The organism is Minwuia sp., from assembly GCF_048007105.1.
GTDB lineage: Bacteria > Pseudomonadota > Alphaproteobacteria > Minwuiales > Minwuiaceae > Minwuia.
Genome location: NZ_CP180352.1, coordinates 3,481,360 through 3,536,686, shown reverse-complemented (window position 1 = coordinate 3,536,686; position 55,327 = coordinate 3,481,360). Strand labels below are relative to the sequence as shown.

52 protein-coding genes and 4 pseudogenes (2 of these 56 running past the window's edge) are annotated in these 55,327 nt (G+C 67.0%); 20 read left to right on the top strand and 36 right to left on the bottom strand.

Annotated elements, in window-relative coordinates; all coding sequences use genetic code 11:
• From ACMVY4_RS17145 to ACMVY4_RS17130, 4 genes are all read right to left on the bottom strand, one after another.
• A protein-coding gene (locus ACMVY4_RS17145; protein WP_416897199.1) for an ABC transporter permease crosses the window boundary here: on the bottom strand, positions 1–224 show its start. It extends 520 nt beyond the left edge of the window; the window shows 224 of its 744 coding nt (coding positions 1–224); it begins with the start codon at positions 222–224; its stop codon lies beyond the left edge, outside the window.
• The gene (locus ACMVY4_RS17140) at positions 187–321 is read right to left on the bottom strand and encodes a hypothetical protein (protein WP_416900389.1); all 135 of its coding nucleotides are present in this window, start codon (positions 319–321) and stop codon (positions 187–189) included. Before ACMVY4_RS17140 ends, ACMVY4_RS17145 begins: the two co-directional genes overlap by 38 nt.
• Before the next feature lie 25 nt (positions 322–346).
• Positions 347–1,111, bottom strand: coding sequence for an ABC transporter substrate-binding protein (locus ACMVY4_RS17135; RefSeq protein ID WP_416897198.1), 765 nt, complete (start codon positions 1,109–1,111; stop codon positions 347–349).
• 89 nt (positions 1,112–1,200) lie between these two features.
• Positions 1,201–1,794, bottom strand: coding sequence for a TetR/AcrR family transcriptional regulator (locus tag ACMVY4_RS17130; protein WP_416897197.1), 594 nt, complete (start codon positions 1,792–1,794; stop codon positions 1,201–1,203).
• A 148-nt stretch (positions 1,795–1,942) separates the two neighbouring features.
• On the opposite strand from ACMVY4_RS17130, the gene ACMVY4_RS17125 reads away from it, so the two are divergent.
• The gene (locus tag ACMVY4_RS17125; RefSeq protein ID WP_416897196.1) at positions 1,943–3,454 is read left to right on the top strand and encodes a GH3 family domain-containing protein; all 1,512 of its coding nucleotides are present in this window, start codon (positions 1,943–1,945) and stop codon (positions 3,452–3,454) included.
• 111 nt (positions 3,455–3,565) lie between these two features.
• Here ACMVY4_RS17125 and ACMVY4_RS17120 read toward each other — a convergent pair whose 3' ends face one another.
• Positions 3,566–4,258, bottom strand: coding sequence for an SDR family NAD(P)-dependent oxidoreductase (locus tag ACMVY4_RS17120; protein WP_416897195.1), 693 nt, complete (start codon positions 4,256–4,258; stop codon positions 3,566–3,568).
• 120 nt (positions 4,259–4,378) lie between these two features.
• Here ACMVY4_RS17120 and ACMVY4_RS17115 point away from each other — a divergent pair, with 120 nt between their 5' ends.
• The 4 genes from ACMVY4_RS17115 (at position 4,379) to egtD (ending at position 11,478) form a co-directional block, all read left to right on the top strand.
• A complete protein-coding gene (locus ACMVY4_RS17115; protein ID WP_416897194.1) occupies positions 4,379–7,984 on the top strand; it encodes a hydantoinase B/oxoprolinase family protein in 3,606 nt (1,201 codons plus the stop codon).
• 222 nt (positions 7,985–8,206) lie between these two features.
• Positions 8,207–9,022: a DODA-type extradiol aromatic ring-opening family dioxygenase gene (locus ACMVY4_RS17110; protein ID WP_416897193.1), complete on the top strand. Its 816-nt coding sequence runs from the start codon at positions 8,207–8,209 to the stop codon at positions 9,020–9,022.
• Between the two features lie 195 nt (positions 9,023–9,217).
• Entirely contained in the window at positions 9,218–10,507 is a 1,290-nt protein-coding gene (egtB, locus tag ACMVY4_RS17105) for an ergothioneine biosynthesis protein EgtB (RefSeq protein WP_416897192.1), read from the top strand.
• Positions 10,504–11,478, top strand: a complete 975-nt coding sequence (gene egtD / locus ACMVY4_RS17100) for an L-histidine N(alpha)-methyltransferase (protein WP_416897191.1) — start codon at positions 10,504–10,506, stop codon at positions 11,476–11,478. Before egtB ends, egtD begins: the two co-directional genes overlap by 4 nt.
• Positions 11,479–11,486: 8 nt before the next feature.
• Here egtD and ACMVY4_RS17095 read toward each other — a convergent pair whose 3' ends face one another.
• Positions 11,487–12,059: a TetR/AcrR family transcriptional regulator gene (locus tag ACMVY4_RS17095; RefSeq protein WP_416897190.1), complete on the bottom strand. Its 573-nt coding sequence runs from the start codon at positions 12,057–12,059 to the stop codon at positions 11,487–11,489.
• 107 nt (positions 12,060–12,166) lie between these two features.
• Between ACMVY4_RS17095 and ACMVY4_RS17090 the strand changes: the two genes are divergently transcribed.
• Both ACMVY4_RS17090 and ACMVY4_RS17085 read left to right on the top strand, forming a co-directional pair.
• Entirely contained in the window at positions 12,167–12,589 is a 423-nt protein-coding gene (locus ACMVY4_RS17090; RefSeq protein WP_416897189.1) for a PaaI family thioesterase, read from the top strand.
• A complete protein-coding gene (locus ACMVY4_RS17085) occupies positions 12,589–13,026 on the top strand; it encodes a PaaI family thioesterase (RefSeq protein WP_416897188.1) in 438 nt (145 codons plus the stop codon). The genes ACMVY4_RS17090 and ACMVY4_RS17085 overlap by 1 nt, the downstream gene beginning before the upstream one ends.
• A 135-nt stretch (positions 13,027–13,161) precedes the next feature.
• Here ACMVY4_RS17085 and ACMVY4_RS17080 read toward each other — a convergent pair whose 3' ends face one another.
• The 11 genes and pseudogenes from ACMVY4_RS17080 to ACMVY4_RS17030 form a co-directional block, all read right to left on the bottom strand.
• Positions 13,162–13,797 (bottom strand): class II aldolase/adducin family protein, encoded by a 636-nt coding sequence (locus ACMVY4_RS17080; RefSeq protein ID WP_416897187.1) that lies wholly within the window; start codon positions 13,795–13,797, stop codon positions 13,162–13,164.
• Positions 13,790–14,887: an S-methyl-5-thioribose-1-phosphate isomerase gene (mtnA, locus tag ACMVY4_RS17075; RefSeq protein ID WP_416897186.1), complete on the bottom strand. Its 1,098-nt coding sequence runs from the start codon at positions 14,885–14,887 to the stop codon at positions 13,790–13,792. Before mtnA ends, ACMVY4_RS17080 begins: the two co-directional genes overlap by 8 nt.
• A 15-nt stretch (positions 14,888–14,902) precedes the next feature.
• Positions 14,903–16,192, bottom strand: a complete 1,290-nt coding sequence (gene chrA, locus ACMVY4_RS17070) for a chromate efflux transporter (RefSeq protein ID WP_416897185.1) — start codon at positions 16,190–16,192, stop codon at positions 14,903–14,905.
• The gene (locus tag ACMVY4_RS17065; protein WP_416897184.1) at positions 16,185–16,538 is read right to left on the bottom strand and encodes a hypothetical protein; all 354 of its coding nucleotides are present in this window, start codon (positions 16,536–16,538) and stop codon (positions 16,185–16,187) included. The genes chrA and ACMVY4_RS17065 overlap by 8 nt, the downstream gene beginning before the upstream one ends.
• On the bottom strand, positions 16,538–16,939 hold the full coding sequence (locus ACMVY4_RS17060) for a rhodanese-like domain-containing protein (protein ID WP_416897183.1): 402 nt from the start codon (positions 16,937–16,939) through the stop codon (positions 16,538–16,540). Before ACMVY4_RS17060 ends, ACMVY4_RS17065 begins: the two co-directional genes overlap by 1 nt.
• Positions 16,940–17,054: 115 nt before the next feature.
• On the bottom strand, positions 17,055–18,101 hold the full coding sequence (locus ACMVY4_RS17055) for an alcohol dehydrogenase catalytic domain-containing protein (RefSeq protein WP_416897182.1): 1,047 nt from the start codon (positions 18,099–18,101) through the stop codon (positions 17,055–17,057).
• A gap of 69 nt (positions 18,102–18,170) precedes the next feature.
• Entirely contained in the window at positions 18,171–18,791 is a 621-nt protein-coding gene (locus ACMVY4_RS17050; RefSeq protein WP_416897181.1) for a sarcosine oxidase subunit gamma, read from the bottom strand.
• Between the two features lie 151 nt (positions 18,792–18,942).
• Positions 18,943–21,840, bottom strand: a complete 2,898-nt coding sequence (locus tag ACMVY4_RS17045) for a sarcosine oxidase subunit alpha family protein (RefSeq protein ID WP_416897180.1) — start codon at positions 21,838–21,840, stop codon at positions 18,943–18,945.
• A 28-nt stretch (positions 21,841–21,868) separates the two neighbouring features.
• Positions 21,869–21,967 (bottom strand): annotated as a pseudogene (locus ACMVY4_RS17040) (hypothetical protein); the annotation flags it as partial.
• Positions 21,964–22,335 carry a sarcosine oxidase subunit delta gene (locus ACMVY4_RS17035; protein WP_416897179.1) on the bottom strand — a complete coding sequence of 124 codons (372 nt, stop codon included), beginning with the start codon at positions 22,333–22,335 and terminating at the stop codon, positions 21,964–21,966. The pseudogene ACMVY4_RS17040 and the gene ACMVY4_RS17035, both read right to left, overlap by 4 nt.
• Before the next feature lie 13 nt (positions 22,336–22,348).
• A complete protein-coding gene (locus ACMVY4_RS17030; RefSeq protein WP_416897178.1) occupies positions 22,349–23,599 on the bottom strand; it encodes a sarcosine oxidase subunit beta family protein in 1,251 nt (416 codons plus the stop codon).
• 384 nt (positions 23,600–23,983) lie between these two features.
• Here ACMVY4_RS17030 and ACMVY4_RS17025 point away from each other — a divergent pair, with 384 nt between their 5' ends.
• Positions 23,984–25,789, top strand: a complete 1,806-nt coding sequence (locus ACMVY4_RS17025) for a PHA/PHB synthase family protein (protein WP_416897177.1) — start codon at positions 23,984–23,986, stop codon at positions 25,787–25,789.
• A 9-nt stretch (positions 25,790–25,798) separates the two neighbouring features.
• Here ACMVY4_RS17025 and ACMVY4_RS17020 read toward each other — a convergent pair whose 3' ends face one another.
• Both ACMVY4_RS17020 and ACMVY4_RS17015 read right to left on the bottom strand, forming a co-directional pair.
• Positions 25,799–26,212, bottom strand: a complete 414-nt coding sequence (locus ACMVY4_RS17020; RefSeq protein ID WP_416897176.1) for a PaaI family thioesterase — start codon at positions 26,210–26,212, stop codon at positions 25,799–25,801.
• A gap of 76 nt (positions 26,213–26,288) precedes the next feature.
• Positions 26,289–26,576, bottom strand: coding sequence for a FliM/FliN family flagellar motor switch protein (locus ACMVY4_RS17015; protein ID WP_416897175.1), 288 nt, complete (start codon positions 26,574–26,576; stop codon positions 26,289–26,291).
• Between the two features lie 49 nt (positions 26,577–26,625).
• Between ACMVY4_RS17015 and lipB the strand changes: the two are divergent.
• A pseudogene (lipB, locus tag ACMVY4_RS17010) lies at positions 26,626–27,293 on the top strand (lipoyl(octanoyl) transferase LipB).
• Positions 27,294–27,307: 14 nt separating this feature from the next.
• Here lipB and ACMVY4_RS17005 read toward each other — a convergent pair.
• The gene (locus ACMVY4_RS17005) at positions 27,308–27,742 is read right to left on the bottom strand and encodes a GFA family protein (RefSeq protein ID WP_416897174.1); all 435 of its coding nucleotides are present in this window, start codon (positions 27,740–27,742) and stop codon (positions 27,308–27,310) included.
• Between the two features lie 97 nt (positions 27,743–27,839).
• Positions 27,840–28,808 carry a Gfo/Idh/MocA family protein gene (locus tag ACMVY4_RS17000; protein ID WP_416897173.1) on the bottom strand — a complete coding sequence of 323 codons (969 nt, stop codon included), beginning with the start codon at positions 28,806–28,808 and terminating at the stop codon, positions 27,840–27,842.
• Between the two features lie 123 nt (positions 28,809–28,931).
• Here ACMVY4_RS17000 and ACMVY4_RS16995 point away from each other — a divergent pair, with 123 nt between their 5' ends.
• From ACMVY4_RS16995 to ACMVY4_RS16980, 4 genes are all read left to right on the top strand, one after another.
• Positions 28,932–30,047, top strand: a complete 1,116-nt coding sequence (locus ACMVY4_RS16995; RefSeq protein WP_416897172.1) for an acyl-CoA dehydrogenase family protein — start codon at positions 28,932–28,934, stop codon at positions 30,045–30,047.
• A gap of 16 nt (positions 30,048–30,063) precedes the next feature.
• Positions 30,064–31,305, top strand: coding sequence for an acyl-CoA dehydrogenase family protein (locus ACMVY4_RS16990; RefSeq protein WP_416897171.1), 1,242 nt, complete (start codon positions 30,064–30,066; stop codon positions 31,303–31,305).
• Positions 31,306–31,321: 16 nt separating this feature from the next.
• Positions 31,322–32,575 carry an acyl-CoA dehydrogenase gene (locus ACMVY4_RS16985; RefSeq protein ID WP_416897170.1) on the top strand — a complete coding sequence of 418 codons (1,254 nt, stop codon included), beginning with the start codon at positions 31,322–31,324 and terminating at the stop codon, positions 32,573–32,575.
• A gap of 157 nt (positions 32,576–32,732) precedes the next feature.
• Positions 32,733–33,506 (top strand): SDR family NAD(P)-dependent oxidoreductase, encoded by a 774-nt coding sequence (locus ACMVY4_RS16980; protein ID WP_416897169.1) that lies wholly within the window; start codon positions 32,733–32,735, stop codon positions 33,504–33,506.
• Positions 33,507–33,512: 6 nt separating this feature from the next.
• Here ACMVY4_RS16980 and radC read toward each other — a convergent pair whose 3' ends face one another.
• From radC to sfsA, 3 genes are read right to left on the bottom strand one after another with little or no spacing between them, the layout of a single operon-like run.
• Positions 33,513–34,202: a RadC family protein gene (gene radC, locus ACMVY4_RS16975; RefSeq protein ID WP_416897168.1), complete on the bottom strand. Its 690-nt coding sequence runs from the start codon at positions 34,200–34,202 to the stop codon at positions 33,513–33,515.
• Positions 34,203–34,215: 13 nt separating this feature from the next.
• Complete coding sequence (gene map, locus ACMVY4_RS16970; RefSeq protein ID WP_416897167.1) at positions 34,216–35,034, bottom strand: type I methionyl aminopeptidase; 819 nt, start codon at positions 35,032–35,034, stop codon at positions 34,216–34,218.
• A gap of 7 nt (positions 35,035–35,041) precedes the next feature.
• Positions 35,042–35,731, bottom strand: coding sequence for a DNA/RNA nuclease SfsA (sfsA, locus tag ACMVY4_RS16965; protein WP_416897166.1), 690 nt, complete (start codon positions 35,729–35,731; stop codon positions 35,042–35,044).
• 72 nt (positions 35,732–35,803) lie between these two features.
• Between sfsA and ACMVY4_RS16960 the strand changes: the two genes are divergently transcribed.
• Positions 35,804–36,646 (top strand): ATP-binding protein, encoded by an 843-nt coding sequence (locus ACMVY4_RS16960; protein ID WP_416897165.1) that lies wholly within the window; start codon positions 35,804–35,806, stop codon positions 36,644–36,646.
• Positions 36,647–36,783: 137 nt separating this feature from the next.
• Positions 36,784–39,072, top strand: a complete 2,289-nt coding sequence (locus ACMVY4_RS16955) for a penicillin acylase family protein (protein ID WP_416897164.1) — start codon at positions 36,784–36,786, stop codon at positions 39,070–39,072.
• Here ACMVY4_RS16955 and hemN read toward each other — a convergent pair.
• From hemN to ACMVY4_RS16940, 3 genes are all read right to left on the bottom strand, one after another.
• A complete protein-coding gene (hemN, locus tag ACMVY4_RS16950; protein ID WP_416897163.1) occupies positions 39,069–40,415 on the bottom strand; it encodes an oxygen-independent coproporphyrinogen III oxidase in 1,347 nt (448 codons plus the stop codon). The genes ACMVY4_RS16955 and hemN overlap by 4 nt on opposite strands.
• A gap of 72 nt (positions 40,416–40,487) precedes the next feature.
• Complete coding sequence (gene mazG / locus ACMVY4_RS16945; protein WP_416897162.1) at positions 40,488–41,291, bottom strand: nucleoside triphosphate pyrophosphohydrolase; 804 nt, start codon at positions 41,289–41,291, stop codon at positions 40,488–40,490.
• Positions 41,291–42,454 carry a cystathionine gamma-synthase gene (locus ACMVY4_RS16940; protein ID WP_416897161.1) on the bottom strand — a complete coding sequence of 388 codons (1,164 nt, stop codon included), beginning with the start codon at positions 42,452–42,454 and terminating at the stop codon, positions 41,291–41,293. The genes mazG and ACMVY4_RS16940 overlap by 1 nt, the downstream gene beginning before the upstream one ends.
• A gap of 252 nt (positions 42,455–42,706) precedes the next feature.
• Between ACMVY4_RS16940 and ACMVY4_RS16935 the strand changes: the two genes are divergently transcribed.
• Together ACMVY4_RS16935 and ACMVY4_RS16930 are read left to right on the top strand one after the other, a co-directional pair.
• Positions 42,707–43,684 carry a GlxA family transcriptional regulator gene (locus ACMVY4_RS16935; RefSeq protein WP_416897160.1) on the top strand — a complete coding sequence of 326 codons (978 nt, stop codon included), beginning with the start codon at positions 42,707–42,709 and terminating at the stop codon, positions 43,682–43,684.
• A gap of 28 nt (positions 43,685–43,712) precedes the next feature.
• On the top strand, positions 43,713–43,949 hold the full coding sequence (locus ACMVY4_RS16930; RefSeq protein ID WP_416897159.1) for a hypothetical protein: 237 nt from the start codon (positions 43,713–43,715) through the stop codon (positions 43,947–43,949).
• A 78-nt stretch (positions 43,950–44,027) separates the two neighbouring features.
• Here the strand turns inward: ACMVY4_RS16930 and gltA are convergent, their stop codons facing one another.
• Both gltA and gltX read right to left on the bottom strand, forming a co-directional pair.
• Positions 44,028–45,335: a citrate synthase gene (gltA, locus tag ACMVY4_RS16925; protein WP_416897158.1), complete on the bottom strand. Its 1,308-nt coding sequence runs from the start codon at positions 45,333–45,335 to the stop codon at positions 44,028–44,030.
• Positions 45,336–45,451: 116 nt separating this feature from the next.
• Entirely contained in the window at positions 45,452–46,855 is a 1,404-nt protein-coding gene (gene gltX, locus ACMVY4_RS16920; RefSeq protein WP_416897157.1) for a glutamate--tRNA ligase, read from the bottom strand.
• Positions 46,856–46,910: 55 nt separating this feature from the next.
• On the opposite strand from gltX, the gene ACMVY4_RS16915 reads away from it, so the two are divergent.
• Positions 46,911–49,082 carry a ComEC/Rec2 family competence protein gene (locus tag ACMVY4_RS16915; RefSeq protein WP_416897156.1) on the top strand — a complete coding sequence of 724 codons (2,172 nt, stop codon included), beginning with the start codon at positions 46,911–46,913 and terminating at the stop codon, positions 49,080–49,082.
• Here the strand turns inward: ACMVY4_RS16915 and lexA are convergent.
• The 7 genes and pseudogenes from lexA to ACMVY4_RS16880 form a co-directional block, all read right to left on the bottom strand.
• A complete protein-coding gene (gene lexA, locus ACMVY4_RS16910) occupies positions 49,046–49,762 on the bottom strand; it encodes a transcriptional repressor LexA (protein WP_416897155.1) in 717 nt (238 codons plus the stop codon). The two genes, ACMVY4_RS16915 and lexA, sit on opposite strands and share 37 nt — an antisense overlap.
• Before the next feature lie 78 nt (positions 49,763–49,840).
• Positions 49,841–50,428, bottom strand: coding sequence for a molybdopterin molybdotransferase MoeA (locus tag ACMVY4_RS16905; RefSeq protein WP_416897154.1), 588 nt, complete (start codon positions 50,426–50,428; stop codon positions 49,841–49,843).
• A 196-nt stretch (positions 50,429–50,624) separates the two neighbouring features.
• Positions 50,625–50,981 (bottom strand): annotated as a pseudogene (locus ACMVY4_RS16900) (molybdopterin molybdenumtransferase MoeA); the annotation flags it as partial.
• Positions 50,982–51,052: 71 nt separating this feature from the next.
• A complete protein-coding gene (gene moaC, locus ACMVY4_RS16895; protein ID WP_416897153.1) occupies positions 51,053–51,529 on the bottom strand; it encodes a cyclic pyranopterin monophosphate synthase MoaC in 477 nt (158 codons plus the stop codon).
• Between the two features lie 2 nt (positions 51,530–51,531).
• Positions 51,532–52,348: pseudogene (gene trpC, locus ACMVY4_RS16890) on the bottom strand (indole-3-glycerol phosphate synthase TrpC).
• Entirely contained in the window at positions 52,348–53,373 is a 1,026-nt protein-coding gene (trpD, locus tag ACMVY4_RS16885; RefSeq protein ID WP_416900339.1) for an anthranilate phosphoribosyltransferase, read from the bottom strand. Before trpD ends, trpC begins: the two are co-directional and overlap by 1 nt.
• Before the next feature lie 5 nt (positions 53,374–53,378).
• The gene (locus ACMVY4_RS16880; RefSeq protein ID WP_416897152.1) at positions 53,379–53,957 is read right to left on the bottom strand and encodes an anthranilate synthase component II; all 579 of its coding nucleotides are present in this window, start codon (positions 53,955–53,957) and stop codon (positions 53,379–53,381) included.
• 161 nt (positions 53,958–54,118) lie between these two features.
• On the opposite strand from ACMVY4_RS16880, the gene ACMVY4_RS16875 reads away from it, so the two are divergent.
• Positions 54,119–54,769: a tetratricopeptide repeat protein gene (locus ACMVY4_RS16875; protein ID WP_416897151.1), complete on the top strand. Its 651-nt coding sequence runs from the start codon at positions 54,119–54,121 to the stop codon at positions 54,767–54,769.
• 41 nt (positions 54,770–54,810) lie between these two features.
• Positions 54,811–55,327, top strand: the start of a protein-coding gene (locus ACMVY4_RS16870) for a PQQ-binding-like beta-propeller repeat protein (protein WP_416897150.1). Its footprint extends 776 nt past the window's final position; the window shows 517 of its 1,293 coding nt (coding positions 1–517); the start codon lies at positions 54,811–54,813; its stop codon lies beyond the right edge, outside the window.

The window sequence follows — 55,327 nt, the reverse complement described above, 5'->3', positions numbered from 1 at the left end:
ACGGTCGTGTAGATGCCGCCCGCCAGCCGCAGCGACCGCTCCTCCGACTGCCGGGCCAGCGCAACGAGGAAGCCGAGGATCAGACCCAGCGGCAGGGTGGCGAGTGCGAGGCCGGCGGTGACGGCGACCCCTGAGAGGATCTCGTCGCCCCAGCCTTCGGCGCCGAGGGAGAGGAGTTCGAGCGACTCAGGCAATGACGATCGCGGTGTGTTGCACGCTGTCATGCCCGCCTTGCGCGGGCATCCGGTCTGCCGGATAACCGGCGGCGAAGCCGCTCCGGACCCCCGCGTCGCGTTTCACGCGAGCGGGGGTGACCTTCATGCGTTTGATGCCAGGGCTCCGGGCGTCAGCCGCCATACGCGTCGAAGGTGAAGTACTTGTCGTTGATTTCCTTGTACTTGCCGTTGGCGCGGATGGCCTTGATGGCGGCATTGAAGCGCTCGGCCAGCTCGGTCTCGCCCTTGCGAATGGCGATGCCGGCGCCTTCACCGTGGATCTCGGTGACCGGGGTGATGGTGCCAAGAATCTTGCAGCAGGCGCCGTCGTCCGAGTTGATCCACTCTTCCAGCACGGTCACGTCATCGACCACGCCGTCGAGGCGGCCATTGGCGACGTCCAGCTTGTATTCGTCGGCGGTCGGGTAGAGGCGGATGTCGGAATCGGTCCAGGTTGCCTCGGCGTAGTTGGAATGGGTGGTCGAGCCCTGCGCGCCGATGGTCTTGCCGGACAGCGCTTCCTTGCTGATGACGGTCAGGTCGGAATCCTTCGGCACGGCCAGCGCCGGCGGCGTGTTGTAGTACTTCTCGGTGAAGTCGACCTTCTTCTTGCGCTCGTCGGTGATCGACATGGAGGCGATGATGGCGTCGAACTTGCCGGCCTGCAGCGCCGGGATGATGCCGTCCCAGTCCTGGGTGACGAAGGTGCATTCGACCTTCATCTCCTCGCACAGGGCCTTGGCGATATCGACGTCGAAGCCTTCCAGCTTGCCGTCCGCGGTCAGGTTGTTGAACGGAGGGTAGGCGCCCTCGGTGCCGATGCGCAGGGTCTCGGCCTGCGCGGCGGCCGTCAGCGAGAACGCGGCCGCGGCGGCCAGGGTCAGAAGCTTTTTCATGGGATGCCCCTTCTGAAGATGTTCGGATTTCCCGCCTATCCCAGGGCCATTGCCGCCGAAACACAACCGAAATTCGCCATGACGTCGCGTCAGGCGCGGATGGCGCGGTCGATCATCCGCACGAAGGTGCGGGCGAGGGTGTCCGTGTCCTGACGGGAAACGATGGCGAGATTGCCCTCCGCGCCCAGCGAGAAGATGCCGTGCAGGCCGGCCCAGAGCACGCGGGCGGTCTCGGCAGGGGCCTCCGCCGGATTGTCGCCGGCAATCCGCGCCACCGCCCGTTCGACCACGGCCAGGCCCGCATTCAGTTTGGCCACGTACCAGTCCGGTGCGTTGGTCGGGTCGGCCAGGGAGTAGTCGAACACCGCCTTCCAGCGGTTGCCGTGGCGCTGGGCGAAGCCGCCATAGACGGCCAGCAGGTCCAGCAGGTCGGGCGGGGCGCCGTCATGTTCTGCCGCTTCCAGTTCGGCGACCAGCGCGTCGACCGTCTCGGCGTTCACGCGCATCATCAACTCGTCGAAGCTGTCGAAGACATTGTAGAGCGTGCCCGGCGCGTAGCCGATCTCGCGCGCGATCCCGCGCAGCTTCAGATTCTCCAGCCCGTCATCGGCGATCATGCGCGCGGCGGCGTCGACCGCCATCGCCCGGATCTCGTCATGTGAATGGTCCGCCCGCCGCGCCATCGCAGCCTCCTGTGTCCGTTATCTGCATCGGGGTGCAGCACGGCCATATTACCTGAAAATGAACGACGTTCAAAAAAGTTATTGAACATCGCTCATAATTCCTTATCTTGCGTTATGAACACTGTGCAATTTCCGGGGGGATCGGAAAATGACTACCAACGAACAGAACCACCGTTGCGAACTGAACGACGCGATCGACGAGCCCGTCGGCGCCCAGCGCGTCGTCCTGGCCGGCATCCTGAAGGCTGCGGCCGACACCACGCCGGGGCTCGGCTTCGGCTTCGCCGGGATCGGCAGCGAAGACGAGTTCCGCGCCGCCGTTTCCTGGTCGCGCTACCATTCTGTCCGGCCGATGATCGAGTTGCAGCGGGCCTCCGGTGACGCCGTGATGACGCCTGGCGGCGTTGCCGGCTATGCCGCCGGCCGCGCCGGCGACGCCGATGCGGGCAAGCTGCCGGTCGGCCGCGCCGATGTGGAGGCTCACCGCCGGAATGTCCGCCTGACCGCCGAATGCCTGGCCAATCAATCCGGTCTGGCCGCCGGGCAGGTGCTCGACCTGTCGCCGCTGGGCGAACTGCCGCTGCCCGAGGGCTTCACCGCGTCGATGCAGGCGGTGAAGAGCGATGCCGCAGCGGGCTGGCCGGATGTCTCGGCGGTCCGGGACGGCGAGGTCCGCGCCTATCTTCTGGCGCTGCTGGCGCTGTCGTCGCCGTCGGTCAGCGGCATCCTGGCGCCCGATCTCCGCGCCATCGCCGCCTTCGAGGCCGTTCTCCGGCTGCATGGCGAGCACCTGATCCGCGATATCGAGGCACGCACCGTCCGGGTTTCCGACCGCATCGAACGTGAACTGGCGGAAGCGGTCCGCGAGCGGATCCTGCCCGCGCGGGGCCGGGTGGCCGAACTGGAGGCTGCACACCGCTCGCCCCAGGGGTTGTGCGTCGCGACGGCCTTCCCGATGCTCAACGCCGTCGCCACCGACGGCAGCCTGACGCCGCCGCCGGACACCTTCCTGCGCATCCCCGAGAGCGTCACGCTGCTGGACATCGGCTGCTGGATGCCGGCGGGTTGCCTCGGCATTCCGCATGACGAGGCTGCCGAGGGCGAAGGGCTGCTGCCCGCGCTGCTGGACGTGTGGTTCGAGTTTGCCGCGCCGGGCAGCCAGACGACGGTCGGGCTTGCCGAACTGGAGGAGGGGATCGAGTACGCGGTTTTCGTGACCAACCGCTCGGGCCTCTACCGCTATCGGGTCGGCGTCACCGCCCGGGTGACCGGCCGCATCCGCCAGTGCCCGCTGCTCACCTTCCGGCGTACCCGTGGCTGCGACGAACATGCAGGCGGCTTCGCGCCGGGCCGCAACGAGGCGACGGCCGCTGCCCGCGCCGCTCTCCAGGACCTGGGACTGACCGTCCCCTTCATCCGCATGAGCCGCGGCGCCGTGGACTGCGATTTCGTTCTGACGCTGGGCGAGGGCGCCACCGGCGGCGTCTGCCCCTCGCATCTGTCGGCCGCCTTCGACCGGCGCCTGCGCAAGGCGAGCCTGCGCTACGACCGTCTTCGCGAACTGGGCCACGCCCGCGTTCTGGAGGTCCGTGTCAGCGGCGCCCACCAGGCCCGGCAGCAGCAGGAGGCCGGCGATCCGCAGCCCTGCTACGCGGCCTAGGGCGGTCAGGCTTCAAATGGGATCATTTGAAGCCTGACCAAGAATGGCAAAAGCCTGTGCGGGTTGCGTTTTCTCGCTTTGGTGGAAGTCCCGCCAAAGCGAGAAAACGCTCTAGAAATTCTCGACGAAGGGCCTGAGTTCCACTTCCCAGGTCCAGGCATTGCGCGGCTGGTCCAGGACGGCAAGATAGGTCTGCGCGATGGCGTCGGGATCGAGGAAGGAGTCGGGTTTGCCCTCCGGCTCCTTTCTTGATTCCGATCGGACGCCGCCGTCGATGACGAAATGGGCGACGTGGATGTTCTTCGGGCTGAGCTCGCGGGCCATCGACTGCGCCAGGCCGCGCAGTGCGAACTTGCCCATCGCGAAGCTTGAGGAGTTCGGATAGCCCTTCACGCTGGCCGAGGCGCCCGTGTAGAAGATCGCGCCGTGGCCCTGGGCCAGCATCCGTTTCGCCGCCTGCTGGGTGACCAGAAAGCCGCCGAAGGCCGAGATCCTGAGCACGGTCTCGACATCCGCGGGATCGAGTTCGGTCACCGGACCGCGGGCGCGTGCGCTGGGGTTGTAGAGCACCAGATCCAGCCCGCCCATCTCGGTGTCGACCGCGTCGAACATGGCCGCCACCGAGGCCGGGTCGCCGGCATCGCAGGCGACCGTCTTCGCCTTCGTCTCCGCGGCGAGATCCGCGATCTTGTCCGTGTTCCGGGCCGACAGCATCAGATCGACGCCTCTGGCCGCGAGACCCCGCGCGAAGCTGGCCGAGATGCCGGGCCCCGTGCCGACGATGAGCGCGCGCTTGATGTCCATGTTCGTGTCCTCCCCTACGGTCCTCGACACCATCTTGGGCGGTTCCGTCCGGCGGCAAGGCTTGATCCCGGCCGGAGGCCGCGTCACGTTCCGGACAAGCACTTCAGGGAGTCCGACGGCATGAACGAGATGGCCGACCGCTGGCAGTTCTGGATCGACCGGGGCGGGACCTTCACCGACATCGTCGGCCGCAAGCCCGACGGCACCGTGCTGACCCACAAGGTGCTGTCCGAAAATCCGGACCGCTACAAGGATGCGGCGCTGCAGGGCATCCGCGACCTGCTGGGACTGGGGCCGGACGACGTCATCCCCGACGCCGACATCGAGGCCGTGAAGATGGGCACGACGGTCGCGACCAATGCGCTGCTGGAGCGCAAGGGAGACCGTTGTCTTCTGATCACGAACAAGGGCTTTCGGGACGTTCTTCGCATCGGATATCAGAACAGGCCGAACCTGTTCGCGCTCAGGATCGACCTGCCGGAGATGCTCTACGAGACCGTCGCCGAGGTGCCGGGGCGCATGGACACCCACGGCAACGAGCTGGAAGCGTTGGACGAGGGCGCGGCCCGCGCCGCGCTGCAGGCGGCCTTCGACGACGGCATCCGCGCCGTCGCCATCGTCTTCATGCACGGCTACCGCTTCACGGCGCACGAGAAGCGCGTGGCGGAGATCGCCAAGGAGATCGGCTTCACCCAGGTTTCGACCAGCCACGGCACCAGCCCGCTGATGAAGATCGTAAGCCGTGGCGACACCACCGTGGTTGACGCCTACCTCTCGCCGATCCTGCGCCGCTATGTGGATCAGGTGGCGGGCGAGCTGGGCGACGTGCGGCTGATGTTCATGCAGTCGAACGGGGGCCTGACAGACGCGCATTTCTTCCAGGGCAAGGACGCGATCCTGTCCGGTCCGGCGGGCGGCGTGGTCGGCATGGTCCGCACGGCAGCGATGGCGGGCTTCGACAAGGTGATCGGCTTCGACATGGGCGGCACATCGACCGATGTCAGCCACTACAACGGCGAATACGAGCGCGCCTTCGAGACAGAGGTTGCGGGCGTCCGCATGCGCGCGCCGATGATGCGCATCCACACCGTGGCGGCGGGCGGCGGCTCGATCCTGCATTTCGAGGACGGCCGCTATCAGGTCGGCCCCGACAGCGCCGGCGCCCATCCCGGTCCGGCCTGCTACCGCAATGGCGGCCCGCTGGCCGTCACCGATTGCAACGTCATGCTGGGCAAGCTGCAGCCGGACCATTTCCCGGCCGTGTTTGGCCCGAACGGCGACGAACGGCTGGACGCCGGCGTGGTGAAGGAGAAGTTCGCCGATCTGGCCCGCAAGATCGCCCACCATACCGGCGACAACCGCAGCCCGGAGGAGGTCGCCGCGGGCTTCCTCGACATTGCCGTCGAGAACATGGCCAACGCCATCAAGAAGATCTCGATCCAGCGCGGCTACGACGTCTCGAAATACGTGCTCAACTGCTTCGGCGGCGCGGGCGGGCAGCATGCCTGCCTGGTCGCCGACAAGCTGGGCATCGAGACCGTGCTGCTGCACCCGCATGCCGGCGTGCTCTCGGCCTACGGCATGGGCCTCGCCGACACGCGGGCGCTGCGGGAGAAGACAGTCGAGAAGCCGCTGGACGAGGCCAACATGGACGTCGTGAAGGCGGTGCATGACGAGCTGGAGGCCGAGGCGCGCAAGGAGCTGACCGGGCAGGACCTGGCCGAGGACGATATCCGCATCCATCTCGGCGCGCTGGTCCGCTACCAGGGCTCAGACACGGCGCTGCCCATCACCTTCGGCACCCTGGACGAGGTGAAGGCGCGCTTCGAGGAGGCGCACAAGGCCCAGTTCGGCTTCGTCAGTCCCGAAAAGACGATCATCGTCGAGGCCGCGACCGTCGAGGCCATGGCGCCCGGCGACGTGATCGAGGATCCGGAATTCGACGCGGGCGAGGGCGCGCCAGAACCCATCGCCGCCGTGCAGGCCTGGATGGAGGACGGCTGGCGCGACACCGCCGTGCACGACCGCGAGGCGATGCAGCCCGGCGCGGCGATCGACGGCCCGGCCATCGTCATGGAGCCGACCAGCACCACCATCGTCGAGCCCGGCTGGCGGGCGGAGATGACGGCGAAGCGGCACCTGATCCTGCGCCGGGTCGAGGCCCGGAAATCGGCACGCGCCATCGGCACCGAGGCCGATCCGGTGATGCTGGAGATCTTCAACAATCTCTACATGAACATCGCCGAGCAGATGGGCGTCGTGCTGGAGCGCACGGCCTATTCGGTCAACATCAAGGAGCGGCTGGACTTCTCCTGCGCGGTCTTCGACGGCGACGGCGAGCTGATCGCCAACGCGCCGCACATGCCGGTGCATCTCGGCTCCATGTCGCAGTCGATCAAGACCGTGATCCGGGAGAACGCGGCCACGATGAAGCCTGGCGACGTCTACATGCTGAACGCGCCCTACAATGGCGGCACACACCTGCCGGACGTCACGGTGATCGCGCCGGTCTATGACGACGCGGGCGAGGATGTGCTGTTCTATACCGCCAGCCGCGGCCATCACGCCGATATCGGCGGCAAGACGCCCGGCTCCATGCCGCCGGACTCGAAGACCGTCGAGGAGGAGGGCGTGCTGCTGGACAATGTCCTGCTGGTCGATGGCGGGCGTCTCCGGGAGAAGGAGGTCACGGAGATCCTGCTGTCGGGCAAGTACCCCTCCCGCAACCCGCAGCAGAACCTGGCCGACCTCTCGGCCCAGATCGCGGCCTGCGAGAAGGGGGCGGCGGAACTGCGTAAGATCGTCGGGGACTTCGGCCTGGAGGTTGTCCGCGCCTACATGCAGCACGTCCAGGACAATGCCGAGGAATCCGTCCGCCGCGTCATCGACGTGCTTAAGGACGGCGCGTTCACCTATCCGATGGATGACGGCTACGAGATCCGGGTGAAGGTCTCCATCGACCATGAGGAACGCTCGGCGGTGATCGACTTCACCGGCACCTCGGAGATGCACCCGACCAATTACAACGCGCCGTCATCGGTGGCTTTCGCGGCGGTGCTCTACGTCTTCCGCTGTCTGGTCGACGCCGAGATCCCGCTGAACGGCGGCTGCCTGAAGCCGCTGAAGGTGATCATCCCGGAGAAGTCGATGCTCCGGCCCGAATTTCCGGCCGCCGTGGTCGCCGGCAATGTCGAGACCAGCCAGTGCATCACCGACGCGCTGTTCGGCGCGCTGGGGGTGATGGCGGCGGCGCAGGGGACGATGAACAACTTCACCTTCGGCAACGACCGTTACCAGTATTACGAGACCATCTGTGGCGGCTCGGGCGCGGGGCCGGATTTCGACGGCACCGACGCCGTGCACACCCACATGACCAACACCCGCCTGACCGACCCGGAGGTACTGGAATTCCGCTTCCCCGTGCTGCTGGAGGATTTCCACATCCGCCACGGCTCGGGCGGCAAGGGCCGCCACCACGGCGGCGACGGCACCTGGCGCAAGGTGAAGTTCCTGGAACCGATGACCGCCTCGCTGCTCTCGTCGCACCGCATCGTCCCGCCCTTCGGCCTCGACGGCGGCGAGAACGGCGAGACGGGGAAGAACTGGGTCGAGCGCAAGAACGGCGAGACCCTGGAACTGGAAGGCCGCGCGATGGCCGAACTCGACGCCGGCGACGCGATCGTCATCTCGACGCCGAGCGGGGGCGGATTTGGAGCTTCGGTCTGAGGCCACGACACCGAATGTCATGCCCGCTTCATGCGGGCATCCGGTCAGTCGTCAGACCAGCGGCGAAGCCGCACCGGACCCCCGCACAAGGCGGGGGTGACAGTCGGGAGCGGGCGCGTCTTGGCGACTTCCGTCAACACACTGGTGACGCCTGACCCGATTGACCGCCGCTGCCTTCGGGCACATTTTCCGGACCAACAGCATTCCTGAAGGACCGGACTCATGACCGCGCGGCAGCCCTGTTTCTACATCTCTCACGGCGGCGGGCCGGCGTTCTGGATCGATTATCCTGAACCCGTCGGGGCGGGCGGGTTCGACGGGCTGAAGGCCTTCCTGCAGGCGATCCCGGACATGCTGCCCGAGCCGCCGAAGGCGTATCTGGTGGTCTCCGCGCACTGGGAGACGCCGGTGCCGACGGTCAGCACCGCCGCGCGGCCTGGCATGCTCTACGACTACTACGGCTTCCCGCCGGTCGCCTACACGCTGCAATACCCCGCGCCGGGCGCGCCCGATGTGGCGAAGCGGGTGCGGGAACTGCTGTCCGCGGCCGGGATCGAGAGCGCCGGGGATGCGGCGCGCGGCTTCGATCACGGGGTCTTCGTGCCGATGATGATGGTCAACCCCGACGCTGGCGTACCGACGGTCATGCTCTCGCTGGCCGACGATCTGGATCCCGCGCGTCACATCGCCATCGGCCATGCGCTGGAACCGCTCCGCGACGAAGGCGTTGCGATCATCGGCAGCGGCTCCAGCTTCCACGATCTCCGCACCTATTTCGACGGCCGGCCCGAGGCGTCCGACGCCTTCGACGGCTGGCTGAACGACACCGCCACCGCCGCGCCCGCCGCTCGTGAGGCGGGGCTGATTGCCTGGGAACGCGCCCCCTCGGCGCGCGCCTGCCACCCGCGGGAAGAGCATCTGCTGCCGCTGATGGTGGCGGCCGGGGCCGGGGGCGCCGATGCCGGGGTCCGGGTCTACGAGGACCGGGTCGGGAACAAGGCGTTCTCGGGATTCGCCTTCGGCATGTCGGAAAGATGACGGGTGATCTGAAAATAAGTTGATCGCCGCATGCGCATGCGGCGGTTCCCCGTTACCTCGCGAATCCTATCTTTGAACGAAGCGCCGGCCCCGGTGGCCGGCAATGTTCCCGAGGGGGGCCGGGAACGGATCGGGCTTTAGGGCGTTGGACGTTCAGGCCCGCCGCGAACGTTCCCCGGAGATGCGAGGACGACCATGCCCGACAGTGCCCCGGCACAAGCTTCCGCCGCCGACGGCGGCGCGCCTGCCATTTCCCCCGAGCATTTCCTGTCGATCCGCCGCCAGAGCGAGCGGCTGGCTGCGCCGCTCTCGCCGGAGGATCAGGTCGTGCAGGCGATGGACGACGCCAGTCCGACCAAATGGCACCTGGCGCATACAAGCTGGTTCTTCGAGACCTTCGTCCTGCGGGCGCATGTCCCCGGTTACGGGCCCTTCGATCCGGCCTACGCCTATCTCTTCAACTCCTATTACGAAGGGGCCGGCCCCCGGCATCCGCGTCCGCATCGCGGCCTGCTGACCCGGCCGCCGCTGGACGAGGTGATGGCCTACCGCGCCCATGTCGACCGGGCCATGACCGACCTGCTGGCCGGTTCCGACAGCGCGGATGGCGGGGCGGTGGCGACGCTGACCGAACTCGGCCTGCATCACGAACAGCAGCATCAGGAACTGCTGCTGACTGACGCGCTCTACACGCTGTCCTGCAACCCGCTGCAGCCGGCCTACCGCAGTGACGGCGCGCCGCCGCTCTCGGCGGACCCGGCGCCGGAACCCGGCTGGACCGGGTTCGAGGGCGGCATTCGGGAGATCGGCCATGACGGGACGGGCTTCGCCTTCGACTGCGAGGGGCCGCGGCACGAGGTGCTGATCCGGCCCTTCCGGCTGGCCGACCGGGCGGTGACCTGCGGCGAGTGGCAGGCCTTCCTCGCCGATGGCGGCTACCGGCGGCCCGAGCTCTGGCTCTCCGACGGCTGGGCCACGGTGCAGCGCGAAGGCTGGACCGCGCCGCTCTACTGGGACCTGGAGGCGGGGACGGTGTTCACGCTCTGGGGTCCGCGGCCCATCGAGCCCGCCGCGCCCGTTACCCATGTCAGCTTTTACGAGGCCGACGCCTTCGCGCGCTGGGCGGAGAAGCGCCTGCCGACCGAGGCCGAATGGGAAATCGCGGCGGACGGCGTCGCGCCCGAGGGCAACACGGCCGGTTCCGATGCGCTCTGTCCCAGGCCGGCGGCGAGGCAGGGGCTGCGGCAGGTTTTCGGCGACGTCTGGGAATGGACCGCCAGCCCCTACACGGCCTATCCGGGCTTCCGCCCGCCGGAAGGCGCGGTCGGCGAGTACAACGGCAAATTCATGGCCAACCAGTTCGTGCTGCGCGGCGGTTCCTGCGCCACGCCCGACCGCCATGTCCGCGCCACCTACCGGAATTTCTTCTATCCGCACCAGCGATGGCAGTTCACCGGACTGCGCCTCGCGGAGGACGCGGCATGAACGCGCCGCTCGACAGCCGTCTCGACCGCTTCCTCGACCTGGAACCGGAACTGGAGGATTTCCGCACGGCGATTCTCGCCGGCCTCTCGCGGCCTCGAAAATCGACGCCTGCGAAGTTCTTCTACGACGCCGAGGGTTCGCGCCTGTTCGAGCGGATCTGCGAACTGCCCGAATACTATCCGACGCGCACCGAGTGCAGAATCCTGCGGGATCAGGCGGCCGAGATCGGCGCGGACCTGCCGTCCGGCGCGACCGTGCTCGAGTTCGGCAGCGGCTCGGCGGAGAAGATCGGCCTGCTGCTGGAGGCCCTGGACCGGCCCCGGGCCTACATGCCGCTCGATATCTCCCGCGACCACCTGCTGGCCAGCGCCGATGCCTTCGCCGCCGACCATCCCGAGCTGGAGGTCATTGCCATCTGCGCGGACTTCACCGAACCGCTGAATCTGGACGGCATCGCGCCGGAGGGACCGCGCATCGGGTTCTTTCCCGGCTCGACCATCGGCAACCTGGAAGAAGCCGAGGCGGCGCGGTTCCTGGAGGGCGCGGCGCGGACGCTCGGTCCGGGTGGGCACTTTGTTATCGGCGTCGACCTCGTGAAGGATCCGATGGTGCTGGAGGCTGCCTATGACGATGCCCAGGGCGTCACCGCGGCCTTCAACCTCAACCTGCTGGCCCGCATCAACCGCGAACTGGATGGCGACTTTGATCTGGAAGCCTTCCGCCACGTCGCCATCTGGAACCCCGAACTGTGGCGGATCGAGATGCATCTGATGAGTTTGCGCGAGCAGACCGTCCATGTGGCGGATCAACCGTTCCACTTCAGGGTGGGAGAGACCATCCACACGGAGAATTCGCACAAGTACACGGTGGACGGGTTCGCCCGGATGGCGGCCTGCGCCGGCTTCGAGACGCGCCGTTGCCTGACAGACCCGGACAATCTGTTCAGTGTCCATGTCCTGAAGGTGGTCTGAAGCGGGGGTCAGCCGGCCTTTAGCAGTTCGGCCAGTTCCGCGGCGCAATCTTCCAGCGGGGCGGTGGAGCCTTCGACGCGGGCATGAAGCTGCGCGCCGTTCAGCGACATCAGGATCAGCCGCGCCGTCGCCGGCCGCCGCGCTTCCGGCCAGCCGTGCCTCGCCAGCATCGCCTCGACCGTGCGCCGCCAGTGTCCGAAGGCGGCCTTGCCGACCAGGGTGATGGCTTCGGACTCCGGGACATTTTCCAGCAGGGTCGTGGTGATGGGGCAGCCGTCCCGGAAGCCCGATTTCCCGATCCAGAAGGCCAGCTTTCCGGCGTAGCTCTCGACGAATTCGGCCGGGCTCGCCGTCTCCGCCGCCAGCTGCTTGAGGGTCAGGGTCACCTGCTTGGCCGCTTCCTCGATGGCGCGGGCGCCAATCTCCTCCTTGCCGCCGGGAAAGTAATAGTAAAGCGATCCGCGCGGCGCGCCGGCGGCAGCGAGAATCTCGTTGGTGCCGGTCGAGGCGTAGCCCTTGCGGCGGAACAGCCGTGCGGCCTCCACCAGCAATGACATCTCGTGCTGCGCGCGCTTGCCCATTTCCGGCCTCCCGGCTCCGTCCAAGTCACTTGATATCCTATTCCAGGAATTATGTAGACCTGTCTAATAAATTCAGTGAACATGCACTGATCCTGAGGAGGGGCGAGATGAATGAGATACCCGAGGGCTTCGAGCCCCTGGCGCGGCGCAGCGGCCTGACCGATCCCTGGCGGCCGATCTTCCAGAAGACGACCGACCGCGCGATGATCCTGGGCCTCCGGGCCACGGAGGCGCACTGCAACGCGCGCGGATTCGTCCATGGCGGGTTGATCGCGGCTCTGGCGGATAACGCCATGGGCTACTCCTGCCGTCTGCTTCTGCCGGAGGGTACGCGGCTCGTCACGATCAGCCTGACGCTCGACTACATGGCGAGCGGAGAAACAGGGCAGTGGCTGACCTTTGAGACGGAATACGTGAAGCCGGGACGTTCAATCGCCTTCGCCCAGTGTTTTGTCCGCGCCGATGGTGTCGACATCGCCCGCGCCAACGCGACCTTCCGGGCCAGCCGGCCCGTGGAAGAGGCGGGCTGATGGACCTCGCGGCCTACGATATCGGCTACCGGCCCGGCATCGCTGCCGGTATCCACGCCATGCCGAGTTCGCAGCATCTGGGCATCAGGTGCATCGGTTTTGCCGACGGGCGCTCCGCCGTGGAGATGCCGATCCGGCCCGAGATCACCTTCGACGGCCGCATCGTCCAGGGCGCGGTGGTCGGGGTGCTGGCGGACTATGCGGCGGTCAGCGCAGCGACGGCGTCCTGTCCGGAAGGCTGGTTCGGTTCGACGACAGGCTACAATGTCCACAACATTGCGCCGGCCGACGGCGAGCGGCTGGTGGCGCTGGGGCAGATCTGCGGGCGGTCGCGATCGGCGGCTTCGACCCGCGCCGACGTCTACGCCGTCAGCGGCGATGACTGGACGCTGGTGGCGACCTGCCTCGCCACGGCGCGGCTGTCGGAAGGTCGGTAGGGGCTTGTCCCGGAAAAGGTCGTCATGCCAGCCCCCGAGCCGGCATCCGGTCAATCATGAGACTTGCGGCAAAGCCGCTCCGGACCCCGGCTCAGGGCCGGGGTGACGTCGAGAGGGCTGTTCTCGCCGGATCGTCTACGTCTTCTGCTGCCCGTAGGCGCCGAACTTCTCCAGCACGATGGCCATCTCGTCCGCCGACAGGATCGCCGGGCTGCCGAGCTGACGGGAGGCGATATACTGCTCGGCCAGCGTCTCGACTTCCTGCGCCAGCTTCAGCGCCTTGGCCACCGTCTCGCCGAGCGCGATGACGCCGTGGTTCGCCAGCAGGCAGGCGCGGCGGTCCTCCAGCGCATCCAGCGCGACATCGGAGAGCTCCTGCGTCCCGAAGGTTCGGTAGGGAGCACATCGAATGTCCGGCCCGCCGGCCGCGGCAACCATGTAGTGGAAGGCCGGGATCCCCTCCCGGCGGCAGGCCAGCGCCGTGGCGTGGGTCGAGTGCGTGTGACAGATTCCGCCCGCGTCTTCGCGTTCGCAGTAGATGTCGAGATGGAAGCGCCATTCGCTGGAGGGCTTCAGGTCGCCCTTCCATTTCCCCTTTAAGTCCATGAAGACCATCATGTCGGCGTTCAGGTCCGCATAGGGCACGCCCGACGGCGTGATCCAGTAGCCCTTGCCGTCGCGCACGCTGAGATTGCCCGAGGTGCCCGGTGACAGGCGGACGGCATCCATGGCTTGACAGGCGTGCAGCAGGTCGACGCGCGGGTCAGCCATCGGCCTTCTCCGGATAAAGACCGAGCAGACCCGCCTCGCTGGCCTCGCAGACGCCGCGTTCGGTGATCAGGCCGGTGACCAGCCGGGCCGGCGTGACGTCGAAGGCGGGATTGCCGGACCTGGCGCCTTCCGGCGTCAGGGTCACGGTGACCACCTCGCCGTCATCGGTGCGGCCGGCGATCCGACCGACCTCGTCGCCGCTGCGTTCCTCGATCGGAATATCGGCGACCCCGTCGCGGACCGCCCAGTCGATGGTCGGCCCGGGCAGGCCGACATAGAAGGGCACGCCATTGTCCTTCGCCGCGAGCGCCTTCAGATAGGTGCCGATCTTGTTGCAGACATCGCCGGTGCGGGTCGTCCGGTCGGTGCCGGTGATGACCATATCGACCTGCCCGTGCTGCATCAGATGCCCGCCGGCATTGTCCACCACCACGGTCATCGGCACGCCATGCGCACCCAGCTCCCAGGCGGTCAGCGATGCGCCCTGGTTGCGGGGGCGGGTCTCGTCGACCCACACGTGAACGTCGATACCGGCGTCATGGGCCTTGTAGATCGGCGCCAGCGCTGTGCCCCAGTCGACGGTCGCCAGCCAGCCGGCATTGCAGTGGGTCAGGATGTTGACGGTCTCGCCGGGCTTCTTCGCCGCGATGGCGCGGATGATCTCAAGGCCGTTGTCGCCGATGGCCTCGCAGATCCCGACATCTTCCTCGGCGATCTCGGCGGCGGCGGCGTAGGCCGCGGCTGCGCGGTCGGCAGGGGCGCGGTTATGCAGTGCGGCCCTGACCCGCTCCAGCGCCCAGAACAGGTTCACCGCCGTCGGCCGGGTCTGCCGCAGAGTCTCGATGGCGTGGGCAAGGTGGGTGTCCGAGGGATCTTGCCGCATCGCCAGCGCAACGCCATAGGCCGCCGTCGCTCCGATCAGCGGCGCGCCGCGCACAAGCATGGCGCGGATGGCGTGCGCCGCCTCGTCCAGGGTCTCGAGATCGACCGTCTCGAAGCGGTGCGGCAACCGGGTCTGGTCGATGATGGTGACCCGCCAGCCGTCCGCGGCCAACTGGATCGGACGCCAGGATACGCCGTCGACTTTCATGACGCCTCCAACGGTTCAGATAAGTCCGCTGATCAGTAGGCCGAGGCCGGAGGCGATGGCAAGGGTCCAGGCAACCCCGAGATGCAGGCCGAGCAGCAACACGGCCGACAGCACCGCGAGTCCGACCGCCACCGGGTCCGCCGTCGCCAGCTCCGGCAGCCAGAGCACGAAGGGGCCGCTCTCGGTGCGCGTGACTTCGCCGAAGAGGACATGCAGGGCGAACCAGACCGACAGGTTCAGGATCACGCCCACCACGGCGGCGGTGATCGCCGACAATGCGCCGGCGAGCCGGGGCTGGGCGGCGATCCACTCGACATAGGGCGCGCCGGCGAAGATCCAGAGGAAGCAGGGCGCGAAGGTCACCCACAGGGTGACGCCAGCGGCAATGACGCCGAACCAGAGCCCGTGCGCCTCCGCTGCGGCGAGAAAACCGACGAACTGGGTGACGAGGATGAGCGGGCCAGGCGTGGTCTCGGCAAGGCCCAGGCCATCCATCATCTGTCCGGCCGTCAGCCAGCCGTGATGGATCACGACATCCTGCGCCATATAGGCCAGCACGGCATAGGCGCCGCCGAAGGTCACGACGGCGAGCTTGGAGAAGAAGACGCCGATCTCGGCAAGCAGCGGGTCCGGCAGCGCGAACAGCGCCGCGAGCGGCAGCAGCCAGACGGCCAGCCAGATCATGATGGTCCGTGCGGTCTGGGCCGGGGAGACGCGGACGGCGGGCGCCGGGTTCCCGTCGCCATGCCGCGCCGTCGCGAAGCCGTAGACCGCCGCCGCCAGAACGATCAGCGGAAAGGGCAGGGCGAGGAAGAAGATGCCGGTGAAGGCGAGCGCGGCGATAACCCAACTGCCGGTCGTTTTCAGCGCTCGCTTCGAAACCTTCAGCAGCGCCTCCAGCACGATGGCGAGCACCGCCGCCTTCACACCCAGGAAGAGGGCATCGACCAGCGCCAGATCGCCGGCCAGCACGTAGATCAGCGACAGCGTCAGCATCACCGTGGCGCCCGGAAGCACGAACAGAAGTCCCGCCAGCAGGCCGCCCAGCGTGCCCTTCAGCCGCCAGCCGGCATAGGTACAGAGCTGCATCGCTTCCGGCCCGGGCAGCAGCATGCAGAAACTCAGCGCGCCCAGGAACTGGGGCTCCGACAGCCATTTCCTGTCATCGACCAGCGTTCGGTGCATCAGCGCGATCTGCGCCGCCGGGCCGCCGAAGGACAGGACACCGATGTGGAAGAATGCCCGGAAAAGGTCGCGCCAGCCGTGTTCCGCCGGCGCGCTGCCGGGCTCGGATGTGTCAGTCATCGGTCCGGCTCCGGTTCCGGCGGTCGTGCGATTCGGCCAGCATGGCGTCGAAAAATGACAATCCGACGTGCTCCCGTTCCTTGTCCGAGCCGAAAGCCTTCGCCGCACCGCACAGCAACCTTTCCAGCATTTCCGCGACGCCGGGCTCGGAAAGACTGGACGCCAGCGCGTCGATCTCCGGCGATGCCAGACCCCATCCGGCAGCTGTGGCGCGGAGTGTGCCTTCCACGCCGCCGCATGTGCGGATCGGGCTGGCGTCGAACTTGTCGGCTATCGCTTCCACATGTTCGGGATCGGCGCGGAGAATCCGGGCGCAGGGATCTGCGAAACGGCGGATCAGCCACACTACCGCAAGGATGTCGGGCGCTGGGCCGGCCGCCGCGACCCAGCGGGTCCGCCGCCGGCGGTGCGTGTCGGCAGGCGCGCTGCGGTCAGCAACGGCGCGCCGGCGTCCCGCCAGGCGAACTGCCCGCCCGTAAGGAAAGCCGCCTGGATGCCGCAATCGCGCAGGATCGCCGCGGCGCCCATGCTCAGCTTCAGACCCTTCTGGCAGTAGACGACGACCCTGCGCCCCTCGAAATCGCGGCTGCGTCGCTCGATCTCGGTGTGCGGCATGCGGATGGCGGCTGGCAGTATGCGCGGATCGTCATCGAAGTCCGGATCGATGCGGACGTCGGTCAGCAGCGGGCCATCGGGACGGCCGACTTCCTGAACCAGGGCATCGACAGGAATTGCGTGTTCGTACATGACGGGACTCCCAAAAGGCATGACTTCTCATGCGGCAATTGGGCGTTCGCCTGACGGGGCCACCGCAGCCCCAGATCGGAGATATTGTCCGGTCGGCCTCGCCGGTCAAGCCGGATCAGGCGCGATCCGGCTCCAGCAGCACCTTGACCTGGGTGTTGGGCGTCTTGAGCGCTTCGAAGGCGTCCGCGAAACCGTCGAAGCCGACCCGGTCGGTAATCAGTCCCGAAGCCTCGATCCGGCCCTGATCCAGCATGTCGATGCAGAGGCCGAATTCCTGCCGGAGGTAGCAGTAGGCGAAGATCAGATCGAGTTCCTTGGTGACCGGTTTCACCGGCATGATCCGGTCCTCGTGCATGCAGACGCCGACGATGACGACCCGGGAATCGAATCCGGCATAGTCGATCGCAAGCTGCATCGAGCCCGGTACGCCGACGCAGTCGAACACGATATCCGGCCGCGCGCCGGCGACCTGCTTGTAGCGCTCGATCACGTTTTCCTTCGAAGCGTCGATGGCCTCGGTGGCGCCGAAGCGGGCAGCGGTTTCCGCGCGGTTGGCGTTCAGATCTGAGACCACGACATGCCGCGCGCCGAAGTGCCGGCACCAGATCGCAGTGGCCAGGCCGACGGGACCGGCGCCGGCGATCAGCGCATGCTCGCCGGGCTGCAGACGGGCGCGGACCGCCGCGCGGAGGCCCACGGCCAGCGGTTCGATCAGGGCGCCGTCGCCCTTGCCGAAATGCTCCGGCAGGCGGAGGCTTTCGGCAGCGCCGACCCGGACGTACTGGGCATAGCCGCCCGGCACGTCGCCGAGGCCGATGCCGCGGGCGTCACGGCAACGCTTCACGTCGCCGGTCAGGCACGGCGCACAGCGGCCGCAACCGATGGTCGGCAGCGATGCGACCCGCATGCCTTCCTTCAGCCCGTTGTCGACGCCGGATCCGATGGCGACGATCTCGCCGCAGAACTCGTGGCCCATGACCGAATCCGGCTTCAGCGGGGGCATGCCGCCCGAGCCGTCATGATTGTCGGAGATGTGCAGGTCGGAGCCGCAGATGCCGCAGGCCTCGACTTTCAGCACCAGTTCACCGGGTCCCGGCGTCGGATCGTCTATGGAACCCAGTTCCAGCCGCTGTCCCGGCTTCCTGAAAATGGCTGCGCGCATGATGTCCTCCCCGCCCGAAGCGTCGCCCCGGAGCGGGGCGCGGTCAAGCTCGTGACACCCATGCGCGGATCAGATGACCAGACGCTCGCCGCTCTTCAGCTTCTGCTCCGGCAGCCCCCATTCGCGGCCCGAATGCGCCAGCGCGCACCAGAGGTAGTCGGCGTGCGACCAGCGCACGATCAGGTCGAAGGCGGGGCCGCCGTCCGTATCGTCATCGGTGCGCTGCAACAGGAAGGCATTGGCGTGCATGAAGACAGAGCCCTTCACGTCGCCCTGTGCGAATCCGCGGGGATGCAGGTCCAGCGTCGATAGCTTCATCAGGGCCTCGCGCGCCTTCGGGCCGCCATAGGCGAGCGTCGTGTAGTAGTCGCTGACATTGGAGACGAGATGGTGTGCATCGCCCAAAGCGTCAGCTACCCGGCCGGCGAGTTCGCTTTCGGTGTTCGCTAAGCCCGTGATCAGGAACTCGTCGGGCGAAAGCCAGGCCATAAGGAGGCCGTCGCCTTCTACGAAGCGGCAGTTGCCGGGCAACTCGACACCAAGGGCTTCTGCGGTCTTCGACGCGAGCTTGCCTTCAGCGCGGAGGATCAGCTTCGCCTCGAACGGCCGTTCGGCCTGCCGGAGCCGGCCTTCGGGCGCTTCGATGGCCTCGCGGTGGGCGAGTGGGGAGCGTCGGATGGGCGCGTTCATCGGCGATCCTCGCTGATCTTCAATGTTCCGGGGACGGCAGCCGTCAAACTCACTGTCATGCCCGCCTTGTGCGGGCATCCGGCCAGACCATCATCTTGCGGCGAAGCCGCACCGGACCCCCGCATGAAGCGGGGGTGACAGGCTGGTTGCATCATTTGCCCACGTCCCCTTCCTTCGGACCCATGAAGTCGTATTCGACGATCTTCGCCGGCATCGGCTTGTCATCCATGCGCGAGATCCAGACCGTCTCGCCCATGCGTTGCCCGCCGGATTTCACCAGCGCCATGGCGATGGAACGCTTGAGATTCGGGCTGTAGTAGCTGGACGTGATGTGGCCGAGCATCGGCACGGGCGGCTTCGGTTCGTCCGCGGTGCCGATCAGGTGCGCGCCTTCCATGGCGACGAAGTTCCGGTCCTCGGTCAGCAGGCCGACGAGTTGTTTCCGGTCGGTGCGGGTGGTGTCGGAGCGGGTCAGCGAGCGCTTGCCGATGAAATCGCCCTTCTTCAGCGCCACGGCCCAGTCCATGCGCAGATCGTAGGGCGTCACCGTGCCGTCGGTTTCCTGACCGACGATGATGAAGCCCTTTTCGGCGCGGAGCAGGTGCATGGCCTCGGTGCCGTAGGGCACCAGATCGTGTTCCTTGCCGGCCTCGATCAACTGTTCCCACATCCAGAGGCCGTAGGTGGCCGGGATGTTGATCTCGAACGAGGTCTCGCCGGAGAAGGAGATGCGGAAGATGCGCACCGGGATCCCGCCCATGCTGGCGTCCTGCCAGGTCATGAAGGGGAAAGCCTCCTCCGACAGATCGACGCCATCGATAACCTTCTCGACGATGTCGCGGGCGTTCGGGCCGGCGACAGCAGCCACGGCCCACTGCTCGGTGGTGGTGGTCAGCCACACGTCCAGATCCGGCCATTCGGTCTGGAGGTAGTCCTCCAGTGTCCTGAGCACGCCAGCCGCGCCGCCGGTGGTCGTCGTCATGTGAAAATGGTCTTCGGCCAGGCGGGCGGTGACGCCGTCGTCGGAGACCATGCCGTCTTCGCCCAGCATCAGGCCGTAGCGGCAGTGCCCGACCTTCAGCCCCTTCCAGGCGTTGGTGTAGACCCGGTTGAGGAAGGTCGCCGCGTCCTTGCCGCGGATGTCGATCTTGCCCAGCGTCGAGGCGTCCAGAATGCCGGCGGAGGTGCGGGCGGCGAGCGACTCGCGCTGCACCGCCTGCTCGAAACTCTCGCCATTTTTCGGGTAGGCGCGGGCGCGCAGCCAGTCGCCCACCGGCTCGAAGATTGCCTTCTGTGCAACGTGCCAGTCGTGCATCGGCGTTGTCCGCCGCGGCGTGAAATGCTCGCCGACATGCTGGCCGCCCAGTGCGCCGATGGTCACCGGGCGATAGGGTTGGCGGAAGGTCGTGGTGCCCACTTCGGGGACGGTGATCCCGCGCACCTCGGCCATGATGCCGAAGGCGTTGACGTTGGAGATCTTGCCCTGGTCGGTGCCCATGCCCTGGGTCGTGTAGCGCTTGGTGTGCTCGACGCTGTCGTAGCCCTCGGCGATGGCGAGGCGCAGGTCGGAAGATTTCACGTCGTCCTGGAGATCGACGAAGGCCTTGGTCTTGTGCGGCGGCTTCAAGGACGGCGCTTCCCATACCGCCTTCACGTTCAGGCTCTCGACATTCGCCGTCGCGACGTCGGGCTGCTTCTTCGGGCGCAGCGTGAAGCCGGCCTCGCGGACGGCCTCGGTGCCGGCCTTCGCGCCTTCCGAGATGGCGTCGGCCAGGGTTGTTGCGCCGTTGCAGCCGCCGGCCGAGCGCTCGGCCTGCCACGATTTGCCAGGCCGGAAGGAGGTGAGTTCCTCGTCCCACTTCAGCATGCCGCGCGATTGGGCGAAGAGCGCCACATTGGGGTTCCAGCCGCCGGAGACGGCAATCAGATCGCAGGCGATGCTCGTCTCCGAACCCATCGCCTTGCCGCTTGCGTCCACCGCGGCGAGACGTGCAGCAGTCACACGGTTCCGGCCCGTCGTGCCGACAATGGTCCGGGCCGGCATCACCGCGATGCCCTGCTTCAGGGCGGCCAGCGCCAGTCCTTCGTCGAGTTCGCTTCTGAGATCGGCGATGCCGGCGATCTCCGCGCCCGCGGCCTTCATGTCGAAGGCGGTCTGCCAGGCGCTGTCATTGTTGGTGAATACGAGGACCCGGCGGCCGGCGAGGGCGCCGTAGCGGTTCAGATAGGTTCGCGCCGCACCGGCCAGCATGATGCCGGGCCGGTCGTTCTCGTTGAAGACGATGGGCCGTTCGATGGCGCCGGTGGCCAGCACGACCTGTTTCGCGCGCACCCGCCAGACCCGTTGACGCGGCCCAGCGCCGTCGCGCTCCCGCATGGGCAGATGGTCCTGCACTTTCTCGATCAGGCCGACAAAGTTTTGCGCGTAGTAGCCGAAGGCCGTGGTCCGGGTAAGAACGGTGCAATCCGGGTTATCGTCCAGCGCGGTGCGGACGTGCTCGATCCAGTCTGCCGCGGGCTTGCCGTCGAAGGTGACGCTGTCGGGCGCCGCCGACAGAAGGCTGCCGCCCAGAGTCGCGGTCATCTCACAGAGCATCACGCGGGCGCCGGACTGCGCTGCATTGTAGGCGGCCATGAGGCCGGCAGGACCTGCGCCGATCACCAGCACGTCGGTATGACGGTTCACGGCCTCGTAGCGGTCGGGGTCGCGGCCCTCCGGCGCCTTGCCCAGGCCGGCGGCCCGCCGGATGACCGGCTCGTAGCGCATCCAGCCGAGGCCGCCCATGAAGGTCTTGTAGTAGAAGCCGGCGGGGAAGAAGCGGCTGAGGCCGTCATTCACGGCGCCCACGTCGAATTTCAGGCTGGGCCAGCAGTTCTGAGGCATCGCGTCGAGGTCGTTGTGGATTTCCTGGTCCGTCACCAGAACGTTCGGATCGGTCGCCGCGCCTTCGCCAACCTGGACCATCGCCGCGGGATCGTCGACACCGGCGCCGACGATGCCGCGCGGGCGGTGGTACTTGAAGCTGCTGGCCGACCATGATCTCGCCATTGGCGAGCAGGGCGGAAGCCAGGGTGTCGCCCGAATAGCCGACATAGTCCTTGCCGTTGAAGCGGAAGCTGACGGCGCGGCTGCGGTCGATGGCGCCGCGGCCCTCGATGCGGTTGGGCTGCCTCATGCCTGCTCCTCCGCATCGGCGCGGAGAATCTTCACCGCATCATTGCCGGAGCCGATCGAGGCCTCGCCCGACGGCGTCTTCGGCAGATCGGCCTTCACCTTCGGCGGCTTCTTGCCGATCTGGTACACGGCGTGGATTTCGTCCGTGGCCGTGTTGCGCAGCATGTTGAAGAACTTTCGGCAGCCGGCGGTGTGCCACCAGCGCTCGGCATAGAGACCCTTGGTGTTCTTGCGCATGAAGACGAACTGCGCCCATTCGGCGTCGGTCATCTCTTCCGAGTTCGTCGGACGCGCGATATGCGCCTCGCCGGCATAGGCGAACTCCGACTGGTCGCGCGGGCCGCAGTGAGGGCAGTCGATCACGAACATGCTGACGGTCCTCCTAGTGCGCGACGGCGGCCGCGCCGTGCTCGGCGACCAGCGCGCCGGAGACGAAACGGTCCATGGTGAAGGGGGCGGCGATGGCGTTCGGTTCGTCCTTCGCGATCAGGGCCGCGTAGACATGACCGGACCCGGGTGTCGCCTTCCAGCCGCCGGTGCCCCAGCCGCCATTGACGTAGAAGCCCTTCACCGGCGTCTTCGAGATGATGGGGCTGGCGTCCGGGCAGACATCGACGATGCCGCCCCACTGCCGCATCATTCTGAGGCGGGAGAAGGTCGGGAACAGCTCCATCAGCGAGGCCATCTGGTGCTCGATGATATCGAGATTGCCGCGCTGGGTGTAGGAGAGCTGTGCATCGATGCCGGCGCCGATCACCAGTTCGCCCTTGTCGGACTGGCTGCAATAGACATGCACAGCATTCGACATCACCACGCAGTTCAGGATCGGCTTGATCGGCTCCGACACCAGTGCCTGCAACGGGTGGCTCTCGACCGGCAGCGTGACGCCGGCCATCTGTGCCACGACAGATGTATGGCCGGCGACGCAGGACGCGACCTTGGGCGTGTCGATCCGGCCGCGGCTGGTTTCGATGCCGGTGATCTCTCCACCCTCGATGACGATGCCCGTGACCTCGGTCTGCTGGATGATGTCGACGCCCAGATCGCTGGCGGCGCGGGCATAGCCCCAGACCACGGCGTCGTGGCGGTTGACGCCGCCGGAGCGTTGCAGCGTGCCGCCGAGCACCGGATAGCGGACATTGCCGGAGATGTTGATCAGCGGGCAGAAGCCCTTCACTTCCTTCGCGTCCAGCCATTCGGCATCCACACCGTTCAGCCGGTTCGCCTCGACGCGGCGCTTCAATTGCCGCATCTCGCCTTCGTCATGCGCCAGGTTCAGGACGCCGCGATGGCTCATCATGATGTTGAAGTTGAGCTCCTGGCCCAGCCCCTTCCAGAGGTTCAGCGCGTGGTTGTAGATCGCCGCGCTCTCGTCGAAGAGATAGTTGGAGCGGATGATGGTCGTGTTGCGGCCCGAATTGCCGCCGCCGATCCAGCCTTTCTCGATCACGGCGATGTTGGTCATGCCGTGTTCTTTCGCGAGATAGTAGGCCGTCGCCAGACCGTGCCCGCCGCCGCCGATGATGACGGCGTCATAGGCAGGCTTCGGATCAGCGGCGCGCCAGGCCCGCTCCCAGCCCGAGTGGCCGTTCAGACCCTGGCGGATCAGTTCGAGGAAGGAATAGCGTTTCATCAAGTGCCCCGGTCCCGTGCACGCCGAAGCGGGAGTGTTGCCATTCCGGAAGGCTCGGGGGAAGGGCGCGCGACGACGCAGCCTGATCCGCCCGCGACACCATGGTTCACGCCACAGGTCCGGCGACGGCTTCCCTTCGTATCGGAGCCAATGGGGCGTCCAACGGCATTGCTGCGCGGCGGCACGTTGCTGCTGCCGCCTTGGGGGCGCGAACGAGGCGTGGCCGGAGATGCGCCGAGACTGTCATGTTGCGGCAATTTGTGCACTGCAACATAAACTGTGAAAGGTTATCAAGGCGGCGCGCCGCTCGATATGGTTAACTCAGCGGAACGCAGGCAAACGCAAGTGGCGGCAAGCCCACGAAGCAGACCAACGGAGGAAACAATGGCCGACAAGCCGGCAGACGAATTTCCCGTACCCGACATGACCGAATTCGCGGCCAACATGTCCAAGGTCGCCGCGCAGAGCCAGCAGCTGATCCAGGAGTTCCTGGAGCGTCAGGATCCGAAGTCCGCCCAGGGTCCGGTCGACCCGCTGAGCATCGGACAGGCCTTCATGGACCTGACGACGGCGATGATGACCCACCCGGCCAAGGTGGTCGAGGCGCAGGTCAACCTGTTCAACAGCTACATGGCGTTGTGGCAGCAGCAGTCGATGAAGATGATGGGGCAGGAGGCCGACGACGTTTCGCCGGACGTGAAGGGCGACAAGCGCTTCAAGGACCCGGCGTGGAAGGAAAATCACGTCTTTGACTTCATCAAGCAGTCCTACCTGCTGACATCGAAGTGGATGATGGACACGGTCCACGACGTCGAGGGCATGGACAAGCACACGGCCGAGAAGGTCGAGTTCTATACCAAGCAGTTCGTCGACGCGATGTCGCCGACCAACTTCGTCATGACCAACCCCGTCGTGCTGCGGGAGACCCTGGCCACCAACGGCCAGAACCTGGTCAAGGGCCTCGATCACGTGCTGGAGGATCTCGAACGCGGTCACGGCAAGCTGGCCATCCGCATGACCGACGACACCGCCTTCGAGGTCGGCGGCAATGTGGCCACGACGCCGGGCAAGGTTGTCTACCAGAACGACCTGATGCAGCTGATCCAGTATCAGCCGACGACCGAGCAGGTCTACGAGCGGCCGCTGCTGATCACCCCGCCGTGGATCAACAAGTTCTACATTCTCGACCTCCGGCCGGAAAACTCGTTCATCAAGTGGGCCACCGAGCAGGGTCTGACCGTGTTCGTCATCTCCTGGGTCAACCCGGACGGCAAGCTCGCGAACAAGAGCTTCGAGGACTACATGAACGAGGGCATCCTCGCCGCGATGGACGCGATCGAGCAGGCCATCGGCGTCCGCGAGGTCACCACCATTGGCTATTGCCTCGGCGGCACGCTGATGGCGGCGACGCTGGCCTATCTGGCCACCATCGGCGACGACCGGATCAAGGCGACGACGTTCTTCACCGCGCAGGTGGATTTCTCCGAGCCCGGCGACCTGGGCGTCTTCATCGACGACGAGACGATCTCGCACATCGAGAACATGATGGAGGAACGGGGCTATCTGGACGGCTCCGAGATGGCGTCGACCTTCAACATGCTGCGCTCGAACGACCTGATCTGGTCGTTCGTCGTCAACAACTACCTGATGGGCAAGGACCCGTTCCCGTTCGACCTGCTCTACTGGAACTCGGACGCGACGCGCCTGCCGAAAGTCATGCACAGCTACTACCTGCGCAACATGTACAAGGAGAACAAGCTGGTGCAGCCGGGCGCGCTGTCGTTCAACGGCACGCCGATCGATCTGGGCAAGGTCAAGACGCCGGTCTATCTGCAGGCCGGCAAGGAAGACCACATCGCGCCCTACAAGTCGGTCTTCAAGGCGACCAAGCATTTCTCGGGTCCGACCAAGTTCATGCTCGCCGGTTCCGGTCATATCGCCGGCGTGGTCAATCCGCCCTCGGCCAAGAAGTACCAGTTCTGGACCAACAACAAGCGCAAGAAATACGACGATCCGGACGCTTGGCTGGCCGACGCCACCGAGACGCCCGGTTCCTGGTGGCCGGACTGGATCAAGTGGATGCAGAAATATTCCGGCAAGAAGGTGCCGGCGCGCATTCCGGGCGAGGGCGGCCTGAAGGCGATCGAGGACGCCCCCGGCACCTATGTGAAGGTGAAGTCGGGCGAATAGCCGCCCGGCTCACTTCTTCGCCGGCAGGACCATCTGGGTCTGTGTGACGACGGCGGCCTTGCGGCCGTCCTCACGGAAAACCGTTGTGGTCCAGACCATGGTTGTGCGGCCCTTGTGAACCGGTTCGCAACGCGCCAGCGCCTTCTGGTTCACCGGTACGGCGGCGAGGAAGTTGGTCTTGCTCTCCAGCGTGGTGGTGACCGTATCCGGCGGCAGGTTGATGACGGTTGCAACGGCGCCGACATTGTCCGCCAGCGCCATGACCGCGCCGCCATGCATGATGGCGGGATTGGTGCAGAATTCCGGCTTCACCAGCATCTCGGCCTCGACCAGGTCCGGCTCGACAGTCGTGAACTCGATGCCCAGCGTGGCGCCGAACGGCGTCATGCGGTTCATGACCATCTGCTTCAGTTCGTCGGACATCGGCGCCTCCCCCGGTTTGCGTCGGGCGGAGGTTAGGGCAATTCCCGCTGCGGCGGTATTACCTTGCAGGTCGTGATCAGTCCCGGAAGCCGTCCATCGTCTCGACGACCGAGATGCCGACGTGTTCGCCGGTCACCACGATCTCGCCGCGGGCGATGACCTTGTTGTTGGCGAGAATCCAGGCAAGGTCGTCCACGCCGCTGTCCAGTTCGATCACCGCGCCACGGCCCATCTTCAGAAGCTGATGGATCGGCATGTTCGCGCGGCCCAGCACCACGGAGATGTCGACATCCACGTCGCCCAGCGCCTCGCCAATGGCGGCATCCTTGCTGGTGATGATCTGCGTGTTTTCGTCAATGCTCATGCGGGCTATGTAAGAGCATCAAGGTTAGCGGACTGTAAACGGCGGCGAGATGACTGTGGAATGGCGGCGGAGCGAGACGCCGGTGGCCTATCCGGACGCCGTCGCCTGGATGGAGGCGCGGGCCGCGGCCATCCGGGCGGGCGAGGCGCCGGAATGCGTGTGGCTGCTGGAGCATCCGCCGTTGTACACGGCCGGCACCTCGGCCAGGGCGGAGGACCTGCTGACGCCCGACCGGTTTCCCGTCTACCCGGCCGCCGCGGCGGCGAGTACACTTATCACGGACCGGGTCAGCGGGTGGCCTATGTGATGCTGGACCTGAAGGCGCGGCGTCCCGACGTTCGCGCCTTCGTCAAGGATCTGGAGCGCTGGATCATCGGATCGCTGGCCGAACTCGGCGTCGAGTCCGGCGTGCGCGAGGGGCGGATCGGCGTCTGGGTCGACATGCCGGACGGAACCGAGGCCAAGACCGCGGCGCTGGGCATCCGGCTCCGGCGCTGGGTCAGCTTCCACGGCATCTCGATCAACGTCGATCCGGATCTCAGCCATTTCGACGGCATCGTGCCCTGCGGAATCCGCGAACATGGCGTCACATCGCTGGCCGGCCTCGGCGTCCGCGCGACCATGGCGGACCTCGATGCGGCGCTGGAGCGGCAGTTCGGCGAGGTGTTCGGTTCCCCGGCCGTGAATGACGCCGGCCAGGTGCGGGCCGTCGGCTGACCGCCCGACGGTTTTCAGTCCGGCCTCGCCCGTTCGGGCATCGGAAAGTCACCCGCATCCGACTGCTCGAACTGAGGCAGATCCGGCTCGACCTCGTAGTAGCCGCCCTTGTCGGCGACGAAGATGTTGCCCTGCACCTTCAGATCGCGGCTGTCGTCCAGGGTCCCGGCGGCGATGGCGATATTGTCGCCCGTGTCGGAGCGCCAGAACAGGGTCGAGCCGCATTCCCGGCAGAACCCGCGGCCGGCGAAGTCGCTGGCCCGGTACCAGGCCAGGCCGCGATCCTCGAGAAGGTGGAAATCGTCGCGCCACGCATTCGCCGCCGCCATGAAATGTCCCGTCGTCTTGCGGCACTGGCCGCAATGGCAGTTGACGATATTGCGGATCGGTCCGTCGACGCGGTAACGGACCGCGCCGCACAGGCAGCTTCCGGTGTAGGTGTCGCTCATCATTCTCTCCCGCTCGCTCTGTTCCGCAAATGTTCGAATGGCGGGGCGGCGATGTCGAGCGAGAAAACCTTACGCGCTTGTTGGAATAACTTGGCCGTCAGCTGCCGAGCATGCGTTCGACCACCCGCTGCACGTCCAGTGCTTCCGGCACTGTGGCCAGCGCGTGCTCGCGGCCTTCGGTCATGGCCTTCAGCTTCTCGACCTGGCCGCGGAGCAGGATCGGTCGCATCTCCGCGTGGCTCGGGGCGCCGGGATTGGAGAGCCATTCGCCGGTCGCCTCGTCCAGCCGCTCTGCATAGGACCAGTCGCGCAGCCGGATGGCGCCGGTCGATCCCTGAAGCTGCCAGAGATTGTGGTCCGACAAGTCCGTGCCGCCGACTTCGCCGTTCACGGCGACAGGGATGCCGCCTGCCATCAGCTCCGCCTCGATGCGGGTCTCGGCGCCGTCGCCGTCCGGATAGACCGCACGGGCGTTCAGTACCTCGATGGGGCCGAGCAGGCGGCGGGTCAGGAACAGGAAGTGCGAGAGCACCTCGCGGGTGAAGCCGCCCTCGGCGCGCTTCGCAAGCCAGCTTGAGGCGTCCATCTGCCAGTCCCGCGGCCACTGCGAGAACCGGGCGGTGAGTTCCAGCGACTGGACGTCGCCGATCGCGCCTTCGTCCATCCAGGACTTCAACTGCGCCACCGACGGGGACGAGGCGAAGATGAAGTTCACCGCCGCCCGCGCGCCGCGGTCCCGCACCAGCGCCAGAAAGGCCTCCGAATCCTCGATGGAGACCGCGAGCGGCTTTTCGGTGAAGACCGCGCAGCCGGCGGCCATCGCTGCCCGTGCGTGCTCCAGATGCGTCAGGGGCGGGGAAGCGATGTAGATGCAGTCGCTGGCGCCGATCAGCGCCTCACGGTCCTGCGGCAGGGCCAGACCCGGAAACGCATCCGCCAGTTCGGCGCGGCGCGCTTCGGAGGGATCGAGCACACCGGAGATCTCGACGCCCAGGGCGGCGTTGTCGCGGACGACCCGGACAATCCGTTCCCCCATGATGCCGCAGCCGATGATCCCAAGTTTCATGTCGTTCTCCCCGTCACGGTCTCATGCGCCGAAAGCCTTTCCCGGCGCGTCGCCGATGTGCCAGACTCGGCGGCGAGGGTCCGTGATGGCACAGGACCGCTGGAACGCGAAGGGGAGAGCGCGTTGAATCTCGATTTTTCCGACGAACAGAAGCAGCTGCAGGACCACATCCGGCGCTTCCTGACCGACAAGTGCGGCTCCGATGTCGTGCGCAAGGTGCTGGACGGCGATGCGCCGTTCGACCGTGAGCTGCTGCAGGGACTGGGCGAGCTTGGCGTGCTCGGCGCGGCAATCCCGGAGGAATATGGCGGATCGGGCATGGGCCCGCTGGAGCTCTGCCTCGTCGCCGAGGAACTCGGCCGCGCCGTCGCACCGGCGCCGGTTTCGTCGTCGATCTACCTGGCCGCCGGCTTCCTGATGGAGGCGGGCAGCGAGGATCAGAAGAAGGCCTGGCTGCCGAAGATGTGCACCGGTGAGACCGTCGGCACCTTCGCCCATGCCGAGAAGCCCGGCCGTGTCACGCCGCGGACGGTCTCGGCATCGCTGGATGGCGGTCGGCTCAACGGAACCAAGATCGCGGTCAATGACGGCGCCGGCGCCGACATGGCCGTCGTCTCGGTGCGCGAGGGCGACGGTTTCGGGCTCTGCATCGTCGATCTGAACGGCGAGGGTGTGACCCGGGAAGCGATGGACAGCATCGATCCCAGCCGCAAGCAGGCGCGCCTCGTCTTCGACAATGCCCCGGCGGAGAAGCTCGATGCCGGCAATGCCGGGACCATCGAGGCGGTGTTCGACAAGGCGGCGATCTATATCGGCTTCGAACAGCTCGGCGGCGCGGACAAGGCGCTGGAAGCCGCAACCGAATACGCAAAGGAACGCATGGCCTTCGGACGGCAGATCGGCTCGTTCCAGGCAGTGAAGCACATGTGCGCCGACATGTACGTCTCGGCGACCCTGGCGCGGTCCAACGCCTATTGGGGCGCCTGGGCGGTGTCGACCGGCTCTTCCGATTTGTCCGTGGCGGCGGCGACCGTGCGCGTGGCCTCGACGCAGGCCTATCAGCACTGCGCCAGGAACAACATTCAGGTCCATGGCGGCATGGGTTTCACCTGGGCCTTCGACTGCCACCTGCATTACCGGCGATCCAACGCGCTGGCGCTCGCCATCGGTGCGCAGAGCCAGTGGGAAGACAGGCTGATCGAGCAGATGCGGCTGGCCAACGCCAGCGCGGCGGCCTGAACAGGGAGGCGACGAAATGGATTTCGACGATACCCCGGAAGAGGCGAAGTTCCGCCAGGACGTCCGCAACTGGATCGATGCCAACGCACCGCACCATCTGGACGAGCAGCTCGCCGAGGGCAGCCTGGACCGCGACCGGGTGGTCGAGGACGGCCGCGCCTGGATGATGAAGAAGGCCGAGGCCGGCTGGGCCTGCATGCACTGGCCGACCGAGTATGGCGGCATGGATGCGACGCCGATCCAGCGCGTGATCTGGAACCAGGAAGAGGGCATCTATTCGGCCCTGAACGCGCCCTTCGGCATCGGCCAGGGCATGTGCGGCCCGACGGTGATGGACTGGGCGCAGGAGCAGCACAAGCGCGACCGGCTGCCGAAGCTGGCCTCGGGCGAGGAGATCTGGTGCCAGCTGTTCTCGGAGCCTGCCGGCGGGTCGGATCTGGCGGGTCTCCGCACCAGCGCCAAGCCCGCCGATGACGGCTCGGGCGACTGGATCATCAACGGCCAGAAGATCTGGACATCGGGCGCGCACTATTCCGACTGGGGCCTGCTGATCACCCGGACCGACCCCAACGTGCAGAAGCACAAGGGTCTGACCATGTTCATACTGCGGATGGACCTGCCGGGCGTCGATATCCGTCCGATCAAACAGATCAACGGCGGCGCCAACTTCAACGAGGTCTTCTTCACCGACGTCCGCGTGCCCGACCACCAGCGCCTCGGCGATGTGGGGCAGGGCTGGCAGGTCTCGCTGACCACGCTGATGAACGAGCGCTTTTCCATCGGCGCGCGGCTGCAGACCGGCTTCCCCGAGTTCTTCGACTACTGCATGCAGGCGGAGATCGACGGCCAGCCGGCGATCGACGATCCGTCGCTGCGCTCGAAGCTGGCCAGCCTGGCGGTGCGCAACAGCGGTCTGAAATACACCGCCATGCGTTCCATCAGCGCCGTCTCCAAGGGCCAGACGCCCGGACCGGAGAACTCCATCGGCAAGCTGGTCGCAGCGCCCATGCTTCAGGAGATCGGCATGCTGGCCATGGATCTGCAGGCCGAGGCCGGCGCACTGCTGGACCACGACGCCGACGCCGACGGCAAGTTCCAGGGCATGATGATGTGGGCCCCGGGGCTCCGGATCGCCGGCGGCACGGACGAGGTGATGCGCAACATCATCGGCGAACGGGTGCTGGGCCTGCCGGGCGATATCCGCGTCGACAAGTCGGTGGCCTTCAACGAGATCCCGACCAGCGGCTCGCGCAAGTAGGCGGGGAGGAGCAGCCATGGATTTCGACGATACGCCCGAAGAGGCGGCGTACCGCGCGAAGGCGCGCGATTGGATCGCGGTCAACGCGCCGAAGGAGCTGAAAGCCGAACTGGACCTCGCCGGCTTCGGCGGCCCGTCGGTAACCAGCGTCAGCCCCATCGAAGCCGGCAAGGCCTGGCAGCGGAAGAAGTCGGATGCCGGCTGGGCCTGTCTGCACTGGCCGGTCGAGTACGGTGGCGCCGGCGCGACGCCGATGCAGCGCGTCATCTGGAGCCAGGAAGAGGGCGTCTACGGCAAGCTGTCCGGTCCGTTCCTGATCGGGCAGGGCATGTGCGGGCCGACGGTGATGGCCTGGGCCGGCGAAGAGCAGAAGCGCCGCCTGTTGCCGCCACTGGCTTCGGGCGAGGAGATCTGGTGCCAGCTCTTCTCGGAACCGGCCGGTGGTTCCGACCTGGCCGGGCTCAGGACCCGGGCGCAAAGGGCGGATGACGGCTCCGGCGACTGGATCGTCAACGGACAGAAGATCTGGACCTCGGGCGCGCATCACTCCCAGTGGGGCCTGCTGATCGCGCGTACCGATCCGACCGTGCCGAAGCACAAGGGCCTGACCATGTTCTTCCTGCGCATGGACAGCCCCGGCGTCGAGGTGCGGCCGATCAAGCAGGCCAATGGCGACGCCAATTTCAACGAGGTGTTCTTCACCGATGTCCGCATCCCCGACGACCAGCGCCTCGGCGCCGAGGGACAGGGCTGGCAGGTCTCGCTGACAACGCTGATGAACGAACGATTGTCGATTGGTTCAGGCATGCCAACGGGTTTTCCGGAACTCTTCGACTTCTGCATGAAGGCGGAACTGGACGGGCAGCCCGCCATCGACAGCGCCGCTGTGCGGTCGAGACTGGCGTCCTTCGCCGTCCGCGCCAGCGGTCTCAAATACACCGGCATGCGCGCGATCTCGGCGCTCTCGAAGGGCGACACGCCGGGGCCGGAAAATTCCATCGGCAAGCTGGTCGCCGGTTCGATGCTTCAGGAAGTGGCGATGTACGCGCTCGACCTGCAGGCCCAGGGCGGGGCCATTGCCGGCCCGGAGGCGGACGCGCTCGGCCGCTTCCAGGCCATGCTGCTGCGCTCTCCAGCGACGCGGATTGAGGGCGGATCCGACGAGATCCTGCGCAACATCATCGGTGAACGCGTGCTCGGCCTGCCGGGCGATATCCGCGTCGACAAGGCGGTCCCGTTCAACGAGATCCCGACCAGCGGCCGCGGGTAGGTGCGCCGCGCACTTCCATTTGCGGGCGTGCCCTGGACTTGATCCAGGGCCCATTCCGGAGCGGAGATGGCCGATCGGCGGCTGCGGAATCGCTCAGGAATGGGTCCCGGATCGGGGTCCGGGACACGCCGGTGTTTCTTGATTCAGGGGGACCATGATGAGCTTTCCGCTACCCAACAATTCCACAGATCTGAGCGGGCAGACTGCGATCGTCACCGGCGCATCGTCCGGTCTTGGCTACCGCTTTGCCAAGGTGCTGGCGTCCTGCGGCGCGAAGGTTGCGCTGACCGCCCGGCGCGTGGACAAGCTCGAGGCGCTCAAGGCCGAGATCGAAACCGCCGGCGGACAGGCCGAGGCGTTTCAGCTTGACGTTCAGGACGCCGACCAGCTCAAGGCCATCGTTCCCGCGGTCGAGGAGAAGCTCGGCCCGGTGACGATCCTGGTGAACAATGCCGGCATCCCGGACGCCCAGCGGGCGACGAAGATGTCGGTCGATCTGATCGACGCCGTGCTCGATACCAATGTCCGCGCGCCCTACATCCTCTCCTGCGAGGTGGCGCGCCGCCTGATCGACCTGAAGCAGCCGGGGCGCATCGTCAACATCGCCTCGGCGGCGGCCTTCAACTACCGAGGCCAGGGCGCGGCGCTCTATTCGATTTCAAAGGGCGCGGTGATCCGCATGACCGAGGCGCTCGCCGTCGAGTGGGCGCCGTTCAACATCAACGTCAACGCCATCGCGCCGGGCGCCTTCGCCTCGGAGATGATGGACGGCATGCTGGAGCGGATGGGCGACATCACCAAGGGCTTCCCCCGGAAGCGGCTCGGCCAGCCGGAGCAGATGGATTCGACCCTGCTCTTCTTCTGCTCGCCGTCCTCGGAATGCGTGACCGGCACCTATATCCGCATCGACGACGGCCAGCACCCGCGGTAGACGGACCTAGAGCAGCCCGTTCGATCTGAACGAGTAGGGTTCGTCCGCGCCGACCACCAGATGATCGTGCAGCACGACGCCGACGGCCTTCGCGGCGTCGCGGACCTGTTTGGTCATGTCGATGTCGGCCCGGCTGGGCGTCGGATCGCCCGAGGGGTGGTTGTGCACCATGATCAGGGCCGAGGCCTCCAGATGCAGGGCGCGCTTGACGATCTCGCGGGGATAGACCGGCGTATGATCGACCGTGCCCTTCTGCTGTACCTCGTCGGCGATCAGTACGTTCTTGCGGTCGAGGAAGAGGACGTGGAATTCCTCGGTCGTCTTGTAGCGCTTGGAGGCGTTGCAGTAGTCGATCAGCGCCTGCCATGACGACAGCACGTTGCGCTTCATGACCCTGGCGCGGGCCAGCCGCACGGCAGCCGCATCCAGCAGCTTGATCTGGGCGATGGCCGCATCGCCGACGCCGGGCACCTCCTTCAGCCGCTCGGGCGGCGCGGAAATGACGTGGGCGAAATCGCCGAATGTCTCGATCAGCTGCTTGGCGAGCGGCTTGGTGTCGCCGCGCGGGCTGGCGGCCCAGAGCGCCATCTCCAGCAGTTCGTAGTCCTGCAGGGCGTCCGGCCCGTGCGCGATCAGCTTCTCGCGCATGCGGCTGCGATGGCCGTGATAGTGGGGCTTCGCGGATCCCTCGGCCACGGCGTCCGCCGGGTCAGTAGGGGGGCTTGTGCAGCCCGGCCGGGGACTCTGTGAAGATCTCGTGGCCCGACTCGGTAACGCCGATGGAATGCTCGAACTGCGCCGACAGCGAGCGGTCGCGGGTGACCGCGGTCCAGCCGTCTTCCAGAATCTTCACCTGCCAGCTGCCGAGATTGATCATCGGCTCGATGGTGAAGAACATGCCGGCCTTCAACTCCATGCCCGCGCCGGCGGTCCCGTAGTGCAGCACGTTCGGCGCGTCGTGGAAGACCCTGCCCAGGCCGTGACCGCAGAAGTCGCGGACCACCGAGCAGCGCTCGCTCTCGGCATATTCCTGGATCGCCTGGCCGATGTCGCCCAGACGCGCGCCCGGGCGGACGACGGCAATCCCGCGCATCATCGCCTCGTAGGTCACGTCGACCAGACGGCGGGACTTCAGCTTCGGCTTGCCGACATGGAACATCCGGCTGGTGTCGCCATGCCAGCCGTTCAGGATGACGGTGACGTCGATGTTCATGATGTCGCCGTCCTTCAGCACCCGTTCGCCGGGAATGCCGTGGCAGACGACATGGTTGATCGAGGTGCAGATGGACTTCGGGAAGCCGCGGTAGTTCAGCGGCGCCGGAACCGCGCCGTGACCGGTGATGAACTCGTGGCAGATCCGGTCGAGTTCGCCCGTCGTCACGCCGGGCTTCACATGCTCGACGATCATGTCGAGGGCTTCCGCCGCCAGCCGTCCCGCCTTGCGCATGCCCTCGAAGCCTTCGGCGTCGTGCAGCTTGATCTGTCCGGTGTTGCGGACGGGGGCGTTGTCGGCGGCGATATAATTCATGAAGCGCTCAGTCGAAACTCACCGGAATGGGGTCCGCCGGATATAGGCCGGTGGCGGAAACCGCGCAAGTGTAGCAGATCGCCTCCACGCCCGCTGCAACCGCGCGTTTCAGGGTTTCCGCCCAGACCGGGTCGATGTCGGCGGCCGGGCGGAAGCGCTCGCCGTCGGGGCGGGGGCTGAGCAGGAACAACACGGCGCGGCCGCCCGTTTCGGCGACCCGGATCAGTTCTTCCAGATGTTTCGCGCCGCGTTTGGTCACCGAGTCCGGGAACTCCATCAGCCCCGGCGCGCGGGACATGGTCACCGACTTGATCTCGACATAGCAATCCGGGCGGGCCTCCGACTGCAGCAGCAGGTCGATGCGGGAGCCTTCGCCGTAGCGGACCTCCCGGCGGACGGTCTCGTAGCCGGCAAGTTCCGGGATCCGGCCGGCGGCGACGGCCGCCTCGGCGGCGCGGTTCGGGCGCTGGGTGTTGACGCAAACCGGGATGCCGCGGACCTCGATCAGCTCCATGGACCAGGCCAGCTTTCGCTTCGGATCGGCGGAATGGCTGAGCCACACGGACTGACCTTCGCCTTCGATGAGGCTCAGCATCGAACCGGGATTGGGGCAATGTGCCGTGACCATGCTGCCATCCGGCAGTTCGACGTCCGCGAGAAAGCGCTTGTAGCGCTTCAGCAGTCGACCCCCTGTCAATTTTCCTGGAAACTCCATACGCAAACCCGTAACCCTGAATTAACCCTTGCCTGCCTAAGATGCGGCAGTCCCATGCCTCCCGGAACCGACGACATGGCCATCGCCGAACAGAAAGACGATCTGCATTCGCCCCGAGCGACCGTTCTCGCCGACTGTCTCTCAAGCTTGGCCGTCATCCGCAAGGCCTCGCTTGCCGGCGAAGGCGCCGATGCCGGTGTTCGCATGCGCTGGTTGAAGCGTCTCCACACGCTGAAGGGGGCGACCGGCTTCATCGGCGCGGCCCGTCTGACCCGGGTGTTGCACCGTCTGGAATCCTTTCTGGCCGGACCTGGGAAATTCGATGCCGACGCTTTCGCGGTCACCATGGACGAGATCATGCTGATCCTCGACGGCATGAATCTGGAAGCCGAGGATCTTGGCGAGCCTGCGGTCTACCGCTTTGGCAGTTGCCTCTGGTGGGCCAACGAACTGGTGCAAAAGACCGCGGACCGCGAAGGCAAGCGGCTGTTCATGCTGGTGCAGGGCGGGGACCTGTTCGTGCCCTCCAGGGCTTATGAGGCGTTGAAGGTCGCGCTACCGCACCTTGCAGTGAACGCTGTCGTGCACGGCATCGAAGCGCCGGATGTGCGCAAGGCGGCCGGCAAGCCGGAGACCGGCCTCATCACCATTTCCGCCGAAGCCTGCAGCGACGGCCTTCAGGTCCGGTTCGCCGACAATGGCGGCGGGATTCCCGACGAAATTGTCGCGCGGGTCTTTCAGGACGGGTTCACGACGCAGAACGTGCCGACGGAACTGGCGGGACGCGGTGTCGGTCTGTCCGAGGCCCGCGACGCCGTCGAGGCGGCTGGCGGCCGGATCGTGCTCGAGACGTCGGCCGGTCTGGGCGCGTCGTTCACTCTCGATTTCCGGAAATAGACGAACCGGAGCTGTCTTCCGGCAACCGTTTGTAACGGCACGGCAGAAGTGACCGGCGGTCACTTGTCATCCGATTTCGGTCTCCTAACGTAAGCAGGGTCCAGTTACGGGACCGCAAAATCACGACAGGGGCCATCATGACTCGTTCGCTCACCGGCATGCTTTCAACCGTTGCCGTTGCAGCTCTGGTTGCCGGTTGCAGCCTGTTCACCAGCATTCCCGAACAGGTTTCGATCGCGGACCGCATCGCGCAGATGGAGACCGGCGGTCTGGACCTCGCCGAGCCGGTCGAGATCCGCTGGAACAGCCACATGGTGCCGTGGATCACGGCCGGGAACGACTCCGATGCGGCCTACGCGCTGGGCTATGTCCATGCCCATCTCCGCCTTGGCCAGATGGAGATCGCGCGGCGGCTGGCCTCGGGCCGTGTCGCCGAGATCGCCGGGCCGCTGGCCGCCGACATCGACGAGACCGTGCGTCTGATTGGCTATTACCGCGGGGCCGAGCAGAACTATCAGAAGCTGCCGCCGGCGACACGGGAGTGGCTGGACCGCTTTGCGGATGGCGTGAACGCCTATCTGGGGCGGATCGACGAACTGCCTCACGAGTACAAGCTGTTCGCCTTCAAGCCGGAGCCCTGGACTCCGGTCGATATCCTGGCCTTCGGCCGGCTGGCCGGATCCGACGTCAACTGGCTGACCTCGATCGGCATGCTGGCGCTGACGTCCCGGCCGGACTGGCCCGAGATTTGGCGCGAAGCCATGAACTTCAACGGTGGCGCGATCCGCAGCGTTGCCGAGGCCGACGGCGAGCGTGATGCCGCCGTCAAGCTGGCGGCGCTGCTCGACATGATCGGCGCGCATGCCCGCAGCGGCTCCAACGCCTGGGCCGTGAACGGCGCGCGGTCGGCGAGCGGCGCGCCGATGATGGCGACGGATCCGCATCTGGGCATCACCGCGCCCAACATCTGGCTGCTGGCGGGGCTGAAGACGCCGTCCTACGAGGTCGTCGGCATGATGCCGGCCGGAATGCCCATCTTCGGTCTGGGCCGTAACCGGGATCTGGCCTGGGGGGCGACCAACCTCCGGGCGCGCTCGTCGGACCTGATCGATGTGACCGCGATTCCGGAGTCCGAACTCCGGACCGAAACCGATGTGATCGTGAACCGCTTCGGCTTCGACCGCGAGGTGATTCGGCGCTATTCCCCCTGGGGCCCGTTGATCACGGACTCGCCGCTCGTGAACGATCCGCAGGAACGCCGCATCGCGCTGAAATGGATCGGGCACCAGTTCTCCGACGAACTGACCGCCTACATGGATGGCGCGCGGGCCTCGACCATCGCCGAGTTCCGCACGGCCTTCGACGACTACGCGATCCCGGGCCTGGCCTTCGTGCTGGCGACCGCGGATGGCGACATCGCCATCGGCACGGCGGCCAAGCTGCCGGACCGCCCGCTCGATTCCCCGAGAGACCTTGTGCTGGACCCGCCCGCCCCGGGCGAGGCGAATCCCTGGGACCGCATCTACACCGCTGGGCAGTTGCCCTGGATCGTCAATCCGGACGAGGGCTTCGTGGCGTCGGCCAACAATCCGACAGCGCCGTTCGAGGCGCCGATGACGCTGTTCGACACGCCGCCGGACCGCATCTCGGTCCTGAAGCGCGCACTGGCCGAGGCCCGTGATGTCGACAGGGACTACATGGCGGCGTTGCAGCGGAACACCCATTCCCCGTCTGCGATGGTCCTGCGAGACGCGATCCTTGACCTCGCCGAACGGGCGGACTTGCGTGATCAGGTGCCGCCGTCCATGGCCGATTGGGACGGGGATTACGAGATCGAGTCCCGCGGGGCCCTGGCCTTCGAGGCTTTCGTCGCGGCGCTGACGCCGAAGGTCTACGAGAAGCTTGGCGAGGAAGATGTGCTGGAGGTGATCGGCCGCTGGTCCTGGTTCCGGGTCAAGCTCGCTGCGGATCTCAGGCGTCTGGGGCCCAAGGATGCGGCTGACGCCGTCGCCCATGCCATTTCCGAATCCCGCGAGACCGTCGACGAGTTCGGCGAATGGGGCCGGATGCACCGTTTGCAGCTCCGGCATCCGCTGGCCAACGCGCCTGTCATCGGCGGCCGCTACGTGTTCGGCGACGTGCCGGGCGGCGGCTCCAACGAGACGGTGATGAAATCGGCCCACAATCCCACCGAGGAACGCCACCCGGCCTTCTATGGATCGCAGGCGCGCCAGATTTCCGACATGTCGGATCCTGACGCCAACTGGTTCGTCATTCTGGGCGGGCAGGATGGCTGGCTCAACGCCGAGGGTTTCACCGATCAGCTGCCGCTCTGGCAGCGCGGCGAGTACATCCGGATGCCGCTCAGCCGTGAGCGGGTCGAGGCCGAGTTCGAGCGGATCACCGTCTTGACGCCGAAGGGCTAGACAGCCGCCGAGTGCCGCCTTTCCTCCGGCGCCAGATAGGCATCGAAGGCCGCGGCGGCCACACGGGTCAGGATGCGGAAATTCGGATCGACGATCAGGCGGTCGCCAAAACGCCGCACGATCCCGTCCTCCTCCAGATCGCTTGTGTCGAAGTCAGGCTTCGGCAGGCGATGCCGGTGCGCCACCTGTCCGACATCGACGGTGAGGTCGCACATCAGCCGCTCGATGATGTCACGCCGCATCCGGTCCTCAGGTGTCAGCACGCGACCGCGGGCGACCGGCAATTCGCCGGCCTCGACAGAGCGCATCCAGTGCCTCAGATCCGGCGAGTTCTGGACATAGCCTTCCCTGAAGCTGCCGATGGCCGACGGACCCAAGCCGATGAGCATGTCCGAGGCGTCGGTCGTGTAGCCCTGGAAGTTGCGGCGCAGCTGGCCGTCGGATTGCGCGCGGCTCAGGTCGTCGTCGGTCCGTGCGAAGTGGTCGAGACCGATCTGTCGGTAGCCGCCCCATGCCAGGACGGACGCGATGGCCTCGGCCTGCTCCAGCCGCGCCTCAGGACCGGGCAGTTCCGCTTCCCTGATCTGGCGCTGATGCCGCTTCATCGATGGCACGTGCGCATAGCCGAAGGATGAGACCCGCCACGGATCGAGTTGGACGACGCGCGCCGCCGTGTCCGCCGCCGACTCGACTGTCTGTCCAGGCAAGCCGTAGAGGATGTCGGCATTCAGCCTGTCGATGCCGACGCCGCGCAGCCGCTCGACCGCGGTTTCGACCAGATCGAAGGGCTGCAGCCTGTTGATCCGAAGCTGGACGCGGACGTCGAAGGTCTGGATGCCCAGGCTGGCGCGGTTGACGCCGGACCGGGCATAGGCCTCGGCCAGTGGCACCGTCATCTGTCGCGGGTCGACCTCGACCGCGATTTCGGCACCGCTGTCGATGGAGAACCGCTGCCCGATACGATCCATCACCTGCTCGAACCGCCCCGGCGCGACGATGGACGGGCTGCCGCCGCCCCAGTGGATATGCTGCAGCCGCAGCCGGCCCGGTATCGACGCCGCGACCATGTCGATTTCGGCCAGCAGATTGTCGAGAAAGGCCTCGACCGGCTTGTCGTTCCGGGTCGCGCGGGCGTTGCAGCCGCAGTACCAGCACATCGTCCGGCACCATGGCACGTGGATGTAGAGAGAGGCGGGACGGCCGGGATCGATCTGCGCCAGCCAGTGCCGGTACTGATCCTCGTTGAAGTCGTTCCGGAAGTGCGGCGCGGTCGGATAGCTGGTGTAGCGCGGGATCAGCCGCTCGCTGTGACGGAGGATCAGATCGGTACGGGCCTGGGGCATCGTGACGGGCTCCTTTCGGTACTCCGCGAGAATGCCCGGCCAGGCGGAAAGCGCCTTGATTCAGATCAACGGTCAGGTCGCCTTCTTCGCCGCGTTCCAGTGCCGGTCCATCTCCTCAAGCGTAGCGTCCTGCGGTCGCTTGCCATCCCGTTCCAGGCCCGCCTCGACGGCACGGAAGCGCTTGGCGAAGCGATCGTTGGCGCCGCGGAGCGCGGCTTCAGGATCGATCTTCCGGAACCGCGCGAGATTGGTCACGGCGAACAGGAGATCGCCGATCTCCTCGGCCAGCCGGACATCGTCGCCCGCATCCAGTTCGGCCTGCACCTCGTCCAGTTCCTCGACGATCTTGCCGACAACCGGTCCGACATCCGGGAAATCGAAGCCGACCCGTGAAGCGCGTTTCTGCAGCTTCTCGGCTCTGGTGAGGGCGGGCAGGCCGAGCGCAACGCCGTCGAGCGCCGATTCCCGGCGGCCGTCCTGCTTCGCCTTCTCGGCCCGTTCGGCGGCCTTCTGCGCTTCCCAGTTCAGCGTCTGGGCGCCGGCGCTGTCGATCCCTTCCTGATTGCCGAAGACGTGGGGATGCCGCTTGATCATCTTGTCGGCGATGTGTCCGGCGACATCGTCATAGGCGAAGGCCCCGGCCTCCTCGGCCATGCGGCTGTGAAAGACGACCTGGAACAGCAGGTCGCCCAGTTCGCCCTTCAGATCGGAGAGATCCTCGCGCTGGATGGCGTCGGCGACCTCGTAGGCTTCCTCGATGGTGTAGGGCGCGATGGTCGCGAAGGTCTGTTCCACATCCCAGGGACAGCCGGTCTGCGGATCCCGGAGCCGCGCCATCACCTCCAGCAGGCGCGCGGTCTGGTCGCCTGCCGCCATCAGCCCAGTGCCCGGTCGAGTTCCGCAATCAGGTCCTCGATATCCTCGACACCCACCGACAGACGGATCAGCGTGTCCGAGATGCCGAGCTCGGCACGGATCTCCGGCGGCACCGAGGCGTGGGTCATGATCGCCGGATGCTCGATCAGGCTCTCGACGCCGCCGAGACTTTCGGCCAGGGCGAAGATCTCGCAGCGCTCAAGGAAGGTCCGGGCCTCGTCCAGCCCACCCTTGATGAAGGCCGTGACCATGCCGCCGAAGCCGTCCATCTGCCGCTTCGCCAGATCGTGTTGCGGATGGCTCGGCAGGCCGGGATAGACGACACGTTCGATGTTCGGATGCGCCTCCAGATGCTCGGCGATCGCCTGGGCCGAACGGCAATGCTGCCGCATCCTGAGCGCGAGGGTCTTCACGCCACGGAGTGCCATGAAGCTGTCGAATGGGCCCAGGATGGAGCCGACCGCGTTCTGCAGATAGTAGAGCCTGTCCTTCAGATCCGGATTCTCGCCGATGACGACGACGCCGCCGACCACATCGGAATGGCCGTTGATGTACTTGGTGATCGAGTGGACGACGATGTCGGCGCCATGCTCAAGCGGACGCTGGCAGAAGGGCGTGGCGAAGGTGTTGTCGCAGACCATCAGGATGCCGCGTGCTCTGGCGATGGCCGAGATGGCTTTCAGGTCGACCAGCTTGAGCAACGGGTTTGTCGGGCTCTCGACCCAGACCATCTTCGTCTCGGGCCGGATCGCGGCCTCGAACGCCGCCGGATCCGAAAGGTCGGCGAAGCTGAAATCCAGACCCGCGGAACGCTTGCGGACATTTTCGAACAGGCGATAGCTGCCGCCGTAGAGATCGTCCATCGCCACCACATGATCGCCGCTGGACAGCAGTTCCAGCACCGTGCCCATCGCGGCCATGCCGGAGGCGAAGGCGAGGCCGTGCGCGCCGCTTTCCAGATCCGCGACGCAGGCCTCGAACGCCTGCCGCGTCGGATTCTGGGTCCGGCTGTATTCATAGCCCTTGTGGACGCCCGGGCTCTCCTGGACATAGGTCGAGGTCGCGTAGATCGGCGTCATCACGGCGCCGGTCGTGGGGTCCGGGCGCTGTCCGGCGTGGATGGCGCGGGTCGAGAAGCCCTGCCTGTTCCTGCGGTCGGCCATGTCGTTCTCCCTGTTCCGTCGGGCCAGAAATAGTCGGCGTTGGCGGGCTGTCCAGCCTGCATCGCGGGGACCGTAACGGATTCACATACGTAAATCAGGACTTGCCAATGCCGCCCCGTCGGGGGCAGCGTTCGAACGCAGGAAAATATGTCCGGCGCTCCCGATTCCCGGGGCGGCCGGACCCAATAACACGACAGCCAGCCGGTTCACGGGCGGGACCGCTGCTGTACTGCGTTGAGAAGGTTGCAGCGAATGGCAACACATCGGGTCGTTTTCTTCCTGGTGCCCAATTTCTCGATGATTGCCTTTGCGTCGGCGCTGGAGCCCCTGCGCCTGACGAACCGCACGCTCGGCCTCACCGCCTATGAATGGACCGTGGTTTCGCTCGACGGCCAGCCGGTGACGGCCTCGAACGGCCTGGACGTCGGCGTCGACATGTCGCTGGATCATGCGCGCCAGCGGATGCTGGACGAGATCAAGCCCGAGATCATCCTGGTCTGCTCGGGCGTGAAGGTCGAAGCGTTCCGCAACGCCCAGTTCGATGGCTGGCTGCGCTCGATGCACCGCCACGGCATTGCCGTCGGCGGGCTGTGCACCGGCGCCTGGCTGCTGGCCCAGGCGGGCCTGCTGGAGGGCAAGCGCTGCTCGATTCACTGGGAGACGCTGCCGGCCTTTGCCGAGAAGTTTCCAATGGCCGAGGTCCATGCCGATCTCTGCGAGATCGACGACGAGATCTACACCTGCGCGGGCGGCACGGCGGCGCTGGACATGATGCTGCATCTGATCGAGGAGCACTTCGACCAGAACGTGGTCACCAAGGTCTGCGAATACTGCCTGATCGACCGCATCCGCAACCAGCGCGACCGGCAGCGTCTGCCGCTGCAGGCGCGCCTCGGGCTGCATCACGCCAAGCTGTTGCTGATCATCGAACTGATGGAGGCGAACGTCTCCGAACCGCTCTCGCTCTCGGAGATCTCCGAATATGTCGGGCTCTCGCGGCGGCAGGTTGAGCGGCTGTTCCGCCGCCATCTCGGACGCTCGCCCGCACGCTACTATCTGGAAATCCGCATCGACCGGGCGCGGCATCTGCTGCTGCAGTCGAACATGCCGATCGTCGATGTCGCCATCGCCTGCGGCTTCGTCTCGGCCTCGCACTTCTCCAAGTGTTATCGTGAGATGTACGGGCGCTCGCCGCAGATGGAGCGGGCGCAGTCGGAAGCCTTCGTCTAGCAGCGATCATCTGCGGGAGAACCTGCGAATGCCACGTCCGGAACCGAGCCTGAAACAGCCGGATACGGCGTTGGTCAGGCTGGGCCGCGTGATCTACTGGCTGACCTCTGGCCTGGCGGCAATCGGTCTTGTTCTGGCCGCTGTGCTCGCCGTGCTCGGAACCGGCGGCAACGATGCCTGGTTCTTCGCGATCGTGCTGGCCATCGCCGCAGCCGTCGTCTGGGGTATCGGCCGGGCGGTCCGGTATGTCCTGTCGGGCTACTGAATTCCCGTTCTGAATGCAGAAAGGGCCCCCGGGTCGCTCCGGAGGCCCCCCTGAAAGCCGTCAGGCTGGTCCGCGGTATCAGCCGCGCTTGTGGATCGGCACGTACTTGCGCTGTTCCGGGCCGGTGTAGAGCTGGCGCGGGCGGCCGATCTTCTGATGCGGGTCCTGGATCATCTCGTTCCACTGCGCCACCCAGCCGACGGTGCGGGCCAGGGCGAACAGCACGGTGAACATGTCCACCGGGAAACCCATCGCCTTGAGGATGATGCCGGAATAGAAGTCGACGTTCGGATAGAGCTTCTTCTCGACGAAGTAGGGGTCTTCCAGCGCCACCTTCTCCAGCTTCATGGCGATCTCCAGCAGCGGATCGTCCTTGATGCCGAGCAGGTCGAGGACCTCGTGGCAGGTCTGCTGCATCACCTTGGCGCGCGGATCGTAGTTCTTGTAGACCCGGTGGCCGAAGCCCATCAGGCGGAAGCTGTCGTTCTTGTCCTGCGCCTTCTTCACGAACTCGCCGACACGGTCGGCCGAGCCGATCTGCTCCAGCATCTTCAGCACCGCCTCGTTGGCGCCGCCATGGGCGGGACCCCAGAGGCTGGCGATGCCGGCCGCGATGCAGGCGAACGGGTTGGCGCCCGACGAGCCGGCGAGACGCACCGTCGAGGTGGAGGCGTTCTGCTCGTGATCGGCGTGCAGGATGAAGATGCGGTCCATCGCTTTCGCCAGCACCGGATCGACCCGGTAGGCCTCGGCGGGAACCGCGAACATCATGTCCAGGAAGCGCTCGGAGTAGGACAGGTCGTTCTTCGGATAGATGAACGGCTGGCCGATCGAGTACTTGTAGGCCCAGGCGGCAATGGTCGGCATCTTGGCGACCAGCCGGTAGGAGGCGACCATCCGCTGGTGCGGATCGTCGATGTCGGTGCTGTCATGGTAGAAGGCGCTCATCGCGCCGACCACGCCGACCATGATCGCCATGGGATGGGCGTCGCGCCGGAACCCGCGGAAGAAGTTGTTCATCTGGTCGTGCAGCATGGTGTGCTTGGTGACCGTGTCGACGAACTTGGCCTTCTCCTCCGCGTTCGGCAACTCGCCGTTCAGCAGCAGGTAGCAGACTTCCAGATAGTCCGAATGCTCGGCCAGCTCGTCGATCGGATAACCGCGGTGCAGCAGCACGCCGAGATCGCCGTCGATGAAGGTGATTTCCGACTGGCAGCTCGCGGTTGCGGTGAACCCCGGATCGTAGGTGAACAGCCCGGTGTCGCCGTAGAACTTGCGGATATCGACCACGTCCGGTCCGACGGTGCCGGAGAAGATGTCGACCTCCATCGTCTTGCCGCCATCGATCGAAATGGACGCCTTGCCGTTGGTTTTGGCCTCTTTCATTGAGATCCCCTTCCTGTTGCGTTGGCCGCGCCCGCAGTTGTGGCGTCGGCGGCATGCCCCTCTTGCGGCGGCATTATAGCCAAACCGGGGGCCGTGAAAATGACATGACGCACCCCTCAGGCCGCGTCGCGGATGCGGCCGAGCGCTTCTTCCCGTCCCAGTACCGCCAGCACATCGAAGATGCCCGGCGATACGTTCGTCCCGGTCAGGGCGGCCCTGAGAGGCTGCGCCACCTTGCCGAGCTTCAGTTCTTCGGCCTCCGCGTGGGCGCGGACGGCCTCTTCGAGCGATGCGGCGTCCCAGCCGTCCAGAGCGTCGAGCCGGGCGGCGAGCCGGTCCAGCATGGCGCGGGCGTCGCCGTCCAGCAGCTTCGTCGCTTTTTCGTCCGGTTCGAGCGGCCGCTGCCTGACAAGAAATCTAGCGCTTTCAGCCAGTTCGACAATGGTCTTCGCACGCTCTTTGAGACCCGCCATCAGGTCGCCGATGCGCTGGCGCGCGAGCGCATCAACGCTCTGGCCCGCGCTTTCCAGGCTGGCGCAGACCAGATCGGTCAGACGCCCGTCCTCGGCTTCACGGACGTAATGGCCGTTGAGATGCTCCAGCTTCTGGAAGTCGAAACGCGCCGCGCCCTTGCCGACATGGTCCAGGCTGAACCATTCGATCGCCTGTTCGGTGGAGAAGATCTCGTCGTCGCCATGCGACCAGCCGAGGCGGACCAGATAATTCCGCATGGCTTCGGGCAGGTAGCCCATGTCGCGATAGGCGTCGACGCCCAGCGCGCCGTGCCGCTTCGACAGCTTGGCGCCGTCCGGACCATGGATCAGGGGGATATGGGCGAAGGCCGGCACGTCCCAGCCCAGCGCCTTGTAGATCAGGCTCTGACGGGCCGCGTTCACCAGGTGGTCGTCGCCGCGGATGATGTGCGTCACCGCCATGTCGTGATCGTCGACCACCACGGAAAGCATGTAGGTCGGCGTTCCGTCGGCGCGCAGCAGGATCATGTCGTCCAGCTGGTCGTTGCGGAAGGTGACGGTGCCCTGCACCAGATCCTCGATCACCGTCTCGCCGGTCTGCGGCGCCTTCAGCCGGATGGCCGGTTTCACGCCCGCTGGCGCGTCCGCCGGATCGCGGTCGCGCCAGCGCCCGTCATAGCGGACCGGCTGTCCCGCGGCGCGCTGCTGTTCGCGCATCTCGGCGAGTTCCTCGGGGCTGGCGTAGCAGGGATAGGCGTGGCCGCCGTCGATCAGTCGCTGCACGACCTCGGCGTGGCGGGCCTGCCGGGAGAACTGGAAGACCGGTTCCTCGTCATGATCCAGGCCCAGCCAGGCGAGCCCGTCGAAGATCGCCTCGATCGCCTCGTCCGTCGACCGCTTGCGGTCGGTGTCCTCGATCCTCAGCAGATACTTGCCGCCATTGGCGCGGGCGAACAGCCAGTTGAACAGCGCGGTCCGTGCGCCGCCGATATGCAGGTAGCCGGTGGGCGAGGGGGCGAAACGGGTGACGACGCCGGGCTCTGCCATGCAAAAACGCTCCAGAAATCAGGGGAATGACGTAGCATCATGCGAGGAGGCGCTGATGTATCACATCCCCCGGCGGCTGACGAGACGGCTCGGGCCCGCAATGCTCGCCGGGCTGCGCGACCCCGCTGGCGCGGTGGTCCGGGCCCTTGCCGCCGAGGCGCACCGGGCCTTCTATGCCGCGCCGGTCCTGCTGGGCGCGGGGATCGGCGTCTACTTCGCCGTGCCTGCCGAGCCGCCGCTCTGGGCCGTGCTCGGCGCGCTGGCACTGAGCGGCTTCGCCTTCGCCATGCTGCGCGAGACAGTGCTGCGGCATGCGGCCCTCGCCGTGCTGATTGCCGCCACGGGGTTCTGTCTCGCTCTCCTGAGAACCGAGATGATCGCCGCGCCGGTGCTGCCTGCCCAGGTCGGCCCGGCGCCGCTGTCCGGCATCGTCACCGATATCGACAGGCGGCCCGAGGCCATGCGGGTGACGCTCCGGCCGGAGAGTTTCGGCGGCCTGCGCGCGGACGACCTGCCAGGCTTGTTGCGCATTTCGGTCCGGACCACGGATCGCCCCGTCTCGCCGGGTGACCGGATCAGCATGCTCGCCTCCGCCCAGCCGCCCTCGTCGCCGGCGGAGCCGGGAGCGTTCGATTTCCAGCGCTACGCCTATTACCGCGGTATCGGCGGTTATGGCTTCGCGCTGGGCGCCGCGGAGATCGACCCGGCGCCGCCGGGTTTCGCCGAGCGGTTCAACCGGTTCCGCGACCGGCTGGCCGTGCGCATCGCCGAAGCGGTCGGTCCGCCGTCGGGCGGCATCGCCGCGGCGCTGATCACCGGCGACCGCAGCCGCATCACCGAGGCGCAGGAACAGGCGCTGCGCGACAGCGGGCTGGCGCATCTGCTGGCAATCTCCGGGCTGCACATGGGGCTGGTGACCGGGTTCCTTTTCTTCGGCCTGCGGGCGGTGCTCGCCCTGTTCCCGTCGGTGGCGCTCCGGCGGCCGGTGAAGAAGTGGGCCGCGCTGGCGGCGCTGGCCGGCGGTCTCGGCTATCTGGTCATCACCGGCGGGTCCGTCACCACGGTCAGGGCCTATGTCATGGTAGCGCTGGTCATGCTGGCGGTGCTGGTCGACCGCCGGGCGATCTCGCTCCGGACTGTCGCCATCGCGGCGCTGCTGGTGCTGGCGGTGACGCCGGAATCGCTGGTCGAGCCCGGTTTCCAGATGTCCTTCGCCGCGGTCACCGCGCTCGTTGCCGCGTATGAGGCCTATGGCGACCGCTGGCGGGTTGCCGTGGGGCGGGGCAGCGTCCCGGCGCGCATCTGGCGCTATCTCGCCGGTGTCGGACTGACGACCCTGATCGCGGGCGTCGCGACCGGTCCTTTCGCCATTTACCATTTCGGACGCTTCGCCGATTACGGCCTGATCGCCAATCTGGCGGCGATCCCGCTGGTCGCCTTCTGGGTGATGCCGGCGGCGACGGTCAGCGCCCTGCTGATGCCGCTCGGGCTGGAAGGCCTGCCGCTCTGGGCGATGGGGCAGGGGATCGAACTCGTCATGGCCGTGGCAGACTTCGTCGCCGGCCTGCCCGGCGCGGTGCGGCTGGTGCCCGCCATGCCGGTCTGGGGCCTGCTGGCTGTCAGCCTGGGCGGACTCTGGCTCTGCCTGATGTCGAAGGCCTGGCGGTTCTGGGGACTGGCCGCGGTGGCCGCCGGCCTTTTTTCACCCTATCTGGCCGAGCGGCCGCTGGTCCGGGTCGATGCCGACGCGCGGATCGTCGGCGTCCGGACCGCGGATGGCGGGCTGATGCTTTCGTCGGACCGCCGGGAGAAGTTCACCGCCGACCAGTGGGTCGCCCGTGACGGGCTGGCCGCAGCCGGGCGCTGGCCGGGTTCGGGCGGTGTCAGCCTGGACGGGCGGCTCCGCTGTGATCTCGCAGGCTGCATTCTGCGCGTGGAGGGCTGGATGGTGGCGCTGCCGGCTTCGCCGGCGGCCATCGCAGAGGATTGCCGCCGCGCCGACATCGTCATCAGCCTGGAACCGGTCCGGGGCCGCTGCCCCTCGGCGCGGGTGATCGTCGACCGCTTCGACATTTGGCGCGACGGGGCGCATGCGGTCTGGCTCGACCCGGTGCGCGGGCCTGTGGTCCGCTCGGCCGACGGCGTCCGGGGCCAGCGGCGCTGGAACCCCGATCCGCCGCCGGCGCGGGATCAGTACTGGCGGAAGAGCGCCACCAGCCGGCCCTGAATCTTGACCTGGTCCTCGCGGTAGATGCGGGTCTCGTAGGAGGGATTCTCGGCCTCCAGCGCGATGGAGGCGCCCTTGCGGCGGATCCGCTTCAGGGTGACTTCCTCGCCCTCGACCAGCGCTACGACGATGGCGCCGTTCTCGGCGGTATCCGAGCGTTCGATCACCACCGTGTCGCCGTCCAGGATGCCGGCATTGATCATGGAATCGCCGGCGACCTCCAGGGCGTAGTGCTCGCCCCGGCCCAGCACGTGGGAAGGGATGTCGACATAATTGTTGTGGTCGCGCAGCGCCTCGATCGGCGTACCCGCGGCGATCTGGCCGAACAGCGGCAGGCTGACCATGTCGCCCATCGGCTGCGAGGGCGGCGGCGGGCTGGCGGCCGGGAAGTTGCGGTTGGAAACGATCTGCGGCTGGAAGCCGGTCTGCTTCTCGGCCATGGCGCTGCGGCCCTCGGGCGTCGCCGAGTCGGGCAGCTTGACCACCTCCAGGGCGCGGGCGCGGTGCGGCAGGCGGCGGATGAAGCCGCGCTCCTCCAGCGCCATGATCAGGCGGTGGATGCCCGACTTCGACTTCAGGTCCAGCGCTTCCTTCATCTCGTCGAAGGAGGGCGAGACGCCGTTCTCCTTCAGATAGTCGTGGATGTAGAGGAGGAGCTGCTGCTGCTTCCGGGTCAACATGGCGCTTCGCGTCCCTCGGTTAGTGAACGAATCGCCTTATGTTCTAAGAAAGTTCCCCTGAATCGTCAATAAATAGCGTCAGGCGAGGCCGTCGAGCGCGATATATTCGATTTCCGCGCCGGCCTTCGCTTCCGGCGCGTGGGCCGGGCGAATGGTCAGGGCGTCGGCTCGGGACATCACCGACAGCATCGAGGAATCCTGCCGCGAGAAGGGGAACAGCGTGACCGCGCCGTCGGCGCTGCGTTCGATGCGGCTGCGGAGGTAGTCCTCTCGACGGTCATTGGCCTTCAGGGCGGTACCGAGGCGGCCCTTCAGCACCGGCGGCGCGGGGTCCGCGAGGCCGAGCATCTGGCGGATGGCCGGCCGCAGGAAGATCACGCCGCAGACCAGCGAGGAGACCGGGTTGCCGGGCAGGCCGAGCAGCGGCACGCCGCCATAGCGGCCGAACATGAGCGGCTTGCCGGGCCGCATGGCGATGCGCCAGAAGTCGAGCCCGACGCCGCGGTCGGCCAGCACGTCCTGCACCAGATCATGATCGCCGACCGATGCGCCGCCCAGCGTGACCAGCATGTCCGCGCCCTTCGCCTGGGACGCGGCTTCCGCCAGCGCGCCGGGCTCGTCCGGGGCGATGCCGAGGTCGACAGGCTCGCCGCCGGCGAGGCGCACGATGCCGGCGACAGACAGCGAATTGGACGAGATGATCTGGTCGGGTCCCGGCTGCTCGCCCTGGCCGCACCAGTTCGTCGCCGGTCGAGAGCAGGGCGATCCGGGGGCGGCGGCGCACCCGGACCCAGGGCACGTTCATGGCCGCCAGCAGGCCAATATCACGCGGGGAGAGCAGGCGCCCCGCTTCCAGCCCGTCGTCGCCGGTCCGGAAATCGAGGCCGGCCGGTCGCACATAGGTGCCGGGGGTGACGCTCTCGATCGGGCGCACTTGGTCGCCCGCCACTTCGGCGTCTTCCTGGATCAGGATCGCGTCGGCGCCCGGGGGCAGGGGCGCGCCGGTGAAGATGCGCACAGTCTCGCCGGATCCGACCTCACCGTCGAAGCGCCGGCCGGCGGCGCTCTCGCCGATCAGCTTCAGCGGTGCGCTGCCGGGGGCGGTGTCCTCGGCGCGCAAGGCGTAGCCATCCATGGCCGACAGGTCACTGGGTGGCTGCGTCCGTCGCGCCGCCGTGCCTTTGGCCAGCACGCGGCCCAGGGCATGTTCAAGGCTCACCCATTCCGACGGGGTCTGGCCAAGCGCCGCGAGGATGCGGGCGCGGGCCTCGCCGACGGGCAGCAGGTCGCTCAAGAGGCCTCGAAGCGGCCCGACTTGCCGCCATCCTTCATCAGCAGGCGGACGCCGGTGATGACCATGTCCTTCTGCACGGCCTTGCACATGTCGTAGACCGTCAGCGCCGCGACCGAGGCGGCGGTCAGCGCCTCCATCTCGACGCCGGTCTTGCCGGTGACCTTGCAGGTCGCCTCGATGCGGATCGCGGGCGGATCGGTTTCGGGCGTCAGCTCCAGCTCGACATTGTTCAGGCCCAGCGGATGGCAGAGCGGGATCAGGTCCGGCGTCTTCTTGGCACCCATGATGCCGGCCAGCCGCGCCACGCCCAGCACGTCGCCCTTCTTCGACCGGCCCTCGACGATCAGGTCCAGGGTCTCGCGGTTCATCAGGATGCGGGCTTCGGCGGTGGCGGTGCGCTTCGTGACGTCCTTCTCGCCCACATCGACCATGCGGGCGCTGCCCTTGTCGTCGAAATGGGTGAAGCCGGACATGGTCAGGAGGCCGCCTGCAGGCCGGCGGGCTGCAGCAGGGTGCGCACCGCCTCGGCGACGTCGTCCTGGCGCATCAGGCTCTCGCCGATCAGGAAGCTGTGGCAGCCGGCGCGGGCCATCCGGTCCAGATCGGCGCGGCCGCCGAGACCGCTCTCGCTGACGGTGATCGCGCTCGCCGGCAGGGCGGCGGCGCAGGCCTCGGTGGTAGCAAGATCGACATCAAGAAGTCTTGAGATTTCGGTTGTTTACGCCGATCAATTCAGACTTCAGATGAGTCTTGGCGCGCTCCAGTTCCTCCAGATCGTGCACCTCGACCAGCACATCCATGCCGTAACCGAACGCAGCGGATTCCAGTTCCGCCGCCTGCGCGTCTGACAGCGCTGCCATGATCAGCAGGACGCAGTCGGCGCCGAGGCCGCGGCTTTCCGCGATCTGGTAGGGATCCAGCATGAAGTCCTTGCGCAGCACCGGGATCGTCACCGCGGTCCGGGCGGCGACCAGATAGGCGTCTGCGCCCTGGAAATAGGGCGCGTCGGTCAGCACCGAAAGACAGCTGGCGCCGCCGGCCTGATAGGCGCGGGCCAGCGACGGCGGATCGAAGTCCTCCCGGATCAGCCCCTTGGACGGCGAGGCCTTTTTGATTTCGGTGATCAGCCCGTAGCGGCCGGCATCCTGATGCGCCTTCAGCGCGGCCGCGAAACCGCGGGGCGCGTCCTGGGCCTTCGCCGCGGCCTCGACGGCGGCGAACGGCCGTTCGGCCTTGCAGCGGGCGATGTGGTCGCGCTTGTCGTCGCAGATCCTGTCGAGGACGGTGCCCATCAGCTTTCCGGCGCTTCGTTGGTGATGCGGGCGAGCTTCGACAGTGTGCGGGCGGCGGCGCCATTGTCCAGCACCGCGGCAGCCATCTCCGCGCCTTCCTTCAGGTCGGCGGCCCGGTCGGCGACGATGAGGCCGGCGGCGGCGTTCAGCAGGACGATGTCGCGGAAGGCGTTCTTCGCGCCGTTCAGCACCGCATCCAGGGCTGCCGCATTCTGCTCCGGCGCGCCGCCCTTCAACTCGTCGGGGCTGGCCTCCGGCAGTCCGGCGTCGGCGGGCGAGACCTCGAACGTGCGGACCTCGCCATTTGCCAGCTCGGCGACGAAGGAGGGGCCGGTCGTGGTCAGCTCGTCCATGCCGTCGGAGCCGTGCACGACCCAGACCTTCTCGCCGCCCAGCGCCTTCTGCACATGCGCCAGCGGCTCGACCCACTGCTTCGCGAAGACGCCCATCAACTGGCGTTTCGCCCCGGCCGGGTTCGACAGCGGCCCCAGCAGGTTGAAGATCGTGCGGGTCCCCAGCTCGACGCGGGTCGGGCCGACATGGCGCATCGCGCCGTGGTGCCGGGGCGCCATCAGGAAGCCGATCCCGGCCTCGTTCAGCGACCGCTCGATCAGCGGGAACGGGCAGTCGATATTGACGCCCAGCGCGCCCAGCACGTCGGCGGCGCCGGTCTTCGACGACAGCGCGCGGTTGCCGTGCTTGGCCACCGGCACGCCGCTCGCCGCGAGAACCAGGGCGGCCGCGGTGGAGACGTTCCATGTGCCCTTGGCGTCGCCTCCGGTGCCGCAGGTATCGATGGCCCCCGCCGGCGCCCTGACCGATTCGGCGCGGGCGCGCATGGCCATCGCGCCACCGGTGATCTCATCGACGGTCTCGCCGCGGACCCGAAGCCCCATCAGGAAGGCGCCCATCTGGGAAGGTGTGGCGTTGCCGGACATCATGATGTCGAAGGCCGTCTTCGCCGCATCGACCGGCAGGCGCTCGCCCTCGGCAACGCGTCCGATCAGCGCCTTGAAGGTGTCCATGTCATTCATTGCAGCACTCCGGCGAGCTTCAGGAAGTTGCCGAGAAGCGCGTGCCCGTGCTCGGAGGCGATGCTCTCAGGGTGGAACTGGACGCCGTAGACGGGCCGGTCGCGGTGCCGGAGGCCCATGATGTGCCCGTCGTCGGTCTCGGCGGTGATCAGCAGGTGATCGGGCAGCGACTCGCGTTCCACGGCCAGAGAATGGTAGCGGGTGGCGCGGAAGCGGTCGGGCAGGCCCTGGAAGACGCCGTCGCCCTCGTGGTGCACCTCGGAGGTCTTGCCGTGCATCAGTTCGCTGGCCAGCACGACCTTGCCGCCATAGGCCTGACCGATGGACTGATGCCCCAGGCAGACCCCGAACACCGGCAGGTCCGCCGGCGCCTTTTCCAGCAATTCCAGTGAGATGCCGGCACTTTCCGGACGCCCCGGGCCGGGCGACAGCACGATGGCCTGGGGCTTCATCGCCAGCGCCTCGGCGACCGTCAGCACGTCGTTGCGCTTGACCACGATCTCCGCGCCCAGCTCGCCCATGAAGTGGACGAGATTGTAGGTGAAGCTGTCATAGTTATCGATCAGCAGGATCATCGGCCGGGCGCTCGTCCTGAAAGGGGCTTGAAGTGCGGCGGCAACAAATCAGTGCGCCCGCGAACCGTCAAGCAGGACATGGCCGTTGCAGCCGTTTGCATCGGGGCGGTGCAGCGTCTATCTAGACGGGCGATTTCACCGTAGCGACGGGCGGACAGTACGTGAGCGACGATCTTATTTTCCGCGAGGTGGACGAGGATGTCCGCCGCGAAAAGATGGAAACGATGTGGAAGCGCTACGGCGGCATGGCGGCCGGCGTGGCGGTGCTCATCATTGCGGCCGTCGCGGGATCGGTCATCTGGAAGGACATGCAGCAGTCCGAGCGCGAGGAGCAGGGCGCCCGCTTCGAGCAGGGCATGAACCTGCTGGCGGCGGATCAGTTCGCCGATGCGGCCGCCGCCTTCGAGTCGCTGGCGGTCGATGGCAATGAAGGTTACCGCCTGCTGGCGGCGCTGCAGGCGGCCGATGCGCGGGCGAAGGCCGGCGACGGCAGCGCGGCGCTGGCGGCCTATGACCGTTTGCTCGAGGGCGATGCCGGCGGTGAGCGCTATGACGATCTGATCCGCATGAAGGCGGCGCTGCTGGCGCTCGAGGTCGAGAGCGCCGACGGCGCCATTGCGCGCCTGGGCAGCGTGCCCGACGCCGAGGGACCCTTCCGCACCGCAGCGCGCGAGATCCGCGCTTCCGCGCTGCTGGCGAAGGGCGACCGCGATGGCGCCATCGCCGAACTGAAGGCGATCGCCGAGGACGCGGCCGCGACGCCCGCCCAGCGCGACCGCGTGAACCGTTTCCTGCTCTCTCTCGGGGGCTGACGTCATTGGCCGCATTTCGACTGGCAGCTTCCCTGACCCTCATGGGCCTCCTGCTCGGCGGGTGTGACACGGTCAATGGCTGGTTCACGTCCGAGAAGCAGCCGCTTCCCGGCGAACGCATCTCCGTCCTGGCGCTCGACAGCAAGCTGGAGCCCGACGAGTCCGTGCAGGACCTGACCGTGGCCCTGCCTGCGCCCTATGTGAATGCCGAATGGCCGCAGGCCGGCGGATCGACGGCGGCGGTCATGCAGCATCCCTCGCTTTCCGAAACCATCCGGCAGGTCTGGAGCGTCGATATAGGCGCCGGCGGGGGCGGTGAGGAAAAGATCGTCGCCCGGCCCGTGGCCGCCGGCGGCTTCATCTACACCATGGACGCCCGCGCCCTGGTCACGGCCTGGGATCAGGAGACCGGCGCCGAGCGCTGGCAGGTCGGCTTTGCCCGCCGCGGCGAGGAGCTTGGCGAAATCGGGGGCGGTCTGGCCGTCGGCAGCGGCGTGCTCGTCGCCACGACGCCCTATGGCGAGGTCTACGCGATCGATCCCAGGACGGGCGAATATT

Excerpts from the sequence above, each read along its gene's own strand:
- ACMVY4_RS17140 (WP_416900389.1), bottom strand. The coding sequence starts at position 321 with ATGAAGGTCACCCCCGCTCGCGTGAAACGCGACGCGGGGGTCCGGAGC.
- ACMVY4_RS17135 (WP_416897198.1), bottom strand. The coding sequence starts at position 1,111 with ATGAAAAAGCTTCTGACCCTGGCCGCCGCGGCCGCGTTCTCGCTGACG.
- ACMVY4_RS17130 (WP_416897197.1), bottom strand. The coding sequence starts at position 1,794 with ATGGCGCGGCGGGCGGACCATTCACATGACGAGATCCGGGCGATGGCG.
- ACMVY4_RS17125 (WP_416897196.1), top strand. The coding sequence starts at position 1,943 with ATGACTACCAACGAACAGAACCACCGTTGCGAACTGAACGACGCGATC.
- ACMVY4_RS17120 (WP_416897195.1), bottom strand. The coding sequence starts at position 4,258 with ATGGACATCAAGCGCGCGCTCATCGTCGGCACGGGGCCCGGCATCTCG.
- ACMVY4_RS17115 (WP_416897194.1), top strand. The coding sequence starts at position 4,379 with ATGAACGAGATGGCCGACCGCTGGCAGTTCTGGATCGACCGGGGCGGG.
- ACMVY4_RS17110 (WP_416897193.1), top strand. The coding sequence starts at position 8,207 with ATGACCGCGCGGCAGCCCTGTTTCTACATCTCTCACGGCGGCGGGCCG.
- egtB (WP_416897192.1), top strand. The coding sequence starts at position 9,218 with ATGCCCGACAGTGCCCCGGCACAAGCTTCCGCCGCCGACGGCGGCGCG.
- egtD (WP_416897191.1), top strand. The coding sequence starts at position 10,504 with ATGAACGCGCCGCTCGACAGCCGTCTCGACCGCTTCCTCGACCTGGAA.
- ACMVY4_RS17095 (WP_416897190.1), bottom strand. The coding sequence starts at position 12,059 with ATGGGCAAGCGCGCGCAGCACGAGATGTCATTGCTGGTGGAGGCCGCA.
- ACMVY4_RS17090 (WP_416897189.1), top strand. The coding sequence starts at position 12,167 with ATGAATGAGATACCCGAGGGCTTCGAGCCCCTGGCGCGGCGCAGCGGC.
- ACMVY4_RS17085 (WP_416897188.1), top strand. The coding sequence starts at position 12,589 with ATGGACCTCGCGGCCTACGATATCGGCTACCGGCCCGGCATCGCTGCC.
- ACMVY4_RS17080 (WP_416897187.1), bottom strand. The coding sequence starts at position 13,797 with ATGGCTGACCCGCGCGTCGACCTGCTGCACGCCTGTCAAGCCATGGAT.
- mtnA (WP_416897186.1), bottom strand. The coding sequence starts at position 14,887 with ATGAAAGTCGACGGCGTATCCTGGCGTCCGATCCAGTTGGCCGCGGAC.
- chrA (WP_416897185.1), bottom strand. The coding sequence starts at position 16,192 with ATGACTGACACATCCGAGCCCGGCAGCGCGCCGGCGGAACACGGCTGG.
- ACMVY4_RS17060 (WP_416897183.1), bottom strand. The coding sequence starts at position 16,939 with ATGTACGAACACGCAATTCCTGTCGATGCCCTGGTTCAGGAAGTCGGC.
- ACMVY4_RS17055 (WP_416897182.1), bottom strand. The coding sequence starts at position 18,101 with ATGCGCGCAGCCATTTTCAGGAAGCCGGGACAGCGGCTGGAACTGGGT.
- ACMVY4_RS17050 (WP_416897181.1), bottom strand. The coding sequence starts at position 18,791 with ATGAACGCGCCCATCCGACGCTCCCCACTCGCCCACCGCGAGGCCATC.
- ACMVY4_RS17045 (WP_416897180.1), bottom strand. The coding sequence starts at position 21,840 with ATGGCGAGATCATGGTCGGCCAGCAGCTTCAAGTACCACCGCCCGCGC.
- ACMVY4_RS17035 (WP_416897179.1), bottom strand. The coding sequence starts at position 22,335 with ATGTTCGTGATCGACTGCCCTCACTGCGGCCCGCGCGACCAGTCGGAG.
- ACMVY4_RS17030 (WP_416897178.1), bottom strand. The coding sequence starts at position 23,599 with ATGAAACGCTATTCCTTCCTCGAACTGATCCGCCAGGGTCTGAACGGC.
- ACMVY4_RS17025 (WP_416897177.1), top strand. The coding sequence starts at position 23,984 with ATGGCCGACAAGCCGGCAGACGAATTTCCCGTACCCGACATGACCGAA.
- ACMVY4_RS17020 (WP_416897176.1), bottom strand. The coding sequence starts at position 26,212 with ATGTCCGACGAACTGAAGCAGATGGTCATGAACCGCATGACGCCGTTC.
- ACMVY4_RS17015 (WP_416897175.1), bottom strand. The coding sequence starts at position 26,576 with ATGAGCATTGACGAAAACACGCAGATCATCACCAGCAAGGATGCCGCC.
- ACMVY4_RS17005 (WP_416897174.1), bottom strand. The coding sequence starts at position 27,742 with ATGAGCGACACCTACACCGGAAGCTGCCTGTGCGGCGCGGTCCGTTAC.
- ACMVY4_RS17000 (WP_416897173.1), bottom strand. The coding sequence starts at position 28,808 with ATGAAACTTGGGATCATCGGCTGCGGCATCATGGGGGAACGGATTGTC.
- ACMVY4_RS16990 (WP_416897171.1), top strand. The coding sequence starts at position 30,064 with ATGGATTTCGACGATACCCCGGAAGAGGCGAAGTTCCGCCAGGACGTC.
- ACMVY4_RS16985 (WP_416897170.1), top strand. The coding sequence starts at position 31,322 with ATGGATTTCGACGATACGCCCGAAGAGGCGGCGTACCGCGCGAAGGCG.
- ACMVY4_RS16980 (WP_416897169.1), top strand. The coding sequence starts at position 32,733 with ATGAGCTTTCCGCTACCCAACAATTCCACAGATCTGAGCGGGCAGACT.
- map (WP_416897167.1), bottom strand. The coding sequence starts at position 35,034 with ATGAATTATATCGCCGCCGACAACGCCCCCGTCCGCAACACCGGACAG.
- ACMVY4_RS16960 (WP_416897165.1), top strand. The coding sequence starts at position 35,804 with ATGCCTCCCGGAACCGACGACATGGCCATCGCCGAACAGAAAGACGAT.
- ACMVY4_RS16955 (WP_416897164.1), top strand. The coding sequence starts at position 36,784 with ATGACTCGTTCGCTCACCGGCATGCTTTCAACCGTTGCCGTTGCAGCT.
- hemN (WP_416897163.1), bottom strand. The coding sequence starts at position 40,415 with ATGCCCCAGGCCCGTACCGATCTGATCCTCCGTCACAGCGAGCGGCTG.
- mazG (WP_416897162.1), bottom strand. The coding sequence starts at position 41,291 with ATGGCGGCAGGCGACCAGACCGCGCGCCTGCTGGAGGTGATGGCGCGG.
- ACMVY4_RS16940 (WP_416897161.1), bottom strand. The coding sequence starts at position 42,454 with ATGGCCGACCGCAGGAACAGGCAGGGCTTCTCGACCCGCGCCATCCAC.
- ACMVY4_RS16935 (WP_416897160.1), top strand. The coding sequence starts at position 42,707 with ATGGCAACACATCGGGTCGTTTTCTTCCTGGTGCCCAATTTCTCGATG.
- ACMVY4_RS16930 (WP_416897159.1), top strand. The coding sequence starts at position 43,713 with ATGCCACGTCCGGAACCGAGCCTGAAACAGCCGGATACGGCGTTGGTC.
- gltA (WP_416897158.1), bottom strand. The coding sequence starts at position 45,335 with ATGAAAGAGGCCAAAACCAACGGCAAGGCGTCCATTTCGATCGATGGC.
- gltX (WP_416897157.1), bottom strand. The coding sequence starts at position 46,855 with ATGGCAGAGCCCGGCGTCGTCACCCGTTTCGCCCCCTCGCCCACCGGC.
- ACMVY4_RS16915 (WP_416897156.1), top strand. The coding sequence starts at position 46,911 with ATGTATCACATCCCCCGGCGGCTGACGAGACGGCTCGGGCCCGCAATG.
- lexA (WP_416897155.1), bottom strand. The coding sequence starts at position 49,762 with ATGTTGACCCGGAAGCAGCAGCAGCTCCTCCTCTACATCCACGACTAT.
- moaC (WP_416897153.1), bottom strand. The coding sequence starts at position 51,529 with ATGTCCGGCTTCACCCATTTCGACGACAAGGGCAGCGCCCGCATGGTC.
- trpD (WP_416900339.1), bottom strand. The coding sequence starts at position 53,373 with ATGGACACCTTCAAGGCGCTGATCGGACGCGTTGCCGAGGGCGAGCGC.
- ACMVY4_RS16880 (WP_416897152.1), bottom strand. The coding sequence starts at position 53,957 with ATGATCCTGCTGATCGATAACTATGACAGCTTCACCTACAATCTCGTC.